This is a genomic window from Kitasatospora brasiliensis, from assembly GCF_032654805.1.
GTDB lineage: Bacteria > Actinomycetota > Actinomycetes > Streptomycetales > Streptomycetaceae > Kitasatospora > Kitasatospora brasiliensis.
Window position 1 is genome coordinate 907,952 of sequence record NZ_JAUOOW010000001.1, and the last position, 56,266, is coordinate 964,217.

Annotated in this window: 50 protein-coding genes and 3 pseudogenes (2 of these 53 cut by a window edge); 34 read left to right on the forward strand and 19 right to left on the reverse strand. The window is 73.5% G+C overall.

The window, feature by feature from the left end; all coding sequences use genetic code 11:
- Both QWJ13_RS04155 and QWJ13_RS04160 read left to right on the forward strand, forming a co-directional pair.
- On the forward strand, nt 1-671 hold the 3' portion of the coding sequence (locus QWJ13_RS04155; RefSeq protein ID WP_316520557.1) for a pyridoxal phosphate-dependent aminotransferase. The gene continues 544 nt to the left of window position 1, outside the view; only the last 671 of its 1,215 coding nucleotides appear in the window; the start codon falls outside the window, past its left edge; the stop codon is at nt 669-671.
- Nucleotides 672-690: 19 nt separating this feature from the next.
- Nucleotides 691-1,023 carry a YnfA family protein gene (locus QWJ13_RS04160; protein ID WP_316520558.1) on the forward strand — a complete coding sequence of 111 codons (333 nt, stop codon included), beginning with the start codon at nt 691-693 and terminating at the stop codon, nt 1,021-1,023.
- A 96-nt stretch (nt 1,024-1,119) separates the two neighbouring features.
- Here QWJ13_RS04160 and QWJ13_RS04165 read toward each other — a convergent pair whose 3' ends face one another.
- The 3 genes from QWJ13_RS04165 to QWJ13_RS04175 all read right to left on the reverse strand — a co-directional run bounded on the left by QWJ13_RS04165 (nt 1,120) and on the right by QWJ13_RS04175 (nt 3,827).
- Entirely contained in the window at nt 1,120-2,787 is a 1,668-nt protein-coding gene (locus QWJ13_RS04165) for a purple acid phosphatase family protein (RefSeq protein WP_316520559.1), read from the reverse strand.
- 204 nt (nt 2,788-2,991) lie between these two features.
- Complete coding sequence (locus QWJ13_RS04170) at nt 2,992-3,246, reverse strand: hypothetical protein (protein ID WP_316520560.1); 255 nt, start codon at nt 3,244-3,246, stop codon at nt 2,992-2,994.
- 164 nt (nt 3,247-3,410) lie between these two features.
- Nucleotides 3,411-3,827 carry a (2Fe-2S) ferredoxin domain-containing protein gene (locus QWJ13_RS04175; protein ID WP_316520561.1) on the reverse strand — a complete coding sequence of 139 codons (417 nt, stop codon included), beginning with the start codon at nt 3,825-3,827 and terminating at the stop codon, nt 3,411-3,413.
- Between the two features lie 357 nt (nt 3,828-4,184).
- Here QWJ13_RS04175 and QWJ13_RS04180 point away from each other — a divergent pair, with 357 nt between their 5' ends.
- A complete protein-coding gene (locus QWJ13_RS04180; protein ID WP_316520562.1) occupies nt 4,185-5,123 on the forward strand; it encodes an SGNH/GDSL hydrolase family protein in 939 nt (312 codons plus the stop codon).
- 70 nt (nt 5,124-5,193) lie between these two features.
- Here the strand turns inward: QWJ13_RS04180 and nicT are convergent, their stop codons facing one another.
- On the reverse strand, nt 5,194-6,303 hold the full coding sequence (gene nicT, locus QWJ13_RS04185) for a Nickel transporter NicT (protein ID WP_316520564.1): 1,110 nt from the start codon (nt 6,301-6,303) through the stop codon (nt 5,194-5,196).
- A gap of 259 nt (nt 6,304-6,562) precedes the next feature.
- Between nicT and QWJ13_RS04190 the strand changes: the two are divergent.
- The 4 genes and pseudogenes from QWJ13_RS04190 to QWJ13_RS04205 form a co-directional block, all read left to right on the forward strand.
- Nucleotides 6,563-7,513 (forward strand): annotated as a pseudogene (locus QWJ13_RS04190) (hydrolase); the annotation flags it as partial.
- 86 nt (nt 7,514-7,599) lie between these two features.
- Entirely contained in the window at nt 7,600-9,459 is a 1,860-nt protein-coding gene (locus QWJ13_RS04195; protein WP_316520566.1) for a CocE/NonD family hydrolase, read from the forward strand.
- 89 nt (nt 9,460-9,548) lie between these two features.
- Nucleotides 9,549-10,568, forward strand: a complete 1,020-nt coding sequence (locus QWJ13_RS04200; RefSeq protein ID WP_316520567.1) for an AraC-like ligand-binding domain-containing protein — start codon at nt 9,549-9,551, stop codon at nt 10,566-10,568.
- Nucleotides 10,569-10,669: 101 nt separating this feature from the next.
- Entirely contained in the window at nt 10,670-11,236 is a 567-nt protein-coding gene (locus QWJ13_RS04205; RefSeq protein WP_316520569.1) for an RICIN domain-containing protein, read from the forward strand.
- A 56-nt stretch (nt 11,237-11,292) separates the two neighbouring features.
- Here the strand turns inward: QWJ13_RS04205 and QWJ13_RS04210 are convergent, their stop codons facing one another.
- From QWJ13_RS04210 to QWJ13_RS04225, 4 genes and pseudogenes are all read right to left on the reverse strand, one after another.
- Nucleotides 11,293-12,210, reverse strand: a complete 918-nt coding sequence (locus tag QWJ13_RS04210; protein ID WP_316520571.1) for an aminoglycoside phosphotransferase family protein — start codon at nt 12,208-12,210, stop codon at nt 11,293-11,295.
- A gap of 46 nt (nt 12,211-12,256) precedes the next feature.
- The gene (locus QWJ13_RS04215) at nt 12,257-12,922 is read right to left on the reverse strand and encodes an HAD family hydrolase (RefSeq protein WP_316520573.1); all 666 of its coding nucleotides are present in this window, start codon (nt 12,920-12,922) and stop codon (nt 12,257-12,259) included.
- 62 nt (nt 12,923-12,984) lie between these two features.
- Nucleotides 12,985-13,716, reverse strand: a pseudogene (locus QWJ13_RS04220) (Ig domain-containing protein); the annotation flags it as partial.
- Nucleotides 13,717-13,920: 204 nt separating this feature from the next.
- Nucleotides 13,921-14,607, reverse strand: a pseudogene (locus QWJ13_RS04225) (S1 family peptidase); the annotation flags it as partial.
- Nucleotides 14,608-14,834: 227 nt separating this feature from the next.
- On the opposite strand from QWJ13_RS04225, the gene QWJ13_RS04230 reads away from it, so the two are divergent.
- Both QWJ13_RS04230 and QWJ13_RS04235 read left to right on the forward strand, forming a co-directional pair.
- On the forward strand, nt 14,835-15,956 hold the full coding sequence (locus QWJ13_RS04230; protein ID WP_316520574.1) for an alpha/beta hydrolase: 1,122 nt from the start codon (nt 14,835-14,837) through the stop codon (nt 15,954-15,956).
- Between the two features lie 71 nt (nt 15,957-16,027).
- The gene (locus QWJ13_RS04235) at nt 16,028-18,406 is read left to right on the forward strand and encodes a glycosyltransferase family 39 protein (protein WP_316520576.1); all 2,379 of its coding nucleotides are present in this window, start codon (nt 16,028-16,030) and stop codon (nt 18,404-18,406) included.
- Between the two features lie 58 nt (nt 18,407-18,464).
- On the opposite strand, the gene QWJ13_RS04240 is transcribed toward QWJ13_RS04235, so the two are convergent.
- Both QWJ13_RS04240 and QWJ13_RS04245 read right to left on the reverse strand, forming a co-directional pair.
- Nucleotides 18,465-20,054, reverse strand: coding sequence for an alpha/beta hydrolase (locus QWJ13_RS04240; protein ID WP_316520577.1), 1,590 nt, complete (start codon nt 20,052-20,054; stop codon nt 18,465-18,467).
- Between the two features lie 50 nt (nt 20,055-20,104).
- The gene (locus QWJ13_RS04245) at nt 20,105-20,890 is read right to left on the reverse strand and encodes an HNH endonuclease family protein (RefSeq protein ID WP_316520578.1); all 786 of its coding nucleotides are present in this window, start codon (nt 20,888-20,890) and stop codon (nt 20,105-20,107) included.
- A gap of 163 nt (nt 20,891-21,053) precedes the next feature.
- On the opposite strand from QWJ13_RS04245, the gene QWJ13_RS04250 reads away from it, so the two are divergent.
- The 4 genes from QWJ13_RS04250 (at nt 21,054) to QWJ13_RS04265 (ending at nt 24,813) form a co-directional block, all read left to right on the forward strand.
- A complete protein-coding gene (locus QWJ13_RS04250) occupies nt 21,054-21,731 on the forward strand; it encodes a nucleotidyltransferase family protein (protein ID WP_316520580.1) in 678 nt (225 codons plus the stop codon).
- A 99-nt stretch (nt 21,732-21,830) separates the two neighbouring features.
- On the forward strand, nt 21,831-22,679 hold the full coding sequence (locus tag QWJ13_RS04255) for a hypothetical protein (protein WP_316520582.1): 849 nt from the start codon (nt 21,831-21,833) through the stop codon (nt 22,677-22,679).
- A 215-nt stretch (nt 22,680-22,894) separates the two neighbouring features.
- Nucleotides 22,895-23,737, forward strand: coding sequence for a hypothetical protein (locus tag QWJ13_RS04260; RefSeq protein WP_432277420.1), 843 nt, complete (start codon nt 22,895-22,897; stop codon nt 23,735-23,737).
- A gap of 164 nt (nt 23,738-23,901) precedes the next feature.
- A complete protein-coding gene (locus QWJ13_RS04265) occupies nt 23,902-24,813 on the forward strand; it encodes a (2Fe-2S)-binding protein (RefSeq protein WP_316520583.1) in 912 nt (303 codons plus the stop codon).
- 12 nt (nt 24,814-24,825) lie between these two features.
- Here QWJ13_RS04265 and QWJ13_RS04270 read toward each other — a convergent pair whose 3' ends face one another.
- Nucleotides 24,826-27,042 (reverse strand): ATP-binding SpoIIE family protein phosphatase, encoded by a 2,217-nt coding sequence (locus QWJ13_RS04270; RefSeq protein ID WP_316520584.1) that lies wholly within the window; start codon nt 27,040-27,042, stop codon nt 24,826-24,828.
- Between the two features lie 3 nt (nt 27,043-27,045).
- Between QWJ13_RS04270 and QWJ13_RS34310 the strand changes: the two genes are divergently transcribed.
- Nucleotides 27,046-27,327, forward strand: coding sequence for a pentapeptide repeat-containing protein (locus QWJ13_RS34310; RefSeq protein WP_432277450.1), 282 nt, complete (start codon nt 27,046-27,048; stop codon nt 27,325-27,327).
- Nucleotides 27,328-27,558: 231 nt separating this feature from the next.
- Here QWJ13_RS34310 and QWJ13_RS04275 read toward each other — a convergent pair whose 3' ends face one another.
- Complete coding sequence (locus tag QWJ13_RS04275) at nt 27,559-28,071, reverse strand: ATP-binding protein (RefSeq protein ID WP_316520585.1); 513 nt, start codon at nt 28,069-28,071, stop codon at nt 27,559-27,561.
- 520 nt (nt 28,072-28,591) lie between these two features.
- Between QWJ13_RS04275 and QWJ13_RS04280 the strand changes: the two genes are divergently transcribed.
- The 4 genes from QWJ13_RS04280 (at nt 28,592) to QWJ13_RS04295 (ending at nt 32,753) form a co-directional block, all read left to right on the forward strand.
- The gene (locus QWJ13_RS04280; protein WP_316520586.1) at nt 28,592-29,302 is read left to right on the forward strand and encodes an urease subunit gamma; all 711 of its coding nucleotides are present in this window, start codon (nt 28,592-28,594) and stop codon (nt 29,300-29,302) included.
- Nucleotides 29,299-31,014 (forward strand): urease subunit alpha, encoded by a 1,716-nt coding sequence (locus tag QWJ13_RS04285; protein ID WP_432277421.1) that lies wholly within the window; start codon nt 29,299-29,301, stop codon nt 31,012-31,014. The genes QWJ13_RS04280 and QWJ13_RS04285 overlap by 4 nt, the downstream gene beginning before the upstream one ends.
- Nucleotides 31,015-31,028: 14 nt before the next feature.
- Nucleotides 31,029-32,078, forward strand: coding sequence for an agmatine deiminase family protein (locus QWJ13_RS04290; RefSeq protein WP_432277422.1), 1,050 nt, complete (start codon nt 31,029-31,031; stop codon nt 32,076-32,078).
- Between the two features lie 75 nt (nt 32,079-32,153).
- Nucleotides 32,154-32,753 (forward strand): TetR/AcrR family transcriptional regulator, encoded by a 600-nt coding sequence (locus QWJ13_RS04295; RefSeq protein ID WP_316520590.1) that lies wholly within the window; start codon nt 32,154-32,156, stop codon nt 32,751-32,753.
- A gap of 81 nt (nt 32,754-32,834) precedes the next feature.
- Here QWJ13_RS04295 and QWJ13_RS04300 read toward each other — a convergent pair whose 3' ends face one another.
- Entirely contained in the window at nt 32,835-34,277 is a 1,443-nt protein-coding gene (locus QWJ13_RS04300; RefSeq protein WP_316520591.1) for a protein phosphatase 2C domain-containing protein, read from the reverse strand.
- A gap of 318 nt (nt 34,278-34,595) precedes the next feature.
- Here QWJ13_RS04300 and QWJ13_RS04305 point away from each other — a divergent pair, with 318 nt between their 5' ends.
- The 4 genes from QWJ13_RS04305 (at nt 34,596) to pth (ending at nt 37,305) form a co-directional block, all read left to right on the forward strand.
- Nucleotides 34,596-35,153 carry a hypothetical protein gene (locus tag QWJ13_RS04305; RefSeq protein ID WP_316520593.1) on the forward strand — a complete coding sequence of 186 codons (558 nt, stop codon included), beginning with the start codon at nt 34,596-34,598 and terminating at the stop codon, nt 35,151-35,153.
- A gap of 103 nt (nt 35,154-35,256) precedes the next feature.
- Nucleotides 35,257-35,922, forward strand: a complete 666-nt coding sequence (locus QWJ13_RS04310) for a thioredoxin-like domain-containing protein (RefSeq protein ID WP_316520594.1) — start codon at nt 35,257-35,259, stop codon at nt 35,920-35,922.
- A 74-nt stretch (nt 35,923-35,996) separates the two neighbouring features.
- A complete protein-coding gene (locus tag QWJ13_RS04315; protein ID WP_316521649.1) occupies nt 35,997-36,629 on the forward strand; it encodes a DUF305 domain-containing protein in 633 nt (210 codons plus the stop codon).
- A gap of 94 nt (nt 36,630-36,723) precedes the next feature.
- Entirely contained in the window at nt 36,724-37,305 is a 582-nt protein-coding gene (gene pth / locus QWJ13_RS04320) for an aminoacyl-tRNA hydrolase (protein WP_316520595.1), read from the forward strand.
- Here pth and QWJ13_RS04325 read toward each other — a convergent pair.
- Nucleotides 37,302-38,753: an MFS transporter gene (locus tag QWJ13_RS04325; RefSeq protein ID WP_316520596.1), complete on the reverse strand. Its 1,452-nt coding sequence runs from the start codon at nt 38,751-38,753 to the stop codon at nt 37,302-37,304. The genes pth and QWJ13_RS04325 overlap by 4 nt on opposite strands.
- Before the next feature lie 213 nt (nt 38,754-38,966).
- Here QWJ13_RS04325 and QWJ13_RS04330 point away from each other — a divergent pair, with 213 nt between their 5' ends.
- Both QWJ13_RS04330 and QWJ13_RS04335 read left to right on the forward strand, forming a co-directional pair.
- Nucleotides 38,967-39,488 (forward strand): MarR family winged helix-turn-helix transcriptional regulator, encoded by a 522-nt coding sequence (locus QWJ13_RS04330; protein WP_316520597.1) that lies wholly within the window; start codon nt 38,967-38,969, stop codon nt 39,486-39,488.
- 41 nt (nt 39,489-39,529) lie between these two features.
- Complete coding sequence (locus tag QWJ13_RS04335; protein WP_316520598.1) at nt 39,530-40,039, forward strand: GNAT family N-acetyltransferase; 510 nt, start codon at nt 39,530-39,532, stop codon at nt 40,037-40,039.
- A gap of 23 nt (nt 40,040-40,062) precedes the next feature.
- On the opposite strand, the gene QWJ13_RS04340 is transcribed toward QWJ13_RS04335, so the two are convergent.
- Nucleotides 40,063-40,572, reverse strand: coding sequence for a methylated-DNA--[protein]-cysteine S-methyltransferase (locus QWJ13_RS04340; protein WP_316520599.1), 510 nt, complete (start codon nt 40,570-40,572; stop codon nt 40,063-40,065).
- Nucleotides 40,569-42,221, reverse strand: a complete 1,653-nt coding sequence (locus QWJ13_RS04345; protein WP_316520600.1) for a DNA-3-methyladenine glycosylase 2 family protein — start codon at nt 42,219-42,221, stop codon at nt 40,569-40,571. The genes QWJ13_RS04340 and QWJ13_RS04345 overlap by 4 nt, the downstream gene beginning before the upstream one ends.
- Before the next feature lie 246 nt (nt 42,222-42,467).
- Here QWJ13_RS04345 and QWJ13_RS04350 point away from each other — a divergent pair, with 246 nt between their 5' ends.
- Nucleotides 42,468-42,926, forward strand: coding sequence for an ASCH domain-containing protein (locus QWJ13_RS04350; RefSeq protein ID WP_316520601.1), 459 nt, complete (start codon nt 42,468-42,470; stop codon nt 42,924-42,926).
- 78 nt (nt 42,927-43,004) lie between these two features.
- On the opposite strand, the gene rsgA is transcribed toward QWJ13_RS04350, so the two are convergent.
- Together rsgA and QWJ13_RS04360 are read right to left on the reverse strand one after the other, a co-directional pair.
- Nucleotides 43,005-44,129, reverse strand: coding sequence for a ribosome small subunit-dependent GTPase A (rsgA, locus tag QWJ13_RS04355; RefSeq protein ID WP_316520602.1), 1,125 nt, complete (start codon nt 44,127-44,129; stop codon nt 43,005-43,007).
- A gap of 363 nt (nt 44,130-44,492) precedes the next feature.
- Nucleotides 44,493-45,542: a cytochrome c oxidase assembly protein gene (locus QWJ13_RS04360; protein ID WP_316520603.1), complete on the reverse strand. Its 1,050-nt coding sequence runs from the start codon at nt 45,540-45,542 to the stop codon at nt 44,493-44,495.
- 276 nt (nt 45,543-45,818) lie between these two features.
- Here QWJ13_RS04360 and QWJ13_RS04365 point away from each other — a divergent pair, with 276 nt between their 5' ends.
- Nucleotides 45,819-47,405, forward strand: a complete 1,587-nt coding sequence (locus QWJ13_RS04365; RefSeq protein WP_316520604.1) for an FtsW/RodA/SpoVE family cell cycle protein — start codon at nt 45,819-45,821, stop codon at nt 47,403-47,405.
- Nucleotides 47,406-47,491: 86 nt separating this feature from the next.
- Here QWJ13_RS04365 and QWJ13_RS04370 read toward each other — a convergent pair whose 3' ends face one another.
- The gene (locus QWJ13_RS04370) at nt 47,492-48,829 is read right to left on the reverse strand and encodes a YihY/virulence factor BrkB family protein (protein ID WP_316520605.1); all 1,338 of its coding nucleotides are present in this window, start codon (nt 48,827-48,829) and stop codon (nt 47,492-47,494) included.
- 294 nt (nt 48,830-49,123) lie between these two features.
- On the opposite strand from QWJ13_RS04370, the gene QWJ13_RS04375 reads away from it, so the two are divergent.
- The 8 genes from QWJ13_RS04375 to QWJ13_RS04410 all read left to right on the forward strand — a co-directional run.
- Entirely contained in the window at nt 49,124-49,207 is an 84-nt protein-coding gene (locus QWJ13_RS04375) for a putative leader peptide (RefSeq protein ID WP_310593185.1), read from the forward strand.
- Nucleotides 49,208-49,405: 198 nt separating this feature from the next.
- Nucleotides 49,406-51,130 carry a nitrite/sulfite reductase gene (locus QWJ13_RS04380; RefSeq protein ID WP_316520606.1) on the forward strand — a complete coding sequence of 575 codons (1,725 nt, stop codon included), beginning with the start codon at nt 49,406-49,408 and terminating at the stop codon, nt 51,128-51,130.
- 73 nt (nt 51,131-51,203) lie between these two features.
- On the forward strand, nt 51,204-51,386 hold the full coding sequence (locus QWJ13_RS04385; protein WP_316520607.1) for a hypothetical protein: 183 nt from the start codon (nt 51,204-51,206) through the stop codon (nt 51,384-51,386).
- Nucleotides 51,367-52,068 carry a phosphoadenylyl-sulfate reductase gene (locus QWJ13_RS04390; RefSeq protein WP_316520608.1) on the forward strand — a complete coding sequence of 234 codons (702 nt, stop codon included), beginning with the start codon at nt 51,367-51,369 and terminating at the stop codon, nt 52,066-52,068. The genes QWJ13_RS04385 and QWJ13_RS04390 overlap by 20 nt, the downstream gene beginning before the upstream one ends.
- Nucleotides 52,069-52,157: 89 nt before the next feature.
- Nucleotides 52,158-52,742, forward strand: coding sequence for an adenylyl-sulfate kinase (gene cysC, locus QWJ13_RS04395; RefSeq protein ID WP_316521653.1), 585 nt, complete (start codon nt 52,158-52,160; stop codon nt 52,740-52,742).
- Entirely contained in the window at nt 52,739-53,677 is a 939-nt protein-coding gene (gene cysD / locus QWJ13_RS04400) for a sulfate adenylyltransferase subunit CysD (RefSeq protein WP_316520609.1), read from the forward strand. Before cysC ends, cysD begins: the two co-directional genes overlap by 4 nt.
- A 2-nt stretch (nt 53,678-53,679) precedes the next feature.
- The gene (locus tag QWJ13_RS04405; RefSeq protein ID WP_316520610.1) at nt 53,680-54,990 is read left to right on the forward strand and encodes a sulfate adenylyltransferase subunit 1; all 1,311 of its coding nucleotides are present in this window, start codon (nt 53,680-53,682) and stop codon (nt 54,988-54,990) included.
- Between the two features lie 238 nt (nt 54,991-55,228).
- Nucleotides 55,229-56,266 carry the 5' portion of an aliphatic sulfonate ABC transporter substrate-binding protein gene (locus tag QWJ13_RS04410; RefSeq protein WP_316520611.1) on the forward strand. The gene runs 126 nt beyond the window's last position, so 1,038 of the gene's 1,164 nt are visible here — the first part of the coding sequence; its start codon is at nt 55,229-55,231; its stop codon lies beyond the right edge, outside the window.

Consider the following 56,266-nt stretch of genomic DNA (forward strand, 5'->3'; position numbering starts at 1 on the left):
CGGTCTACCCGAGGGAACTGCTGGAGGGCATCCTCGACCTGGCCCGCCGCCACCAGCTGATGGTGCTGGCCGACGAGATCTACGACAAGATCCTCTACGACGGCACCGAGCACCACTGCCTGGCCGCCCTGGCCGACGACGTGCTGACCCTCACCTTCAACGGCCTCTCCAAGGCCTACCGGGTGGCCGGCTTCCGCAGCGGCTGGCTGGTCGTCTCCGGCCCCAAGCAGCACGCGAGCGACTACCTGGAGGGCCTGACCATGCTCTCCGGCATGCGGCTGTGCCCCAACGTGCCCGCCCAGTTCGCCGTGCAGGCGGCGCTCGGCGGCCACCAGTCCATCAACGACCTGGTGCTGCCCGGCGGCCGGCTCACCGAGCAGCGCGACATCGCGGTCAAGGCGCTCAACGAGATTCCCGGCGTCAGCTGCGTCAAGCCCAAGGGCGCCCTCTACGCCTTCGCGAGGCTGGATCCGGCCGTCCACCGGATCGTCGACGACGAGCGGTTCGTGCTGGACCTGCTGCTGCGCGAGAAGATCCACGTCGTCCAGGGCACCGGCTTCAACTGGCCCCGCCCGGACCACTTCCGCTTCGTCACCCTGCCCCGGGCCGACGACCTGGAGACGGCCATCAACCGGATCGGGCGCTTCCTGGCCACCTACCGCCAGAGTTGAGCACCCTACGATCAGGGCCATGACCGTCCTGCGCTCCATCGCCCTGTTCGTCCTCGCCGCGCTCGCCGAGATCGGCGGCTGCTGGCTGGTCTGGCAGAGCGTGCGCGAGCAACGGCCGTGGTGGCTGGCCGGGGTGGGCGTGGTGGTGCTCGGCGCGTACGGCTTCGTCGCCGCCCTCCAGCCGGACAGCCACTTCGGCCGGGTGCTGGCCGCGTACGGCGGGGTGTTCGTGGCCGGCTCACTGCTCTGGGGCATGGCCGTGGACGGCTTCCGGCCGACCCGCCACGACGTGCTGGGAGCGCTGATCTGCCTGGCCGGGGTCGGCGTCATCATGTACGGGCCCCGGCGCTGAACCACGCCGGAGGCGCCGGGACGCGCGGGCCCCGGCGCCGGCGTTCCAGCACCGGGGCCCGTCAGGCACGTTCGGGAACGGCCTGGCGCGAAGGGACTACCAGCCCCAGCCGCCGCCCTGGCCGTCGTCGTCCTGGTTCGAGTCCCAGCCCTCGCCGACCTTGCGCAGGATCGTGTAGTTGTCGATCTGCGTGCCGTCCTCGGCCAGCGCGGTGACCTTCATGACCGACTTCTGCCCCAGGTGCTTCGGGGTCACGTCGACCTTGATGAAGGAGTAGCCGGTGTAGCGCACCCGCGACCACTGGATGGTCTCGGGGACCTTCACCTTGCCCTTGCCCCAGTAGTAGGTCTTCACCTCGTCCTGGTGGTTCTCGTGCCCCTCGTAGGTGTCCGGCACGTCGAACTTGTACAGGCTGCGGCCGGCCGCACCCGCGGTGACGTAGACCACGCCGTCCTTGGCCGGCTCGATGGTGGCGCCGCTCGGCACCTGCTTCGAGACCTTGTTGCCGAGGATCGCGTCGGTGCGCTCGTAGATGTGGTTGTGGCCGTTGATGACCAGGTCCACCCGGTACTTCTCGAACAGCGGCACCCAGGCCTCGCGGACCCCGCCCTCGGAGGCGTGGGCGACGGTGGTGGAGAAGGCGCAGTGGTGGAAGAAGACCACGACGAAGTCGACGGTCTCGTCGCCCCGTAGGTCCTTGAGGGTGCGCTCCAGCCACTTGGTCTGCTTGTTCGCCGAGATGCCCAGGTTGGCCGGGATCTCGTAGGAGACGTCGTTGGCGTCCAGCGAGATGACGCCGACGTTCTTGTAGCGGAACGTGTAGACGCCGGGGACCTGGCGCGGGTCCGGGCCGTTGTTGGGCAGGAAGAAGCGGGCGTTCTCGCCGCCGTAGCCGTGGGGCGAGTACCAGGCCTCGATGTCGTGGTTGCCGTACGCGACCATCCACGGGATCTCGGCGGCGACCGTCTCGGTCTGGACCAGGAAGTCGTCCCAGGTCTTCGCGTTGAAGACGGACTTGTCCGGGTCGGTGCCGGAACCGGCCGGGTCGGCGTAGCAGATGTCGCCGGCGTGCAGGTGGAAGGCCGGCTTCTGGGCCTTGATGATGTGGTCGTTGCCGGCCGCGTGGGAGCTGACGCCCTGGTCGCCGAAGGCGGTGAAGGTGAACGGCTCGTACACCTTGCCCCAGCGGTGGTCTCGGGAGGGCGCGGTGCGGAAGGTGTGCAGGGTGGAGATCTGCTGCTGGGAGGCCGGGTCGAAGCCGTCGTGGCCGACACCGTAGTAGTAGGTGGTGTCGGGCTTCAGGTCCTCCAGCGCCACGTGCAGGTAGTACTGGTCCACCGGCTGGCTGCCCGGGGTCAGCGCCGGGGTGTGCAGGGCGCGGACCTCGGCCTGGACCTTGTGGCTCAGCTCCCACGGGGTCTTGCCGAAGCGCAGGTACGGCTTCTTGACCGGGGCCGGGACCTGCCAGGAGATGCGGAACTGGGTGTCCGGCTCCGGGCCGAACTGGAGGTGACGGCCGATCGGGGCGACGAGCGAACCGTCGATGCCGTCGGTGGTGCCACCGGTCAGCAGCTGCGGGCCGGCCGGGGCGGCGAAGGCCGTCCCGCTGCCCAGCGCGCCGCCGACGGCGACGGCGCCCACCGTCACGGCGCCGGCGCGCAGCATCCGACGGCGGGAGAAGCGGGCCCGCAGGTACTCGTGCTGCTCGGCCATGCTCATGCGGTCGGCAAGCTTGGCCGGCACGCCCATGTTGGGGATATCCATGCGCGGGACTCTGCCAGCGGTGTGTTGATCAGATGCGGACGCCGGGTGAACGCGCCGCAGCGCGCCCCCCATTCGAACGCCAACGTTCGACCATGAATCGGTAAAGAACATGTTCGTACCGGCTCGACGGCACATCATGGCCCCCGCACAACCCTGCGCCTGACCGGGCACCAGGGCTCGGCCCGACCGGGCGCCAGGCTCCGGTCAGTCGGCGGGCTCGTCCCACTGGGTGGCGGTCCGGTTGCCGGTGCCGTCGCAGGTGCGGCAGATCTCGTCCCGGTAGGCGTGCTTGGCGCCGGTCGCGTCCACCCGGTAGCGCACGTACACCCCGGTGCCGTCGCAGAGGAAGCAGTTGCCGCCCCCGCCGCCCACCTCGGTGGTGCCGGTGCCCTGGCAGGTACGACAGCTGAGGCCGGCGGTCCGGCCGGTGCCCGCGCAGATGCGGCAGACCGTCGTCATCGGCTTCCTCCCTCGCGCGCGAACGGCTCGGTGGCGTCCGGGACGGGCCCGACGCCACCGGTCATGGTAGTGGCGACGACCCCCGGACCACCCGGGGTCCATCGAACCGGCGGAAGGTCAGCCGGAGGCCGTCCTCGAACTCGCGCCCGCGGGGCGGCGCCGACTCACTCGGGCAGGCCCTCGCGGACCCGGCGGGAGACCGAGATCAGCTGGAGGTCGAGCAGGCCCGGCGGATCGGCCAGCCCCGGGCCGCCCGCCCGCACCCAGGCGGCGATGTCGTCGATCATCTCGTCCATCAGCACGAAGCCCAGCCAGACCGGCCGCCCGCCCGCCGCCCGGCCCTCGGCGGAGGGGCCTACCACCACCACGTTGGACTGGGTGCACACGTCCAGGCACTTCACCGCGCGGACCCGGCCCGCCGAGCCGACCGCCGTGCGCAGCCGCTCGTACTGTCCGGCGTGGTCCACCCCGGGGTGCTTCGCCTCGGTGCCGCAGCAGCAGCCCCGGCAGACCGTCACGGTCACCGGGGCGCCGGCGCCCCGCTTGCGGTCCCGGGCACCGTCGCGCTCTCGGCGGCTCATCGGTTCTCCTGCCCCTCCCGGTCGGCGGCTCCCTGCGCACCGGCCACTGGCACTGTACCTGTCACCTCGTCGGCCCCCGGAGGCCCGCGACGGAGCGCACCGCCGGACCGCCGCGCCCACCCTTGCGGGGAATTCCGCTCCATACCGTCTCGGAATTCCCGTCAATACCCGTGCGGCACGCTTCCGATACCCGGTGGAGCGAAATGCGGAATTCCCCGTCGGAGCATCTGACGAAATGTCGGCACTTTCCGCGCAAACCATGGACGCCGGGGAAACGGCGCAGTAACTTACCTGCGAGTAGCTGCGGCCCGGCTCGGCACGACCCCCACCCTTCGTTTCTCTCCCCCAGGAGGAACCGTGCTCCGCCCTGCCCGGAAATTCCGGCACCTCCGGAATTCCACCGCGCTCACCGCCGTCGCCCTGGGCGCCGCGCTGGCGCTCAGCTCCACCGCCGCCCAGGCCGCCGTCCCGGCACCGAGGCACTACGTGGCGCTCGGCGACTCCTACGCCGCCGGCGCCGGAGTGCCCGGCCAGTCGGCCGGCCTGTGCCTGCGCTCCGACCGCAACTACGGCCACCTGGTCGCCGGCGCCCTCAAGGCCGGCACGTACACCGACGTCACCTGCTCCGCGGCCAAGATCAAGGCGATGACGCAGCCCCAGTACGACGCGATCATCAAGGTCAACGACCCGCAGCTGGACGCGGTGAGCCCCGACACCGACCTGGTCACCCTCGGGATCGGCGGCAACGACCTCGCGGCCAGCGACCTCGGCCTCGGCGAACTGGTCGCCACCTGCATCGCCGGCGCCGTCGTCAACCCGCTCGGCACGCCCTGCAAGGACGTCTACCACCACGGCTACTGGGACTGGAGCACGCTGTCCTGGAGGTACGGCAACGACGACCTGGCCGAGCGGATCCGCACCACCATCGCCCCGCAGCTCGCCGACACCCTCCGGCGCATCCACGCCAAGGCGCCCGGGGCCCGGGTCCTGCTGGTCGGCTACCCGTCCGTGCTGCCCGCCGACGGCTCGACGTGCGTACTGCGCCAGCCGGTGACACCCGGCGACGTCGAGTACATGCACAGCGTGCTCGACAAGCTGAACGCCGCGATGAAGTCCGCCGCGGCCGCGAACGGCGCGACCTACGTGGACACCGCGACGCCGACGCTCGGACACGACGTCTGCTCGGACGACCGCTGGATCGAGGGCGCCCTGCCCGGCTCGCCCGCCGTGCCGTTCCATCCGAACGCGACCGGCGAGCAGGCGATGGCGCAGGCGGTGCTCGCCGCGCTGAAGTAGCACGCCCGGAAAGCCCCGAGGGGCCGGCGACCGGATCCCGGTCACCGGCCCCTCGGCCCTGGCGCGCGTCCTACTCGGACTCGGCGGCCGCGGCGGACCCGGCCGCCAGCCCGGCCGACCACTTCTCCTCGACGTTGCCGAACTTCCAGTAGGCGATCGCCGCCGCCCAGGTGAGCACGAACAGCCCGACGATCGCGTAGCCGACGAAGTTGAGGTCCAGCTCGCCGATCCAGGCCACCGGCCCGCTGGTGATGTCCAGCTTCTCGCCGAGCAGGCCGATCAGCTCGACCGAGCCGATGACCAGCGCGACCAGCACCGACAGCCCGGTGACGGTCAGGTTGTAGTAGATCTTGCGGACCGGCTTGGAGAAGGCCCACTCGTACGCGAAGTTCATGAACGAGCCGTCGATGGTGTCCAGCAGGCTCATCCCGGCCGCGAACAGGATCGGCAGGGTGAGCAGCGCGTACCAGGGCAGCGAGAAGGCCGCCGCGCCGCCGGCCAGCACCAGCAGGGACACCTCGGTGGCGGTGTCGAAGCCCAGGCCGAACAGCAGGCCCACCGGGTACATGTGCCAGGGCTTGGTCACGGCCCGGGTGACCCGCCCGAGGATGCGGTTCATCAGGCCGCGCCGCTCCAGCTGGCGCTCCAGCTCCGCCTCGTCGTAGTCGCCCTGGCGCATCCGGCGGAAGACCTTGAGGATGCCGTTGAAGGCGCCCAGGTTGATCAGGCCGAGCAGCAGCAGGAAGGTGCCGGAGACGGTGACGCCGATCAGGCCGGTCATCTCGTGCAGCGTCGAGTCGTCCGACTCCACCTGGCCGGCCAGCGAGCGGATGCCGAAGGCCAGCAGCGCGCAGAGGCCGAAGACGATCGAGGAGTGCCCGAGCGAGAACCAGAAGCCGACCGACAGCGGCCGCTTGCCCTGGCCCATCAACTTGCGGGTGGTGTTGTCGATGGCCGCGATGTGGTCGGCGTCGAAGGCGTGCCGCATGCCGAGGGTGTAGGCGGTCAGGCCCATGCCCGCGCCGAACACCTGGCCGCCGACGGTGTAGTGCTCGGGCTCGACCAGCGCGAGCAGCGTGAACCAGCCGATGACGTGCAGCGCGAGGATGAAGCCACCCATCCCGGCCAGGCGGATCCACTCCTCCCGGGTGAGCCGGTCGCGCCAGCGGGGGGCAGTCATCGCGGTGTCCTCTCGGTCGGGCGGTTCGTCCATGCGGTCGAAGCTGGGCCATCTTTCCTTCTCGATGCGCGCAGTTGCAAGTCATGCGCAATTACGAATTCGACTCCGCCGCTTCACGACCCACTGTGAAGATCGTCACGACCCGTACAACGCTTCGTAACCCTCCAGGCCTTTCCCCGTGAGCTCTACGCGCGGATACTGCCGTTCTACGCGCGAAAACTCGGGCGCCGATCTCCAACTCCCCACGAAGGAACGGCACATGACGATCCGTATTCGAACCGCTGCGGCCCTGGCCGGTGCGGCGCTGCTCGCGGCCGGTCTCACCACCCCGGCCACCGCCACCGCCGCCGCCCCCACCGGCGCGAAGACCGCCGCGGTCAGCGCCACCCCGCACCGGGTGCTGTTCGACAACAGCAAGGCCGAGACCGCGGGCAACGCCGACTGGATCATCAGCACCAGCCAGCCCGACCCGCTGGGCCAGAACGCCAACCCGACCACCGAGAAGAGCTGGACCGGCGCCCTCTCCGCCTGGGGCGTCGCCCTCCAGAAGACCGGCCAGTACAGCCTGAAGACCCTCCCGGTCGGCTCCACCATCAGCTACGGCACCGGCGCCGCGCTCGACCTCGCCAACTTCGACACCTTCGTGATCCCGGAGCCCAACATCCGGTTCTCGGCGAGCGAGAAGACCGCGCTGATGAACTTCGTGAAGAACGGCGGCGGCCTGTTCCTGGTCTCCGACCACATCAACAGCGACCGCAACAACGACGGCTGGGACTCCCCGAAGATCATCAACGACCTGCTGACCAACAACGGGGTGAACAACAACGACCCCTTCGGCTTCTCGGTCGACCTGCTGAACATCACCACCGACAACCCGCGCGCCGTCAACGACGCGACCGACCCGGTGCTGCACGGCCCCTTCGGCGCCGTCACCGGCTCGATCCTGCGCAACGGCACCACCTTCACCCTGAAGCCCGCCGACAACCCCGATGTCAAGGGCCTGGTCTACCGGACCGGCTACAGCGGCAACACCGGCGCCTTCTTCGTCACCAGCACCTTCGGCTCCGGCCGGGTCGCGATCTGGGGCGACAGCTCCCCGATCGACGACGGCACCGGCCAGTCCGGCAACACCCTGTACAACGGCTGGGACGACCCGGCGGGCACCGACGCCGCGCTCGCCCTGAACGCCACCGCCTGGCTCAGCAAGGCCTGATCCCCGGCCTCCCCTCATCAGGCGCACGGCCGCTCCCTCCCCTACTGTCGGAATACCGACGCCCGGGACCGATGGGAGCGGCCATGCCGTCCTACGCCTACCGCACCACCCGCGAGGACCTGCGCATCCCGCTGCCCGACGGCACCCGGCTGGCCGCCCGGCTGTGGCGGCCGGTCGGCGACGAGCCCGGCCCCGCCCTGCTGGAGTACTCCGGCGGCCGCCTCACCGACCGCACCGCCGCCGACGACGCCCGCCGCCACCCCTGGTACGCGGGCCACGGCTACGCCACCGTCCGGGTCGACACCCGCGGGCACGGCAACTCCGACGGCCTCCCCGGCGAACCCGGCGGCGCCCAGGAACTGGCCGACGGCACCGCCGTGATCGACTGGCTCGCCCGCCGCCCCTGGTGCAACGGCCGCCTCGGCCTGCTCGGCATCGGCGCCGCAGGCACCACCGCGCTGCGGCTCGCCGCCCGCACCCCCGAGACCGTCGGCGCCGTGGCCGTCGCCTGCCCCGAGGGCGGCCACCGGCTCGGCGGGGCGGTGCTCGCCGCCGACCTGCACAACCGGCTCACCGCCCTGGTCGCCGACGCCGCCCTGCCGCCGGACCCACGGCACGTCGGCGACGCCTGGCGGCCCGGCTGGCTGGCCCGGCTCGAAGCGCTGACCCCTCCCGTCGAGGACTGGCTCGCCGCCGGAGAGTCCACCGTCCCGGTATCCGTCCCCGTCCTCGCGGTGACCGGCTGGGGCGACCCGTCCTGCTCCTTCGTGCTGCGCCTGCTCGCCGAATCCCCCACCGCGCGCGCCCTGATCGGCCCCTGGCCGCACGGCCTGCCCGAGGCCGCGCTGCCCGACACCCTGCGCTGGTGGGACCACTGGCTGCGCGGCGCCGACACCGGCGCCCTCAAGGAGCCCGCCCTGCGCAGCTGGCTGAGCACCCGCTGGACCGGCGACGAGGCCTGGCCCTCCCCCGACGTCCGGGAGATCCACTACGGCCTGGACGGGCCGCTGCGCAGCGCCGGCACCGCCTCCGACGACCGCTACGCCCGCGTCCGCTCCCCGCAGCACACCGGCCTCAACGCCGGCGCGTACGTCCCGCACGGCCGCCCCGCCGACCAGCCGCCCGACCAGCGCGAGGAGGACGGCCGCTCGGTCTGCTTCGACTCCCAGCCGCTGCCCGAACCGGTCGAGCTGCTCGGCACGCCGACCGTACGACTGCGGCTGCGCCCGCGCGAGGACGACCCGCCCGCCCAGGTGTCGGTGCGGCTCTGCTCGGTCGGCCCCGACGGCACCTCGGAGCTGGTCACCCGGGGCGTGCTGGTCGCCGACGGGCCGGACGCCGAGGTGGAGCTGGCCGCCTGCGGCTGGACGTTCCCGGCCGGGCACCGGCTGCGGCTCGCCCTCTCCTCGGTGTACTGGCCCTGGGTGTGGCCCCCGGCCGAGGACACCGGGTACGGCGTCGACCCGTCCCGCTCCACCCTGAGCCTGCCGGTGCGCCACCTCGCCGCCGACATCGGGGCGAGGCCCGTCACCTTCGAACACCCGGAACTGCCCGAGCCGCTCGACGTCCACCTCACCGAGCCGCTCACCGCCCGGCCCGAGCACATCACCATCCACGACATCGGCCGCCACGAGTGGCGCACCGAACTCTCCCCCGCCACCGACGGCACCCGCACCCACCCCGACGGCCTGGTCCGCGACGAGCACACCGTCACCGCCTACCGGGTGCTCACCGGCGCCCCGCTCAGCGCCCAGGCCCGCACCGACCACACCGTACGGCTGGAGCGGCCCGACATCGGCTGGGACGTCACCGTCCAGACCCGCACCCAACTGCGCTGCGACGCCGGGCACTTCATCAGCGTCATCCAGCTGCGGGCACTGGAGGCGGGGTCGGTGGTGTTCGCCCGGGAGTGGCAGCACCGGGTGCCCCGGACGAACACCTGAGCACGGCGGGCGCACCGCGGCCCGGGGTGCCCCCGTCAGCAGTGTGAGAATGCGCCTGTCAGGGCAAAACGCTTCGGGGGAGGGCGAACATGCTGGCAGAGTCGGTGTTCCGGACCGAGGACGTGGAACCGCCCGACCGCTTCGACTACTGGCGGGACCACATCACCCGGCTGATCGCGCCGTTCGACGCCCGCACCGAGCACACCGCCGACTTCCGGGCGGAGTTACGCGTCCTGCCGCTCGGCGACCTGTCGCTCTGGACGATGGAGAACCCGCCGCTCACCGCCCACCGCCCGTCACCGCTGATCCGCTCCTCCAGCGACCCCGAGCTGTACCTGCTCTCGCTGCCCTTCGACGACGCCACCACCGCGGTGCGCTCCGACGGCCTCGGCGGATACCGCCCGCACGACCTGGTGCTCCAGGACAGCTCCCGGCCCAACCTCCTCCAGGTGAGCACCGACGACCCGCGCCAGCGGATCCGCGGCGCCTGGCTGACCGTCCCCCGGCAGGCGCTGCCGCTGCCGCCCGACCGGATCGACCAACTGACGGCCCGACGGATGCCCGGGGACGCGGGCGTGGGCGCCCTGCTCGTCCACCTGCTCGGCGGCATCGCCGCCGACACCGGCGCCTACCGGTCCGGCGACGCGCCCCGACTGGGCACCGCCGCCCTCGACCTGCTCACCGCGCTGCTCGCCCACCACCTCGACGTCGAGGACGCCGTACCGCCGGAGAGCCGCCGCCGGGCCCTGACCCGGCGGATCCGGGCCTTCATCCGCGCCCACCTGCACGAGCCGGACCTCAACCCGGGCGCCGTCGCCGCCGCCCACCACATCTCGGTCTCGTACCTGCACCGCCTCTTCGAGGGCGAGGAGGAGACCGTCGGCAGCTGGATCCGCCGCCAGCGCCTCGAACGGGCCCGCCGCGACCTCGCCGACCCGGCCCTGGCCCAGACCCCCGTCCACGTCATCGCGGCCCGCTGCGGCTTCCCCCGCGCCGCGGACTTCAGCCGCGCCTTCCGCGGCGCGTACGGCCTGCCGCCGCGCGACTTCCGGCACGGGGCGTCCGCGGGCAGTGGACTGTGCGGCAAACGGGAGTGGACCGCACGCTAACGACAACCACCCTGCGGGACAGGCAAGCTGATGGTGCGTCCAGCGCGGGGGATTCAAGCGGTGGACGCGACCACACCAGCACCCTCGAAGGGGGACCAGCCATGTCCAGCAACGGACTCCGCAGGACCAAGCGCTCCGCCGCCGCCGTCGGCATCGCCGCCCTGGCGCTCGGGCTCACCGCCCTCGGCGGCGGCCAGGCCGTCGCCGACTCCCACGCCGGGCTCGGCGGGAACCGGATCCTCGCCGACTCGCACGCCGGCCTCTCGGGCACGTTCGAGATCAGGAACGACAGCGGCAAGTGCCTGGAGATCACCAGCTCCTCCACCGCGAACGGCGCCCTGGCCCAGCAGTGGACGTGCAAGGGCCAGGCCGGCTCGAAGTGGCAGTGGCAGGCCGCGGGCGGCGGCTACTACAACCTCGTGAACGTCCACAGCAACAAGTGCCTGGAGATCCAGAGCTCCTCCACCAAGAACGGCGCCGAAGCCCAGCAGTGGTCGTGCAACGGCCAGAACGGCGCGAAGTGGCAGCTGGTGGAGGTCCAATCGGGCCGGTACGCGCTGCTGAACCACAGCGGCAAGGTCCTGGAGATCGCGAACTCCTCCCACGCGGACGGGGCCAACGCCCAGCAGTGGGAGTACAAGGGCCAGTCCGGCGCGCTCTGGTACTGAGCCGCCGACGGCCTCCCACCCGGCCGGCCCGGGGCACTCCCCGGGCCGGCCGGTCCCTACGCGTGGCTGCCGGGCGGGGAGGGCTGATCGGCCAGGACCTCGGCGATCACGTGGCGGGCGATGGCGGTCATCCGCGGGTTGCTGTCGCGGTAGTAGGAGACCTCCATCAGGGCGACGGACAGGGCCCAGCCGCGGGCGCGGGCCCAGGTCGCGTCGTCGGCGGCCACGGCCGCGCGGAAGGCCTCACGGGCGGCGGCGGGCAGGACGTACCAGGCGGGGAGCAGGTCGACGGCCGGGTCGCCGAGGCCCGCGCAGCCGAAGTCGATGACGGCGGCGAGGCGGCCCTGCGGGGAGACCAGGAGGTTGCCGGGCTGGAGGTCGGCGTGGATCCAGACCGGGGGGCCGGGGTGCTCGGGGGCCTTGAGGGCCTCCTCCCAGGCGGCGGTGGCGGCGTCGGCGTCGACGACGTCCGCCACCGCGCCGATCGCCTTCCGGATGTGCGCGTCCCGGTCCGTCAGGGTCTCGCTGCGGTAGGAGGCCGGGGCGCCGGTCGGGTCCAGCCCGCACAGGGCGGTCACGAAGGCGGCCAAGTCCTGGGCCAGCAAATCCGGTCGGGCGAGCTCGCCGACGACCGGGGTGGCCCCGTGGAGCCAGCGCAGCACCGCCCAGGACCACGGGCAGTCGTCGACCGGCCCGCCGACGGCCACCGGCGCCGGGATCGGGGCCGGCAGGTGCGGGGCGAGGCGGGGCAGCCAGCGGGCCTCCCGGCCGATCTCCTCGACCATCCGCGGGGTGCGCGGGATACGGACCACCAGCTCCGCGCCCAGCCGGTACATCGCGTGGCTGGCCCCGACCGGCACCACCGGCTCGACCGGCAGGCCGGCCCAGCGCGGGAACTCCGCGGCGACCATCCGCCGCACCAGCGCCTCGTCGATGGGCAGTTCGTCGGGATGCATCCTGCCGAAGGTGGTCATGGCGCCCAACCCTGCCAGCCGCGAACCGGGCCCGGCAACCGGATTCCTACCCCTGGTGAACCGCGCCGGCCGCGATCAGGGCGGGCAGCTCGCGCATGTCGTGGAAGACCACGGTGCCCGGCCCGGCCAGCCGCTCCGCCGCCGTGACGCCGCCCGCGTAGCCGAGGGCGCGCATTCCGGCGGCGCGGGCGGCCTCGACGCCGGGGCGGCTGTCCTCGACCACCACGCAGGCGGCCGGGTCGACGCCCATGGTCCGGGCGGCGTGCAGGAAGAGGTCGGGCGCGGGCTTGCCGCGGCCGACCTCGGTGGCGCTGAAGATCCGCCCGGCGAAGTGGTCGTGGAGGCCGGTGCGGCCCAGGGTGTGGCGCATCTTCTCGTGGGTGCCGCTGGAGGCCACGCAGGTGGGCAGGGTGATCGCGGCCAGCGCCTGCGGCAGGCCGGGCACCGGGGTCAGCCCGGCGTCCACCGCCTCGGTGTGCAGTTCCCGGAAGCGCTCGCCCCAGACGGCCGCCACCTCCGCCCCGAGCCGCTCGGCGACCAGCGCGTCGCAGGCCGGCTCCGAGCGCCCGATGAACAGCTCGATCGCCTCGGCCTCGGTCAGCGGCCAGCCGTACTCCTCCCCCAGCCGCACCAGCACCCGGACGGCGATCACCTCGCTGTCCACCAGGACACCGTCACAGTCGAATATCACCAGCTCGATAGGCTTGATCATCGGGCCAGCATAGAGAGCCGCGCGGCCCGGGAGGCGGGCCGCGCGGCTACCGGCTCACCGGTTCAGCCGGTCTGGACGGCGGTGTCGTCGATCACGAAGCTGGTCTGGAGCGAGGCGTCCTCGGTCCCGGCGAACTTCAGGGTGACGCTCTGGCCCGCGTAGGCGGACAGGTCGAAGGTGCGCTGCTGGTAGCCGGCGGCGGCGTCCAGGTTGGAGTAGGTCTTCAGCGTGGTGCCGTTCGCCGACACGGTCAGCTTGTCGTACGCGGTGGTGGTGCTGGTCTCCGCGGTGTCGACGTGCAGCCAGAAGCTCAGGGTGGCCTTGCAGCCGGCGGGGATGCTCACCGTCTGGGACAGCGTGTCCGAGTGGGTGGAGCCGTAGCCGTTCAGCCACGCCTTCCAGGAGCCGCCGTGGGCCGGCTGCGAGGCGCTGCTGTCGACCACGCTGGTGGAGGCCGTCCACGGGGTGGCGGTGCCGGTCTCGAAGCCCGCGTTGCCCAGCAGCTGGGCCGGGGTGCAGCTGCCTCCACCGCCGGTGGAGACGGCCCAAGTGAAGGCGGTGGAGGCGGACTTGCCCGCGGCGTCCGTCACGGTGACGGTCACGTTGAAGCTGCCCGCGGTGGAGACGGTGCCGGCGATGACGCCGGTCGAGGAGTTGATCGACAGCCCGGCGGGCAGGCCGGTCGCGGCGTAGGACAGCGGGGCGGTGCCGCCGGAGGCGTTGATCTGGAGGTTCACCGCGCCGCCGACGGCGGTGGCCTGGTTGCCCGGGTTGCTCACCGAGACGGCGCTGCCGGCGGGCTTGGTGAGCAGGCAGCCGGACACGTTGAGGTCGATGGCCCGGGTCGAGGGGTTCAGGCAGGTGGTGAACCAGTAGGTCTCCTGGCCGTAACTCTGGCCCTGGTAGGCCTTGGTGGTGCCGTCGGCGGCCACCTCGCACGGGTTGTTGAGGGTGCACATGGCGCCGTTGTCGTTGCCGGTGTTGTTGATGCCGACGATCTTCCCGCTGGCGGAGTCGATGATCGGCGAGCCGGAGGTGCCGTGGGTGGTGTTGCAGCCGGAGCTGTAGCGCAGCGAGTCGTGCCAGGTCCACGCGTCCTCGCGCAGGGTCGGCACGAAGCCGTTGACGGAGCAGTTCCAGACCTGCTTCCAGTACGAGGAGGGTATGTACATCGACGCGCCGTCCGTGGGGTGGGCGTCGCTGATGGTCAGCGCGGTGGCGCCGTACTTGGAGGTGATCGACCCGTAGGTGTCGGTGAGTTGGTAGAGCGCGACATCGGTGCCGGTCATCGTCGCGTAGAGCACCTTGTCGGCCTGGACGGTGCCCAGGCTGTTGCCCGCGCCGTCGAGCAGGGTGCCGCTGCGGCTGGCGGTGGCGTTCTGGATGACCTGGCCGGCCGAGGGCATGGTCGGCAGGCAGTGCCCGTTGGTGAGCATCAGCGCCCGGTCGCCGTCCGCCGAGGTGGGGTAACGGACCAGCGAGGCCGAGCAGTTGCTCAGGGCGATGGTGGAGGTCAGGTCGGCCGCCTGGACGGCGTGCGCGGGCGCGGCGGCGAAGGCCAGCCCGCCCGCGACGACGGCACTCGTACCGGCCACCGCGACAATCCTCTTGAACATGGCTCTCCTTGTGGGGGATCGCGGGGTGTACGACTGGTCGCCGAGGCCCGCGCCGCACGAAAGTGCCATGCGCACTACAAGGAATCAATGCTTCGGACCGAACTGGCCCGCGCGGATGTGCCGTTGTGACGTGAATCCATCGGTACGCGCCACCGCCGCGGGGCGGCGGCCGCGCCCTTCGACTCGGCCTCGACGGGCGCGGCGTCCGCACCGGCCAGCCGCTCACCGGGGGTAGCCGTCCGGTACTCCCAGGGGCCGTCCAGGAGACGCCCAGGAGGTCAACTACGATCGGGCCCGTGCTCAGCCTCACCGGACTTCCGCTCCAGATCATCGCCTCGCTCCTCGCGATCGCCGTCTTCGCCGCCACCATGTGGCTCTGGCCGCGGTTCGGCGGGAAGGGCTGGAAGTCCTGGCTGGGCCGGATCGGCGCCTTCCTGGCCACCCAGCTCTCGGTGCTGGCCGCGATGGGCCTGATCGCCAACAGCTACTTCGGCTTCTACAGCTCCTGGACCGACCTGCTCGGCACCAGCGGCGGGCTGGGCACCGTCGTCGACCACCAGCCCAACGCCTCCGGGGTGTCCGTCACCGGCGAGCAGAAGTTCTACTCCGCCCAGGGCTCGGACCCGGAGCGCTCCGGAATGATCCAGCAGGTCGACGTCAAAGGAGCCGGCAGCGGCCTGAGCACCGAGGCGTACGTCTACCTGCCGCCGCAGTACTTCCAGCCGGACTACGCCAAGCAGCACTTCCCGATGGCCCTGGTGCTCACCGGCTACCCGGGCACCCCGGAGAAGCTGATCTCGCTGATGCAGTACCCGGCGTCCACCCTGGAGGCGATCGAGCAGAAGAAGCTGCCGCCGACCATCCTGGTGATGACCCGCCCCACCCTGGTCGGCGACCGGGACACCGAGTGCGTGGACGTGCCGAACGGCCCCCAGGTCGAGACCTTCTTCACCAGCGACCTGCCCAAGGCCCTCGCCACCACCTACCGGATCGGCACCGACCCGGCCAACCGGGCCGTGATCGGCAACTCCACCGGCGGCTACTGCGCGCTCAAGTTCGCGCTGCGCAAGCCCGACTCCTACCGCGCCGCGGTCGCCCTCTCCGGCTACTACAGCGCCGCCCACGACCCGACCACCGGCGACCTGTTCGGCGGCAGCGCCCAGCTGAAGCAGGAGAACGACCTGCTGTGGCGGCTGAAGAACCAGCCGCCCGCCCCGGTCTCGCTGCTGCTGACCACCGCGTACGACGAGAACAACTACGACGAGACCAAGGCCATGGTCGCCGCCTTCAAGGCCCCCACCACGATGTCGACCATCACCCTGGACACCGCCGGCCACAACTTCCACACCTGGACCCGGGAGATCCCCCCGGCCCTGGAGTGGCTGGGCAAGCACCTGGCCATGCCGCCGTCCGCGTGACACGGCAGATCACACCTGCCTCACAGCCCCGTCTCACGGTTCTCTCAGAGGCGCCACCGACCGTATGGCGCATGACCACGAGCAGCTCCACACCTCCGGCCGGCGAACCGTGGCCCGAGGCCGCGCACTACCCGCCGCCGGAGGTGCCGCGACCCGGCCCGGCGCCGCTCTTCCCCGAGCAGCCGCTGCCGTACCCCGAGGGCGCGGCCTCCTGGTCCGATCGGCTGCGCACCCTCCCGGCCCGCGCCTGGCGCGGGCGCGCGGACGACCCGCGCTGGGTGCGCCCGGCCCTGCTGGCGCTGCTGGCCGCGACCGCCGCGCTCTACCTGTGGGGCCTGAGCGCCTCCGGCTGGGCCAACTCCTTCTACTCGGCCTCCGTCCAGGCCGGCTCCCAGAGCTGGAAGGCCTTCTTCTTCGGCTCCTCGGACGCCGCGAACTTCATCACCGTCGACAAGCCCCCGGCCGCGCTGTGGCCGATGGCGCTCTCGGCGCGGATCTTCGGGCTCTCCTCCTGGTCGGTGCTGGCCCCGCAGGCGCTGATGGGCGCGGCCACCGTCGGCGTGCTGTACGCGACGGTGCGCCGCCGCTTCTCCCCGCTCGGCGCCCTGCTCGCGGGCGCCGCGCTGGCGCTCACCCCGGTCGCGGCGCTGATGTTCCGCTTCAACAACCCGGACGCGCTGCTGGTGCTGCTGCTGACGCTGGCGGCGTACGGGCTGGTGCGGGCGATCGAGGCGGCGGGCACCCGGTGGCTGGTGTTCACCGGTGTGATGTTCGGCCTGGCGTTCCTCACCAAGACCCTGGCGGCGTTCCTGATCCTGCCCGCCTTCGCGGTGGTCTACCTGGTCGCGGCACCCACCGGGTTCTGGCGGCGGGTACGGCAGACCCTGCTCGCGGGCGCGGCCCTGCTGGTCTCGGGCGGCTGGTGGGTGGCGATCGTCGAGCTGATGCCGGCCTCGGCCCGCCCGTACATCGGCGGCTCGCAGGACAACAGCTTCCTCTCGCTCACCTTCGGCTACAACGGCCTCGGCCGGATGGACGGCAACGAGCGCGGCAGCGTGGGCGGCGGCGGCCGGATGCCGGCCGGGCTCGACCTGCCGGGCGGCGCGGCGCACGGCGGCGGCCGCGGCTGGGGCCAGACCGGGCTCACCCGGATGTTCGGCAGCGACATCGGCGGGCAGATCGCCTGGCTGCTGCCGGCCGCGCTGATCCTGCTGGTGGTCGGCCTCTGGGCGACCCGCCGCTACGCCCGCACCGACACCGCCCGCGCGGCCTTCCTGGTCTGGGGCGGCTGGCTGCTCTCGACCGCGCTGATCTTCAGCTTCATGTCCGGGATCTTCCACCAGTACTACACGGTGGCGCTGGCCCCGGCGGTCGCGGCACTGGTCGGCATGGGCGTGGACGGGCTGTGGCGGGCCCGGCACCGGCTGCCCTGGGCGCTGGTGCTGGCCGGAACGCTCGCGGTGACGGCCGTCTGGGCGTTCGTCCTGCTCGGCCGCAGCTCGGACTTCCTGCCGTGGCTGCGCTGGGCGGTGCTGGTCGGCGGGCTGGCGGCGGCGGCCGCGCTGGGCGCCGGGCCGCTTCTCGGCCGGGCCTGCGGGCAGTCCTCCGCTCGTGCGGGCGCGCGGCTCGCCTCGGTGGCGGGCCTGGTGGGCCTGGCGGCGGCGCTCGGCGGGCCGGCGGCTTACGCGGTGGACACCGTGAACCGTCCGCACACCGGCTCGATCGTGACGGCCGGGCCGAGCGTGCAGGGCGGCGGGTTCGGGCCGGGCAGCCCGGGGCGCAAGGGCGGCAACGGCGCCAAGGGCTTCCCGGGGGGCGGCGGCACCGGACGCTGGTTCGGCCAGGGCGGTCAGGGCGGTCCGCAGGGCTTCCCGGGCGGCCAGGCCGTCCAGGGCTTCCAGGGTTTCCAGGGCGGGCAGGCGTTCCCGGGCAACGGCGATGGCACCGGCCGTCATGAGCGCGGCACCGGTACCGGTACCGACAGCGGCGGCACCGGCACCGGCACCGACAACGGCACCGGTGGCACGGCGGGCGGCCCGCCGCCCGGCGGCATGGGCGGCCTGCTCGACGGCCCCAAGGTGACCGGCGAGGTCGCCGACATGCTCAAGGAGAACGCCGACCACTACACCTGGGCGGCCGCCACGATCGGCTCGCAGACCGCCGCCGGCTACCAACTCGCCACCGGCAAGCCGGTGATGGCCCTCGGCGGCTTCAACGGCACCGACCCCTCGCTGACCCTGGCCGGCTTCCAGGAGTACGTCCAGGAGGGCAAGGTCCACTGGTTCATCGGCGCGGGCGGCTCCCACCGAGGCTTCGGCGGCGGCGCGGGCGGCGACGAGGGCGGGCAGCAGAGCGAGTCCGCCCGGATCGAGTCCTGGGTGACGGCCCACTTCACCGCGAAGACCATCGGCTCGACCACCTTCTACGACCTGACGGCCCCCACCTCCTGACCGTCGGGCCCCGAAGGGGGCGTGCCGCGTGCGACCGCGCGCGGCACGTCCCCTTCTTCTAGTCGGACGGACAGGACGTCCCGGCCGCCGGCAGCCGGCCGTCCAGCAGGAACGCGGCCACCGCCTCCCGGACGCAGCCGCTCTTGTCGTACGCGGTGTGCCCGTCGCCCTCCCGGGTGAGCAGCACCCCGTGCTCCAGCCCGGCGGCCAGCCGCTGCGCCCAGGCGTACGGGGTGACCGGGTCGCCGGTGGAGCCGATCACCAGGATCGGCGCGCTGCCCGGCGCCCGGATCGGCCGGGCCGTTTCGGGCGATCGCAACGGCCAGGGGCGGCAGTCCGGGTCGAGCAGGGTGCCGAGCGGGGCGTGTGCGCTGGTCAGCGGGGCGCGGGCGGCGAGTTCGGCGAGGTCCGCGCGCAGTTGCGGCTCGGCGGGCGGCGGTGGGCCGTCCGCGCAGGAGATGGCGGCGAAGGCGTCGGCGACGGTCCGGTAGCGGCCGTCCTCGGCGCGGCCGTCGGCGCTGTCGGCGAGGGCGAGCAGGCCTTCGGCCTCGCCGCGGGTGACGGCCGGTCCGAGGGCCGCGCGTAGCCGGGGCCAGGAGCGGCGGCCGTCGGAGAGCACGTTCAGGGCGGCGTCCCAGCCGAGGGAGGCGGTGAGCGTACGGCCGTCGGCGGCGCGCGGCGGGTGGTCGCGCAGGCCGTCGAGGAAGCGGGCGAGGCGCTGCGGGGCGGCGGCCGGGTCGGTGCCGAGCGGGCAGGCGTCGCCGTCCTCGGCGGCGCAGGCGGTGGCGAAGTCCCGCAGGCCGGCCTCGGCGGCGGCGGCCTGTTCGATGCCGAGCCGGCCCGGGTCGGCGCCGTGGTCGACGGCTCCGTCCAGGACGAGCCGGCCGGTGCGGTCGGGGAACTCCTCGGCGTAGCGGGCGCCGAGGTGGGTGCCGTAGGAGAAGCCGAGGAAGTCCAGCTTGCGTTCGCCGAGGGCGCCGCGCAGCACATCGAGGTCGCGGGCGGTGTCGCGGGTGCCGAGGTGCGGGAGCAGGTCGGCGTGCCGGGCCCGGCAGGCGTCGGCGAGGACGGTGCCGTGGTCGTAGCCGGGGTCGTCGGTGGCGTTCCACTGGTCGCGGGTGCGGTCGTCCAGGCAGTGGACGGGGGTGGTGTCGCCGGCGCCGCGCGGGTCGAAGCCGACCAGGTCGTACCGTTCGCGCAGCGCCCCCTGGAATTCCTTCCAGCCCCAACGAACCATTGCCGTACCGGAGTTGCCGGGCCCGCCGGGGTTGAGCAGCAGGGCGCCGAGCCGCCGCCCGGGGCCCGCGGCGGGCACCCGGGCGAGGGCGACGTCGATGGTGCGCCCGCCGGGGTCGGCGTAGTCCAGCGGGACCTTGAGGGTGGCGCACTGGACGGTGACGGCGTCCGGGCCGGTGTCGCCGTCGCCGGGGCAGCGCCGCCAGTCGATCCGCTGGTCGTGGAAGGCGCGCAGGGCCGGGGCGGCGGCGGCAAAGACCCGCTCGTCCGGCGTCGGGCGGTCACCGCCGCCAGTGGAACCGCCGGTGCAGCCGCCCAGCAGGGCGAGCACGAGGGCGGGCACGAAGGCGGGCAGCGCGCGCCGGAACGACCGGGGCGACCGGGAGAGCCGGGAGATCATCGGGGCCACCACCCACGAATACCACCCGGCCCACCCGGCCGCCCCAAGGAATTGACGTTTCGTCAGCCGCCGCACTGCTGGAGCATGGCCTTCTTGTCCGCCTCGGTGACGGGAAGCTGGTACTTCAGCGAGACCTGGGCGAAGCGCACCGCGTAGGAGCAGCGGATCTCGGTGTTGGCGGGCAGCCAGTTGGCCGGGCCGGAGTCGCCCTTGGAGGCGTTCTGCGAGCCGTCGGCGGGGATCAGGTTGAGCGGGTCGTTGGCGATCTGGACGCGCTTGAGCTTCTCCCACTTGGCGGCGCCCATCTGCCAGTCGTAGGAGAGCGGCATCACGTGGTCGATCTGGATCTTGGTGGCCTGCGCCTTGGTCCACTGGACGGTCTTGCCGGTGTACGGGTCCCAGATGGTCATCGCGGTGACCGTGCAGTCCGAGCCGTCCTTGTGCTCGACGGCCGTGCCGTCGCGGGCCAGCAGGTCGTTGCGGGTGTCGCACTTGTTGCCGCCGAACGGGACGCCCTCGACGTTGTCCGTCCAGGCGGGGCCGAACTCGTTGCGGTCGTAGCCGTCCTTGGGGCCGACGGCGGCGGTGGTGACCTTGGCGATGATGTCGCGGCCGGCCTTCTGGTCCTCGGGGGTGGTCAGCGGCGCCAGGCCGGGCTTGGTGCCGTCCGGGTTCTGGAGCGGGCTGGTGCCCTGCGCCCCGCCGGGCCCGGCGGGTGCGGCGCTACCGCCGTCGGCCTTGGGGGTGCTCGACTTGTGGTCACGGCCGCCGATCAGCCAGCCGACCAGCGCGAGCGCGCATATCAGGAACACGGTGGCAGCGGAGAGCGTGGAGCGGCGGGCGGGCACGGATAACTCCCGGAGTCAGGGGCGGGGTGACGGCGAACCAGCAGATCAGCCACCCCAAGAGCAGGTCAAGCCGACGCCACGTGCGACCCCGCAGCATGTCGAAGCTCACACCCGCCCGAACCCCGCCGTGCGTGCCCCGGCCGCGAGCGGGCAGGCTGATCGCATGCAGACTGCGCCGACACCCGCCGCGCCGACACCCGCCGCCCCGGTCGCCGCCCTGGTCCTCGCCGCCGGGGGCGGGCGGCGCCTGGGCGGGCGGCCCAAGGCGCTGATCCGGTACGAGGGCCGGCCGCTGGTGGAGCACGCGGTGGCGGTGGTCCGGGCCGGCGGCTGTCCGGACGTCACGGTGGTGCTGGGCGCGGAGAGCGCGCGGGTCCGCTCCACCGCGCACCTGCCGGGCTGCCGACTGGTCGGCAATCCGGACTGGGCGCAGGGCATGGGCTCCTCGCTGCGGGCCGGCCTGGCCGCACTGCCTCCGCAGACCCCGGCGGTGCTGGTGATGCTGGTGGACACCCCGGGCGTCACCCCGGCCGCGGTGGCCCGGCTGCTGGCCGCCCACCGGGCGGGCGCCGAACTGGCCGCGGCGGCCTACCACGGGCGGCGCGGGCACCCGGTGCTGATCGGCGCCCGGCACTTCGCCGAGGCGGCGGCGGGCGCCCTCGGCGACACCGGCGCCCGCGCCCTGCTGGCGGCGCACGCGGCGCGGCTGGTCCTGGTCGAGTGCGCCGACGTCGCCACCCCGGACGACCTCGACACCCCCGCCGACCTGGCCCGCTGGTCCGCCGGCCGACCTGCCGGGGCCTCCCCCTGGAGAAGGATTCCGCCCCCGCCCGGGCCCTGATCCGACCCTGAGGATTGCCCCATTCCGCACCCGTCGCCGGATATTTCGGGGAGCATGGAAAACGCCCGAACCACCCGACCCCGACGGACGGAGCCCGCGATGGCAGGACTGCCCGACGACTTCACCGGACACGACCCCACACGGTCGGGGCCTGGCGGTGGCGCCCGGGCGATCCGCTGCCCCGCCTGCCGCCGCGAGCACCTCTACGAACCGCCCTCCCTGCCCTGCCCGTGCGGCGCCTCGCTCAAGGTGCCGCTGCTGCGCGGCGGGGTGCCGGTGCAGGTGCGCTTCCGCTCCTGGGAGGACTCCTGGCTGAGCATGCGCTGCCCGCACTGCGGCCGCTCCGACCAGTGGCCGCAGCCCGAGTTCACCTGCAACTGCGGCGCCACCGTCCGGCTGCCGGTGGACCGCACCACCCGGCTGGGCACCGGCACCGCCGCCCCGCTCGCCGCCCCCGGCCCGCAGCCCGCCCGCCCGTACCCGGCCCACCCGGCGGGCGCGCCGGCCCCGGCCCCGGCCGCACCGCCCTCGGCCGGCCGCTCCCGCCCGTTCCGCCACCGCGCGCCGTTCCGCCCGCACCCGGTGCGCACCTCGCAGGACGCGGTGTTCACCGCCGCCCGCTACCTGGAGTGGCTCGGCTTCGACGACCTGGAGCTGACCGAGGCCCAGGAGCGCGACGGCGTCACCCTGCTGGGCAGCCGGATGGTCGCCCAGGTGGACACCTGGACGGAGCCCGCCGACGTGAAGGCGGTCGAGTGCCTCTGGCTCCAGACCCTGCACGCCGAGGAGATGGCCGCCGCGATGTTCACCCTCGCGGGTTATTCGCACCAGGCCACGGTGCGCGGCGAACAGCTGCTGGTCGCCTTGTTCAGCCTGGACCTGGCGGGTGTGCCGCAGCCCGCGAACGGCGCCGCCGAGGCCCTGATGGAGACCGGCTGGACGTCCTGACCGGCCGGCCGGGCCGCCGGGCGCCCCTCTAGATCATTTCTCCGCCGAAAGCAACAACCTTCGCTCGTGATCTGGTGCACAAGCTCACCCCCGTGTTGAATTGCCGCCACAGCGCGGGCCTTTCGCCCTGCCGTCGCGATGTGCACGGGTCGTGGCGGCAGGGCCCCAGGGGTGGGTCCGTGCCCTTGCCGGATGGCGCACACAAGGAGGTGGCGTTGTCGGAGCACGGATGGGACCCGAGTGGCCCGGACGGGCGGGGGCGGGCGGCAGCGGAGGAGCCGGGGGACACCGTGTGGCGGCTGAGGTCCCGGGGGTGCTGGCAGGAGGCCGCCGACCTGCTGCGACCGGCCGCCGAACACGACCCGGACGCCGCCCTCGGACGGGCCGAACTCCTCATCGAGCAGAGCCTGTTCACCGCCGCGCACTGGATCCAGGCGGAACAGGCGCTACGGCTGGCGGAGGCACTGGCCGCCGGCACCGAACAGCGCGCGGCCGCCGCGTGCGCCCGCGGCTTCCTGGCGTACGTGGCGAGCGTGCTCGGCCCGCGGGACCGGCTGGACGAGGCCCAGGCCGCACTCGGCCGCACCTCGGCCCTGCTGCCGCCGGACGCCCCGGGCCGCCCGCTGCTGGACTTCCGGCGCGGGCTGGTCGCCGAGAACCTGCTGCGCGACCGCAGCGCCGCCTGGATCGCCTACCGCCGGGCGCACGACGGCGCGGGCGAGCGGGGGGACGAACTGCTGCGCTCGTACACCTGGCGCCACCTGGCCGCGCTGGCGCTCTCCCGGGGGGACCGCGGCAACGCCTGGGAGGGCTTCGACGCGTCCCTGCGGCTGCGCGAGCAACTCGGCTTCACGGTGGGGGTGGCGCCGGCGCTCGCGGCGCTCGCCGAGGTGTCCGAGCCGGCCGAGGCGGCGCGGCTGCGGGCCGAGGCGAGCCGGCTGGTGGCCGCCTTGGGCGGGGTGCCGGTCTGGCTCGCGCGCCAGTTGGGCGCTGCCCGCGCGCCGGGGGCCTCCCCGGACGGGCGCATCACGAGCGAGAGCGGGGAAACGATCAGCTAAGGTGAGGCTAACCTGGCCGGGGCGAGCAGTGCCCCGGCCGGGTCGCCTTGCCGTTTCCCGGGCACCGCCATGCCCCGGCCCGGCCGCGACCGGCGCTGGAGGCACCTCCGCCGGGCGCCGGCGGGCCTCCCATGGACGCCCCGGTCGACCCGATGGGGCCGCCCATGACCGCGAGCAGCACCCGGCCCGGCCCCGCGCCGCGCGCCCCGCGCACCACCGGGGCGCGCACCCCCGTCCCCGCGCCTGGCTCCGCGCCCGCTTCCACGGCCCCGGGCGCGCCCTCCTACCACCGGCTGTCCGGCCTCACCCCCGTCCTGACGGTGCGCTGCGCACCGCCCCGCGGCGGCGACGGGCGGCTGTCCGCCGCCGACCTCGCCACCCGCCCCGAGGCGGTGCGCGAACTGATCGCCCACGACGCCCGGCAGGGCCTCGCCCGCTACGGGCAGCCGCTGCGCCCGGACGTCGCGGCCGGGTTCGGGCTGCACCGCTTCGTCTGGCCGGTCTCGCTGCTGTTCACGCTGCCGTGGTTCCTGGAGCGCCGCGTCCCGCTGCTCGGCCTCGGGGACGTCTCACTGCGCCGGCACGCGGAGGCGATCGAACTCACCGTCCGCCCGGCGGAGTTCGCCTGTCTGCCGGACGATCCGGCGGCCGGCTCCGAGCAGGCCCGGACGGCACCGGACGAGCCGGCCCTGGGCGCCGTCCTGCGGTCGGCGCTGGGCGCCTTCCTGGCCCCGGTGCTGACCGCCTTCGGCCCGGAGGCCCGGCGCGGCCCCCGGGTGCTGTGGGCGATGGCCACCGACGCGGTGGTGGAGGGGCTCTGGTACGCGGGCGGGCTGCTCGGGGAGCAGGAGCGGGCGCGCGCCGAACTCTCCGCGCTGCTGGCGCCCGCACCCGGCGCGGCGGGCGGCCCCGCGCCGGACCCGGCCCCGTTCACGCCGGGCGCCGGCTTCGCGCCGCCGGCCCCCTCGGGCGGCGGCGCTCCCGCCCCGCACCGCTCCCGGGCGAGCTGCTGCCTCGTCTACACCGCGCGGCCGGCGGACATGTGCGACGGCTGCCCGCGCCTCGCCCGGCGCTGACGCCCCGGCACCTCAGGCCGCGGCCGCCGTCCCGCTGAGCTCGAACCACATCCGCTTGCCCGAGCCGCGCGGCTCCACGCCCCAGGAGTCCGCGAGCGCCTCGACCAGCATCAGCCCGCGCCCGGAGGAAGCCTGCTCCCCCGGCGTGCGGCGGGTCGGCCAGAGGTCCGACTCGTCCTCCACCTCGACCCGCAGCCGGGCCCGGCCGCCGTCCGCGTCCGACTCCCGGTAGAGCCGGGCGGTGAACATGGCGTCCCGGTCGGTGTGCCGGATGGCGTTGGTGACCAGCTCGGAGGAGAGCAGTTCGGCGGTGTCGATGAACTCCGCCACGCCCCAGCGGCGCAGCGCGTCGCGCAGCTCGGCCCGCACCTCGGCGATCCGCGCCAGGTCGGCCTGCCCGATCCGGCGGCGCAGCTGCTGGGCCGTCAGGCCGCCGGCCGGCCCGTCCCAGCGCAGGAGCAGCAGCGCTATGTCGTCCTCGCGCTCGCTGGACTCGGCGGCCTGGGAGGCGATCCGGTCGGCCAGCTCCTCCAGCGGGTCGCGGGCGCAGAGCTCGGCGTCCGGCAGCGGACGGGCGAACGCCCGGGTGAGCCGGGAGACGCCCTCGTCCAGGTCCATGCCGCGCGCCTCGACCAGGCCGTCGGTGCAGAGCAGCACCGTTTCTCCTGGGTCCAGGCTGAACCGGGTGACCCGGTACTCCTGGTCCGGGTCGATGCCCAGCGGCAGCCCGCCGGCCACCGGCACCACGGCGGCGGTGCCGTCCGCACGGCGCACCACCGGGTCGAGGTGGCCGGCCCGGACGGCGTAGACCACGCCGTAGTCCACGTTGACCTCGGCGTAGGCGCAGGTCGCGAAGTGGTCGGTGTCCAGGTCGGCGAGGAAGCGGGAGGCGCGGGCCATCACGGCGGCGGGCGGGTGGCCCTCGGCCGCGTAGGCGCGCAGCGCGATCCGCAGCTGACCCATGATGCCGGCGGCGTGCACGTCGTGGCCCTGGACGTCGCCGATCACCAGGCCGACGTGCCCGCCGGGCAGCGGCACCACGTCGTACCAGTCGCCGCCGATCTGGAGGCCGGATCCGGCCGCGAGGTAGCGCACGGCGGTGGTCACGCCCTGGATGGACGGGACGGTGCGCGGCAGCATCACCCGCTGGAGGCCGGCCGCCAGCTCGTGCTCGGCGTCGTGCAGCCGGGCCCGGGCCAGCGACTGGGCGACCAGCCCGCCCAGGGTGGTCAGCAGGGTGCGCTCGTCCGCGTCCAGCTCGCGCTCGTCGTCGAAGCTGACCCCGCAGATGCCGATCGCCCGGCCGCTGGCCACCAGCGGCAGGTACGCCCAGGAGCCCCGGCCGCTGCGGCTGGCCGGCTCCCACACCTCGGGGTAGCCGTCGCGGAACTCCTCGCGGGTGGAGACGAAGACCGGAGCGCGCAGCCGCAGCGCCTCGGCGGCCGGGTGGCCCGGCGGCAGCACGGTGCGGTCCCAGACCGCCAGGGTGTCGGAGCGGTAGCCGGAGGCACCGAGGATCTGCGCCCGTCCGGCCTCGAAGGAGGCCAGCACCAGGCCGTCCGGCGGCAGTCCGGGCAGCGGCAGCTCGGTGAACACCCGGGCCACGTCACGCACGGTGACGGCTTCGGAGAGGGCGCGCGCCGCCTCCTTGATGAACCGGGAGCGCTCCTCGCGCAGCTGGGCCATCCGGTCGGCGTGGTCGCGCTTGTGCAGTTCGACGGTGGCGTCCCAGACGAAGCCGACCATCCGGGAGGCCCGGCCGAAGGCGTCGGCGAGCACCCGGCCGCGGAAGCGCACCGCGCGCATGCCGTTCGCCCCGACGGTGCGGTAGTAGGCGCCGCACTGGCCCAGCTCGGTGACCGCGCGCTCGACCCGGCGGCGCACCACGGGCGCGTCCTCGGGGTGCAGCAGGGACAGGAAGGAGGCGGCGGTGCGGTCGAAGCGGCCCCGCTCCAGGGCGTCCAGTCCGACGATCGCGCAGGCCCGGTGGTCGCCCTCCAGGACGTCGCGGCGGATGTCCCAGTCGAAGGAGCCGATGCCGTTGGCGGCCATCGCGGGCTCCAGCCAGTCCGGCATGGTGTCCGCGGAGGAGGGCGGCAGTCCGCCGGACAGCACCGGCGCCAGCCGGGCGGCGGCGAGGCTGGGGGACGGTCGCGTGGGGGCGCCGCGGCGGGACGACTGGGCGGGCGGCCGGGCCCGGCCCGTCCCGGTGGTGGTGGGGCCGGCCACGGGCTGCCCGGGGGTGCGCGGCTCCAGGGCGCCCGGCTCTATGGATCTCGGCTCGACGGCTCTCGGCTCTCCGGTTCGCGGCTCGACGGCTCTCGGCTCGACGGTTCGCGGTTCCCCGGTTCGCGGCTCGACGGTTCGCGGCTCGACGGCGCTTGCCGCGCCGGGCTGAAGTGCCGGCCCCGGCGACTCGGGATCAGTGGGCATGCTGCTCCTGCCGCTGCCATGGCGGACCGCGCCGACCGTCCGGACGGGCCGCGTGGCGGTGTGATGGGTCGTGCTGGATAGGACGGTGCGCCGGACGGTCGCCAGTCGAGGTTCGGTCTCCCCGCTGCTTCCCGCACGTGGACACACATTCCCACCATCCTGGCCAATGTTCGGCCGAGCGGCAATGCCAACGGGCCGGAAATCTTCCGTTCCGCCTTCTGTTCAGGGCTTGCTTCGACAGCGAATCAATCGACGACGAACCATCGTACGACCGTCCGAGCGGCACTCGTCGAGGCACGGCCGGGAGGCCCGTCAGGGCATCGCGAGCTCGAACCAGGTGACCTTGCCGTCGCCGCGCAGCTGCACGCCCCAGGAGTCCGCGAGCGCCTCCACCAACAGCAGGCCGCGCCCCGAGGTCGCGTACTCGGCCTCCGGATCGCGCCGGCGGCCGGGCAGTCTGCTGGTGCCGTCGTGCACCTCGATGCGCAGCCGGTGGTCCGAGCCGAGCACCGCGTCGAAGACCGCGCCCTTGCCGGTGTGCACCAGCGCGTTGGTGACCAGCTCGGAGGAGAGCAGCTCGGCGGTGTCGGACAGCTCCGGCACCCCCCAGTGGCTCAGCGCCGAACGCAGCCGCCGGCGGACCGCGCCCACCGCGACCAGGTCCGCCGGGTCGAGCGTGAGGTGCAGGCGCCGGTGCAGGGCACACCCCGGAGCCGGCGCGCCCGGCAGGGCGGTGCCCGTACTGACCGGCCCCTGGACCGGCCCGGACCGGTAGGCGTCGCCGGAACTCGTCCGCTGCCGCGGGAATCGTGACTGACCGTCCATCAACCCATGCCCCCGCCCTGAAATCCGGGCCCCCGCCTCCGGATCCCCCGCCGGCCGGGTGGCCCCCTGGTTCTGACCACTCATCCTCATGCCCAGTTGACGGCGTTTGCAACAGTGTGCGTCCGATCACGTGGGGTGAAAGGGGCACGGGGTGGTCCGCGTGATCCAACTGCCCGCGCCGGACAGGTTTGCGAAGCGTAGAGGCCGTGTGCGAGGGCGCCGCCACCCGATCCCGCGCACACCCGGCGCCCGTACGGACCACGCGCCCGACCGTGCGCCCCCTGGCCCGCGCCGCCCGCGCGCCGGGCCCCTCGCCGTTCCCGTCCCACCCCCGCCCCCTCGCCCCTCACCCCCATCCCCCGCCCGACAAGCCGAACCCCCGCGGAGCGGCAACGCTGGACAGGGCGGCCCGCTGCGGGTTCAATGACCCGAGATGTTTGAACGTCGTTCTAACATCGACCCGGGTAGCCCACCAGGCCCCCGAGCCGACCCCCTCCCCGGCGACCGCGAGCGAGGAACCGTGCGACTGACCCCCACCGAGCGGGACCGGCTGCTGATCTTCACAGCAGCCGAGCTGGCCCGCGCCCGCCGCGCCCGGGGCGTGCGCCTCAACATCCCCGAGGCCACCGCCCTGATCGCGGACACCGTCTGCGAGGCCGCCCGCGACGGCCGGCGCCTGGCCGAGGCCATCGAGGCCGGCCGCTCCGTGCTGAGCGCCGACGACGTGCTGCCCGGCGTGCCGGACGTGGTCACCGTCGTCCAGGTCGAGGCCGTCTTCGACGACGGCACCCGCCTCGCCGTCGTCAACGACCCGTTCAAGGGCGCCGGCTCGCTCGGCGACGAGGCCCCCGGCGGCGCGCTGCTCGGCGACGGCGCCGGCTACGACCCGGTCGAGGAGACGCTCCTGATCCCCGTCCACAACACCTCCGGGGTGCCGATCTCGGTCACCTCGCACTTCCACTTCTTCGAGGCCAACCCGCGCCTGGCCTTCGACCGGGCCGCCGCCTACGGCACCCACCTGGCCGTCCCGGCCGGCTCCTCGGTGCGCTTCGACCCGGGCACCACCGTCGAGGTCGGCCTGGTGCCGATCGGCGGCAAGCGGGTCGCGATCGGCTTCGCGGGGCTCGTGGACGGCCCCCTGGACGCGCCCGGCGCGAAGGAAGCCGCCCTCGCGAAGGCCCGCGCGACCGGCTACCTGACCAGCTTCGACGACTCGGAGGTGCCCTCGTGACTTCGATCACCCCGCACGACTACATCTCCGTGCACGGCCCGCGCGCCGGAGACCGCATCCGGCTCGGCGACAGCGGGCTGATCGTCCGCGTGGAGTCCGACTCCCAGGCGCCCGGCGACGAGTTCCTGGCCGGCTTCGGCAAGACCGCCCGCGACGGCCTGCACCTCAAGCCCGCCGCCGTCCGGGACACCTGCGACGTGGTGATCAGCAACGTGCTGGTGATCGACGCGGTCCAGGGCGTCCGCAAGACCTCGATCGGCCTGATCGGCGGCCGGATCGCCTCGATCGGGCGGGCCGGCAACCCGGACACCCTGGACGGCGTCGACGTGGTCGTCGGCACCGGCACCACGATCGTCTCCGGCGAGGGCCTGATCGCCACCGCCGGCGCCATCGACACCCACGTCCACCTGCTCTCGCCGCGGATCATGGAAGCCTCACTGGCCTCCGGCGTCACCACGATCATCGGCCAGGAGTTCGGCCCGGTCTGGGGCGTCGGCGTGAACTCGCCCTGGGCGCTGCGCCACGCCTTCAACGCGTTCGACGCCTGGCCCGTCAACATCGGCTTCCTGGGCCGCGGTTCGTCCTCCGACGAGGCCCCGCTGATCGAGGCCCTGGCCGAGGGCGGCGCATCCGGCTTCAAGGTGCACGAGGACATGGGCGCGCACACCCGCGCGCTGGACACCGCGCTGCGGGTCGCCGAGGAGTACGACGTCCAGGTCGCCCTGCACACCGACGGCCTGAACGAGTGCCTGTCGGTCGAGGACACCCTCAAGGTGCTGGAGGGCCGCACCATCCACGCCTTCCACATCGAGGGCTGCGGCGGCGGGCACGTCCCCAATGTCCTGAAGATGGCGGGCGTGCCGAACGTCATCGGCTCCTCCACCAACCCGACGCTGCCGTTCGGCCGCGACGCGCTCGGCGAACACTTCGACATGATCGTCTCCGCGCACGACCTCAAGACCGACCTGCCCGGCGACGCCGCCATGGCCCGCGACCGCATCCGGGCCGGCACGATGGGCGCCGAGGACGTGCTGCACGACCTCGGGGTCATCGGCATCACCTCCTCCGACGCCCAGGGCATGGGCCGGGCCGGCGAGACGGTGCGCCGCACCTTCGCCATGGCCGGCAAGATGAAGGTCGAACTCGGGCCGCTGGACGGCGGGTTCGGCACCGTGGAGAGCGGCGACGACAACGAGCGGGTGCTGCGCTACATCGCCAAGCTCACCATCAACCCGGCCATCGCCCACGGCCTCGCCCACGAGGTCGGCTCCATCGAGGTCGGCAAGCTCGCCGACATCGTGCTGTGGCGCCCGGACCACTTCGGCGCCAAGCCGCAACTGGTCCTCAAGTCCGGGTTCCCCGCGTACGGCGTGGTCGGCGACCCCAACGCCTCCACCGACCGCTGCGAACCCCTCGTCCTGGGACCGCAGTTCGGCGCCCACGGCGCGACCGCCGCCGACATCTCGGTGGCCTTCGTCGCCCAGGCCGCCGCCGACAGCGCCTACCTCGACCGCCCCGCCGACGGGCTGCCCACCCGCCGCCGCCGGGTCGGCGTACGGAACACCCGCGGCATCGGGCCGCGCGACATGGTGCGCAACGCCCGCGTCGGCCGCGTCGAGGTCACCGAGACCGGGCTGGTCTCCCTGGACGGCTCGCCGCTGCGCTCCGAACCGGCCGACAGCGTCTCGCTCAGCCGCCTCTACTTCCTCTGATTCCACGGGACTCGATGATGACCAACGCCACCCCCGCCGCCCTCGGCTACCGGATGCCCGCCGAGTGGCACCCGCACGACCGCACCTGGATGGCCTTCCCCACCGCCAACCCCACCTTCGACGGCCCCGGGCAGCTGCACGCCGCCCGCCAGGCCTGGGCCGCCGTCGCCGACACCATCGTCCGGTACGAGCCGGTGACGCTGATCGTCAACACCGGTGAGACGGAGCAGGCCCGGACGTACGTCTCCGAGCGGGTCGAGATCGTCGAACGCCCGCTGAACGACGCCTGGATGCGCGACATCGGCCCGTCCTTCCTGATCGACGGCAAGGGCTCGCTGGCCGCCGCCGACTGGATCTTCAACGGCTGGGGCGCGCAGTCCTGGGCCCGCTGGGACAAGGACCAGCACATCGCCGAGCACATCAGCGAGCTGACCGGGGTCCAGCGCTTCGCCTCCCGGCTGATCAACGAGGGCGGCGGCATCCACGTCGACGGCGAGGGCACGGTGCTGGTCACCGAGACCGTCCAGCTCGGCGAAGGACGCAACGAGAACTGGTCCAAGGAGGAGGTCGAGGCCGAACTGCACGCCCACCTCGGCACCACCAAGGCGATCTGGCTGCCGCGCGGACTCACCCGCGACTACGACGAGTTCGGCACCCGCGGGCACATCGACATCGTCGCCTCCTTCGTCCGCCCGGGCGTCGTGGTCGCCCACGTCCAGCCCGACCCGGCGCACCCCGACCACGAGGTCTGCCGCGACCTCGTCGCCGTCCTGCGCGCCTCCACCGACGCCCAGGGCCGACCGCTGGAGGTCATCGAACTGCCCGCCCCCACCGTCCTGCTGGACGAGGACGGCGAGCCGGTCGACTACTCCTACATCAACCACTACGTGGCCAACGGCGCCGTCGTCCTCTGCGCCTTCGACGACCCGCGCGACCGGGAAGCCGCCGACATCCTCGCCAAGGCCTACCCCGGCCGCACCGTCGAACTCGTCGACGCCCGCGAGATCTTCGCCAACGGCGGCGGCATCCACTGCATCACCCAGCAGCAGCCCAAGGCGCTCTGACGCCCCACCCGGGTGGGCGCCGCGCGCGCCCACCCGGGTAGCCTTCCGAGCCCCCGCCCACCGAGGAGATCCCCCATGGCCGACCCCCGCCCGCGCCGGCCGGCCCGCCCCCGCGAGGAGGTCTTCGCCACCGCCCGGGCCGCGATCGCCGAACACGGGCTCGCCAAACTCACCATGGCCGGGCTCGGCAAGCAGCTCCAGATGAGCGCCGGACACCTCCTCTACTACTTCGGCAGCAAGGACCAGCTACTGCTGGAAACCCTCCGCTGGAGCGAGGACCAACTCGGCGCCCGCCGCCGCGAAACCCTCACCGACCCCGCCCTCGACCCCTGGCAGCGCCTCGACGCCTACCTGCGCCTCTACCTACCGGAAGGGGCGGGCGACCCGCGCTGGATCCTCTGGGTCGAGGTGTGGGGCCGCTCCCCCGCGAGCGCCGAGATCCGCCAGGGCCAGCAGGAGATCGAGGCGCCCTGGCAAGCCGACCTGGTCACCCTCATCGAACAGGGCACCGTCACCGGCCACTTCACCCCGGGCCCCGCCGCCGACCGCGCGATGCAGATCCGCGCCCTCCTCGACGGCCTCTCCGTCCCCATCGCCATCGGCCTCCCCGACACCCACCGCCCCGCCGCCCTCACCCAGGCCACCGCCGTCACCACCATCCTGCTCCGCACCTGACCCCGCGCAGGGAAAGTCGGCTGGGCCGACTTCCTGTGCGGGGCGGTGGGTTGAGGTCCGCGCTCGTCTGTCGGGTGAGGGTCACTCGGTCCAGATGGCGGCGGCGGTGCGGTCGTCGGCGTAGCCCTTGGCGCGGACCTGGACTTGGCGGAGGAAGTCGACGGTGCCCGGGGGGTGGGGGTGGGCCCAGTGGGTGGAGAGGAAGTGGGCGACGGCGGGTTCGTCGGCGATGGGGCGGGCGAGGCCGGGGGCGCAGAGGAGGAGGATGTCGCCCGGTGTCGCGGGGACGAGCCGGAAGCGGAACGGGCGCGGGCCGGGGGTCGGCGGCCGGCCGTCCGGGTGGTGCAGCAGGCGGGCGGCGTAGGCGTCGATCCAGTGGCCGGAGCGCAGCAGGTAGAGCCCGCCCGGGCCGACGCCGAAGGCCGCGCGGTAGCCGGCCTCCGGGTCCAGCGACACCAGCAGGCAGTGCAGCGAGGCCGGGGACGGGCTGTCGTCCCCCTCCTCCCGGAGCGCCAGGGCACGCAGCGGGGCGGCCGCGCCGGTGGCCAGGCGCTGGAGGCCGTAGCGGAGCCGGTCGCGGGCGCCGTCGCGCAGGTCGGCGGCCAGGCCCGCCCGGCTGCGCCCGATCGCGGTGGCGAGCTGGTGGCAGGCCTCCCCGGTGGCCGCCGCGACCGCCTCCGGGGTGACCGCCTCGTCCTCGGCGCCGCCCGTACGGTCCAGGCCGCCGAGGACGGCGAGCAGCAGCCCGTCCGGGCCGTCACCGAACCGGGTGACCAGCAGGGCGTCGCGGCGCGGCTCGCCCCGGTAGCGCGCGGAGTCGCCCCGGACGGAGGCGGCGCGCAGCACCGACGGACCGTACTGCGCGCCCTCCAGCACGGTGTCGGGGACGAGGGCGCTCAGGGTGTCCGGGTCCGCCTCGGGTACGGCCGTCGGCTCGGGACCGTAGGTCGGCGGGCGTTCGCCGACGTGCGGGACGGCGGCGCCGCCGTCGGCGAGCGGTGCGCGGATGGCCAGCCGGGGGTCGGGGACGGTCGGGGGCGCCGGCTCGGGGTCGGGTTCCGGGGTGTGGACGGGCTCGGGCTCCTCGGCGACAACGAGTTCGGGCTCGGGCTCGGGCTCGGGCTCGGGTTCGACGACAGGCTCGGGTTCGGGGGCGGGCTCCGGAGCGGGCTTCTCCAGCGAGACCGGTACGGCCTCGGGCTCGGCCTCCGGCTCCGGCTCCCGCTCCCGCTCCCGCTCCGGGGAGATCACGCCGATCGCGGTGTCGAACCAGTCGTCGATGCTGTCCCCGCCATCCGAAGCCGACGCCGCCTCCGCCGCCTCCGGAGCCGTAGGCATCTCCGGCTCCGCCGATCGCTGCTGCCCGATGAGCCCGACCGCCGTGTCGAACCAGTCGTCCACGCTGCCGTCCCCCGGGTCGGCGTGCGGGGTGTCGGGGAGGGTGCCCGTCGGACCGTCGTAGACGGCGTCCCACCAGCCGTCGTCCGGCCGGTGCGGCTGTGCGGGTGCACCCTGCTTGCTCATCTGGCGGCTCCTGGTGGTTCCGTGGTCGCGCCGCCCCCGGGCGGGCCGGGCTGGGCGACATTGTTCTCCACCTGCGACGCCCCTGTCCGGGTTTCGACGACAACCGGTCACCCACCGGAACATCCCGGCCACCGCGCTCACCAGCCGCTTCGCCGGCCCGCGCCGGGTACGTCACCGGTTCGTCCACTTCCGTTCCGTCCGCGCTTGCCGGATGTGTCCGGAGCAGGGCGTTTCCTGGTCATCCGGGTCGGCGGGCCGCCGAAAATGGGGGCCGATGGGGGGCATCGCAATCACTCGTTCGGCTGATTAAATGTGCGCATGACCGCGTCGGCCCCCAGCTTGTCCCGGCCGGGGAGGGCCGCGTGGGCGGGCCGCCCGGCGGGTGGGCTGTTGGTCCTGCTGCTGGTCACGTTGCTGACGCTGCTGCCCTGCGCGGGCCCGGCGAAGGCGGCGGACGGTCCCGGTCATCCGGCGCCGGCCCAGGGCCAGGCGAGCGCCGTCACCGTCGTCAGCGTGGTCCGCGTCCAGGTCGCCACCGGGCAGACCACCCGTACCGGCCACGCCGCGAAGGTCACCGGCTCGGCGAGGGCCACCGGCTCCGCGAGGGCCTCGGACCACCACCGGACGGCCGAGGAGCAGGGGCACTGGATCCTCTGCACCGCCGACGGCCAGCCGCCGCGCAACAACGGCTGCTCCAGCTACCCGTACTGCCCGCAGGACGCCCAGCTGCCGAACCCGCCGCCGCAGCCGCAGCCCGCCGTGTCACCGCTCACCCAGGCCGCGCCCGAGGCGCCGCCCCGGGTGGTGCCCGCCGGTCTGCTGGACGGCTCGCATCCGGTTCCCGACCTGCACGAACTCCAAGTCCACCGGTCCTGAGCGGGACCGCCCGTCGGCATGCCCACCGACGGCTCCGCCCTTCCGCTCATTCCAGCTGACCGCCGCCACCGACCGGTGCGGCGGGGACAAGGACGACCCCACCATGAGTTCCGCTTCCAAGCAGTCGAACAAGCCCGGCGGCAAGCAGGCCGGCCTCGACCGTCGCGCCCGGATCGCCGAGCTGCGCGCCGTCGAGCAGCGCCGCGACCGCCGCAACAAGATCGTCGCCTCGGTGGCGGCCGGTGTGCTGGTGATCGGCGCGATCGCCACCGGCACCTGGATCGTCATGGACCAGAACCAGAAGAAGAAGGACAAGGAGGTCGCCGCCAACGCGGACATCCCGGGTGTGAAGACCTTCGGCGACCTGAGCCGCAACCACGTCAAGGACAAGGTCAGCTACCCGATGACCCCGCCGGTCGGCGGCGACCACAACGCGATCTGGTCGGACTGCATGGCCCACGTCTACGACCAGCCGCTGGAGAACGAGCACGCCGTCCACTCGCTGGAGCACGGCGCGGTCTGGGTGACGTACAACAGCAAGGCCACCCCGGACGACCTCAAGATCCTCTCCGACAAGGTCAAGAAGACCCCGTACTCGATGATGAGCCCGTACCCGGACGAGCCGGGCACCATCACCCTGAACGCCTGGAGCACCCAGCTGATCGTGGACAGCGCCACCGATCCCCGGGTGGAGGAGTTCTTCACCAAGTACGTCCAGGGCAAGCAGACCCAGGAGCCGGGTGCCTCCTGCACCATGGGGCAGATGTGACCGCCGACGCGGGCCTCCCCGACGAGGGCGCGGTGCCGGACGCGGAGGAGGCCGGCTCGCCGCGCCGCCGGCGCATGTGGTGGCCGGCCGCGCTGGCCGCCGCCGTGGCGCTGGCCCTCGGGGTGCCGGCCCTCGTCGCGGGCGGGACCTCGGCGTCCGGCTCGCCCACGCTGTCCGTCCCGGCGGACGACTCGCCCGAGGCCGGCTTCGCCCGCGACATGGCGACCCACCACCAGCAGGCGGTGGACCTGTCGTTCGTGGTCCGGGACCGCACCGGCGACGAGCCGACCCGCACCCTGGCCTTCGACATCATCAACACCCAGGCCAATCAGCGCGGGATGATGATGGGCTGGCTGGACCAGTGGGGACTGTCCCAGCACGCGGCCGCCGCGCCGATGGCGTGGATGAGGATGGGCCACGAGTACCAGGCCCACGACGGTTCGCTGATGCCCGGCATGGCCACCAACACCCAGATCGCGAAGCTGCGCACGCTCAGCGGGCGGGACGCCGAGGTGTACTACCTCCAGCTGATGATCGAGCACCACAAGGGCGGGGTGGAGATGGCTCAGGGCTACGTCGACATGGCCAAGAACGAGACGGAGAAGCGGCTGGCGCAGTCGATGGTGGTCGCCCAGACCTCCGAGCTCCAGCTGATGACCGACATGCTCAAGGAGCGCGGCGCCGCCCCTGGTGTGCCCGCCTCCTGAGCGGCCCCACGACGGCACGATCCGCGCACTTCCCCGGACGGCCGGGGCGGTCCCGTACCGCCCCGGCCGTCCCCACGCTTTCCGGAGAACCCGCATGACCCCCGACGCCCCCTGGCTGATCGCCGGACTGGGCAACCCCGGCCCGTGGTTCCGGCTGACCCGGCACAACGCGGGCTTCCTGGCCGTGGACCGGCTGGCCGAACGGCACGGCGCCCGGTTCCGCCGACGCGGCATCGCCACCCTGGTCGCCGAGATCGGCATCGACGGCCACCGGGTGCTGCTGGCCAAGCCGCTGTGGTCCATCAATCTGTCCGGACGCCCGGTGGCCGGGCTGCTGCGCCGCCACGGCGTCCCGGTCGAGCGGCTGGTGGTGGTGCAGGACGACCTGGACTTCGCGTTCGGTGCCGCCCGGCTCAAGCGCGGCGGCGGCCCGGGCGGCCACAACGGGGTGCGCTCGGTGGGCGAGGTGCTCGGCACCCGGGACTTCGTCCGGCTGCGGTTCGGCATCGGCCGGCCGCCGAAGGGCCAGAGCGTCGGGGACTTCGTGCTGAAGAAGTTCCCGGAGGATGAACTGGCCGCGATGCCAGGCGAGTTGGACCGCTGCGCGGACGCCCTTGAGACGCTGGTACGGCGCGGCCTCAACCGGGCCCAGGACGCCCTGAACGCCCCGGCCTAGGGCTGCCCACGTAGACCCCGGACCGGCCGGGTGAGCAGCGCTGCCGCGGCCGCGACGGCGGCGAGGACGACGAGCACCGTCCGCCCACCGGACGCGGCGCCCGCCAGATGGACACCGAGGACGGACAGCGCCATGCCGAGCGCCGTGCCGAGGCTGCGCGCCATGTTGACCATGCCGCCGCCGACCGCCGAACACTGCGCCGGTATCGCCCGCATCACCAGCGCGTTGTTGGCGGGCAGCAGCAGGCCCAGCCCGTAGCCGGCGATCAGCAGCGGGGCCGCCGCCGCGCCCGTGGCCGGCAGCAGGGCGAACAGCAGCAGTCCGGCGGCCGCGAGCAGTGCGCCGAAGCGGCACATCGTCACGTCCGAACAGCCGCGGGGCAGCAGCCCGCCGCCGACCGTCGCGGCGAAGGCGAACGCGGCGGGCAGCAGGGTGACCAGCAGGCCCGCACGGGCCGTCGAGACGCCCGCGCCGGCGAACAGCACCGGGCCCAGCACCAGCGGGCAGAACAGCAGCAGGTAGCCGATCAGGGCGACCAGCAGGCCGGAGCGCACGCCCGGGGTGTTGACCAGTCCGGGCGCCAGGATCGGCCGGGCGGCCCGCCGCTCCTGGCGCACCAGGGCCAGGGCCAGGGCGGCTGCGGCGAGCAGCAGGACGGCCACCGCCCAGCCGGGCAGGGGCAGGCCGGAGGCGGTGGACAGGGCGAGCAGCAGCGCGGTGGTCGCGCCGGTGAGCAGCAGCATGCCGGGCAGGTCGAAGCGGGTCGCGGCTGGAGCCGGGACTCGCCTGCGGGGCGCCGGTACGACGACCGGACCACTCGCCGTGCGGGTGCGGGGCAGCAGGTACCAGCCGGCCAGGACGCCGAACACCGCGATCGGCACGTTGACCCAGAACACCCAGCGCCACGAGGCGTGTTCCACCAGCAGCCCGCCGAGGCTGGGCCCGAGCGCCAGGCCGAGGCCCTGGGCGGAGGCCTGGATGCCGAGCGCGCGCCGCATCGCGCGTGCCGGGACGCCGCGCGCGACCAGGGCGACGCTGTTGGCCTGCATCATCGCGGCACCGACCGCCTGGACGGCGCGGCAGCCGACCAGCGCCCAGAGGCTGCCGGCGAACCCGGCGCCGAGCGAGGAGAGGCCGAAGACCGCGAAGCCGCCGATGTACATCGTCTTGCGGCCGACCAGGTCGGACAGCCAGCCGATCGGCGCCAGCAGCGCGACCAGGACCAGCAGGTAGGCGAGGGCGACCCACTCGACGGCGGCGAAGCTCGCGTCGAAGTGCCGGCCGAGGGCGGGGAAGACCAGGGCGATGACGCTGGCGTCGAGCTGGCCGAGGAAGGCGCCGAGGCAGACCGTGCCGACGGCCAGCCAGTGGGCGTGGGGCCAGCCGGCGATGCCTCGGGGCCGAGGCCGCTCGGTGAGCAGCCGCGAGGCCAGAGCGGTGGCGTTCATGCTCCGAATATATCGGATGCAGATATGTTCTTTCTGCGAGCAGATCGCTCTCCGACAGGATGCGTCCCACGGGGCGGACGGTGCCGGACGGAACGCCCGTGACAAAGCCCCCGACGGCTTCGTCACGCGGCCGCAACAGCGCCGCAACGGGCCGCGGGCCGGAGCCCGAACCGGCCGCCGAACCACCCCGTACCAGGAGATACGCTGTCCGCCATGCCGTCGTCACCACACGTTCCCGACCCCGCCAGCGGAAGCCCCGACCCGGCGGTCGACCCGGCGGTCGAGCACGCCCGGCGGCTGACCGACACCGTCACCCGGCTGCGCCGCGCGCTGCGCAGCAGCATCCGCACCGACTACCCGTGGGAGTCCCTGCCGATGGCGCAGGTCGAGCTCCTCCAGACGCTGGCCGCCGCACCGCTGCGGGTCGGCGAGCTGGCCGCGCGGCAGCGGCTCGCGCCCAACACCGTCAGCGGACTGGTCGGAAAGCTCCTCGAAGCCGGGTTCGTCGACCGCCAGGCCGACCCCGGCGACCGCCGCACCGCCCGGATCGCCCTCACCCCGGCCGGGCGCCGACAGCTGGACGACTGGCAGCACGCCCACGAGCGGCGGATAGCCGCCGCGTTCGACACCCTCGCCCCCGCCGACCGCTCGGCAGTCGTCGACGCCCTGCCGGCGCTGGAGCGGCTCGCCCGCGCCCTCGCCCAGCCGGGCGCCGGGAACGACGTCCCGGCCTAAACCGCTGGTGACCGGGGTCCGCCCGGCGCTACCGTCCCGGTATGACCACCCCGGACGTACGGATCGAGCCCTGGACGGACGACGACCTGGCGCTGCTGCGCCTGGTCAACACACCGGAGATGAAGAAGCACGTCGGCGGACCGGAGAGCGAGGAGCAGCTGCTCGTACGGCACCGGCGCTACCTGGACTTCGTCCCGTCCGGGCTCGGCTGCATGTACCGGATCGTGCTGCTGCCCGAGGGCGAGGCGGTCGGAACGGTCGGCTACGGCACCCGGACCTGGGAGGGCCGGACCGTCCACGAGATGGGGTGGAACGTGCTGCCCGGCCACCAGGGCCGGGGCATCGCCGTCGCCGCCACCCGCGCGGCGGTCGCGGCCGCCCGCCGCGAGGCCGCGCACCGCTACCTGCACGCCTTCCCCTCGGTGGACAACCCCGCCTCCAACGCGGTCTGCGCGAAGGCCGGGTTCACGCTGCTCGGCGAAACGGACTTCGAGTTCCCGCCCGGGCGGTTCATGCGCAGCAACAACTGGCGGGTGGACCTGCGGGGTTGAGCGGCCCATCAGGCCCGGCACGGTCAGAACAGGGCGCCGCCCTCCAGGTCCAGGAGCCAGCGCTTGCGCTCCACTCCGGCCGCGAAGCCGGTGAGCGCGCCGCCGGCGCCGAGCACCCGGTGGCAGGGGCGCACGATCAGCAGCGGGTTGGCGCCCACCGCGCCGCCGACCGCCCGGACCATGCGCGGCTCCTGCCCGGCCAGCTCGGCGAGTTCGCCGTAGGTGACGGTCGTGCCGTACGGGATCTCGTCCAGCGCGGCCCAGATCCTGCGGCGGAACTCGGTGCCCTCGGGCGCGAGCGGAAGGTCGAAGTCGGTGCGCTTGCCGGCGAAGTAGTCGGTCAGCTGGGCCACCGGCTCGGCGAGCGCCTCCGGGTCGGGGATCCAGTCGTCGGCGGGCTCGGCCAGCGCGTACTTCTGGCCGGGCGCGGTGACGGTGGCCAGCGCGGCCGGCCCGCCGTCCTCGGGCAGCACCCCGCTGAGCAGCAGCCGTCCGAGGGGGCTCTCCATGGTGGTGTAGACGGTGGTGCTCATGATCGGTCGTTCTCCGTTCGGGTGCTGCCGGTGGTCGTCGGGGTGGTGCTCGCGGGGCCGGCCCACAGCCGGTGGACGGCGTAGGAGCGCCACGGGGCCCAGGCCTCGGCGGCGCGGGCGGCGGACTTCGGGTCGCCGGGGGCGCCGAGACGGAGCAGGCCGTGCTTGACGCCCACGTCGCTCGGGAGGAAGACGTCGGGGTCGGCGAGGGCCCGCATCCGCAGGTATCCGACCGTCCAGGGGCCGATGCCGGGCAGGTCCAACAACCGGGCGGCGGCCTCCTCCCGGTCCACCCCGCTGTCGAGGCGGACCACGCCCTCGGCCAGCGCGGCGCACAGGCCGGTGAGCGCGCGGCGGCGGGCGGCGGGCATCGCGAAGTCCTCCGGGTCGGCGGTGGCCAGGGCCGCCGCGGTCGGGAAGAGCAGGCGCAGGCCACCGCTGGGCTCGGGCAGCGCGGTGCCGTACCTCTCGGCGAGCCGTCCCGCCAGGGTACGGGCGGCGCCGACGCTGATCTGCTGGCCGAGCACGGCGCGGACGGCCAGCTCGTGCGGGTCCACGTGGCTGGGCGAGCGCAGGCCGGGGCGCTCGCGGACCAGCGGGCCGAGCAGCGGGTCGGCACCGAGCTGCTCGTCGACCGCCAGCGGGTCGGCGTCCAGGTCGAAGAGGATGCGCAGGCGCTGGACGGCGGTCGGCAGATCGCGCAGGTCGGTGAGCAGCAGCCGGCAGTCGAGCCAGCCGCGGGTGGTCGGCTCGCGCGGCGCCAGGCCGTCGACCTCGGCGATGCCGTGGCCGTACGGGAGCGCGAGGGTGCGCCGGTAGGTTCGCACCCCGGCGCGCGTGCCGGGGACGACCTCCTCCACGCCGGGGACGGCGCGCAGGGCGAGGAAGTCGATCAGGTGGTCGCTGTCGAGCGCGCCGCGGTAGGCGAGGCGCAGGGTGAGGCCGCCGGCCGGGGTCGGGGTCGCGGAGCCGGGGCCGGCGGCGGTGGCGGTGCGGGGGCCGGCGGCGGAGCGGGGGTCGGCGGCGGTGCGGTGGCCGGTCGCGACCTCGGCGCGCAGGCCGCTCGGGGTGCGGTCGTAGACCTCGCGCACGGTGTCGTTGAACTGGCGGACGGACGCGAAGCCGGCCGCGAACGCGATCTCGGTGACGGGCAGTTCGGTGGTCTGGAGGAGCAGGCGGGCGGTCTGCGCACGGCGGGCGCGGGCCAGCGCGATCGGGCCGGCGCCGAGCTCGGCGGTCAGCTGGCGTTGCAGCTGCCGGGAGCTGTAGCCGAGGCGGCCGGCCAGGCCGGCGACGCCCTCGCGGTCCACCACGCCGTCGCCGATCAGCCGCATCGCCCGGCCGACCAGGTCGGCGCGGTGGTTCCACTCGGGCGAGCCCGGCACGGAGTCGGGGCGGCAGCGGCGGCAGGCGCGGAAGCCGGCCCCCTGGGCGGCCGCGGCGCTGGGGTAGAAGACGCAGTTGACCCTCTTGGGGGTCACGGCCGGGCAGCTCGGGCGGCAGTAGATGCCGGTGGAGGTGACCGCCATGAAGAAGACCCCGTCGAAGCGGGCGTCGCGGCTGTCCACGGCTCGGTACCGGATGTCGTCGTCGATCACGTTGTCCAGTTTGCGGCAATGAGTGGGGGGTGACTGGCGGGAATCGGACATTGCTGTTGATCGCTCCTTTAGGGGCCCTCCCCTCCCCCCTCCCCCCACCCACCCTCCGCCACCACCACCCACCACCCGCCTCGCCCCATGAGCCATCGCCCCACGAAGCGCCACCCGCCACCGCCCACCGGGCAGCCATTCACGGGCACCCATCACCAGGGCACCGCCCGCCGCCCGCCCGCCATCCGAACTCCGCCGCCCGAAATTCGCAGGCACGCCCGCCCGACCCGCCGCTACCCTCGCCGGATGAACGAGCAGCAGTCCTACACCGGCTCGGACGACCCGCGCGTCGCCGCCCTGCCTCCGGCCGAGTTCGCGTTCCCCGGCCCGCTGCGGGACCAGCTGGTCACCGCCATCCTCGACGGCTCCAAGACCAGCACCACCGGCCTGGTCGCCGACTACGAGCACGAGGACGAGCCCCTGCCGCTGGCCGGTGAGCGGGCCACCGTCCTCGATTCGGACGGCCGCAGGGTCGCCGTGATCGAGACCACGGACGTCCGGGTCGTCCCGCTCGCGGACGTCGACCTCCAGCACGCCCTGGACGAGGGCGAGGGATGCACCAGCGTGGCCGAATGGCGGGCTGCGCACGAGCGGTTCTGGCGCAGCCCGGAGCTGCTCGCCGCCCTCGATGACCCGGGTTTCACCGTGGACGACACCACTGAGCTGGTGCTGCAGCGCTTCCGCCTGGTGGCCGACCTCCGCTGAGCCGGGCGGGGCCCAGCGGCGGTCGGTGTCGGTCGACGGCGGTCGGTGTCGGTCGACGGCGGTCGGCCTGGCCGCAGGTCAGCGCTTCACCGGACCTCCCGCGGCTCGCATCGACTTGGTGATCGTCTTCCACTTCTTCAGCCGCGCCTTGGCCACCCGGGCGTCCGTGCGCGAGGCGATCCAGTCGTTCTCGCGCTGGAGCTTGAGGTAGCTGTCCATCCGGCGCTGCGGCAGGGTGCCGTCGGCCAGCGCCTCCCGCACCGCGCAGCCGGGCTCGGTGTGGTGGCCGCAATCGTGGAAGCGGCACTCCTCGGCCAGCTCGGCTATGTCCGCGAAGGCCAGGTCCACACCCTCGCCACCGTAGAGACCGACCTCGCGCAGCCCGGGGGTGTCGATCAGCACGCCCCCGCCGGGAAGCGGGATCAGCTCGCGGGTGGTCGTGGTGTGGCGGCCCTTCTGGTCGACCGAGCGGGCCTCCTGGATGGTCATCGCGTCGACCCCGGCCAGCGCGTTGGTGAGCGTGGACTTGCCGACGCCGGACTGGCCGATCACCGCGGTGGTGCCGGGGGTGCAGGCGCGCAGCACGTCCATGCCCTCGCCCGTCTCGGCGCTGACCACGAGCACCGGGACGCCGGGGGCGACGCCCTCGACGTCGGAGCGGATGAAGTCGGCGTCGTCGACCAGGTCGGCCTTGGTGAGGACGACCAGCGGTTCGGCGCCGGACTCCCAGGCCAGGGCGAGGAAGCGCTCGATCCGGCCGAGGTCGGGGTCGAGCGCGAGGGAGGAGGCGATCAGCACGGTGTCGACGTTGGCGGCCAGCACCTGGCCGTCGGAGCGCTTGCCGGCCACCTTGCGGATGATCGCGGTGGAGCGCGGCAGCAGCGCGGCGACGGAGGCCATCGGCTGGGCGTGGAGGTCCACGGCCGCCCAGTCGCCGGTGCACGGGCAGTTGATCATGTCGGCGTCGCCCACCGGCCTGGTGTCGAACCGGACGGTGCGCGGCTCACCCGTCTGCGGATCGGCGATCACGGCGTCACACTGGCCGCGGTCGACCCGGACGATCCGGGCCGGGAGCAGCCCGGCCTCGCCGAACGGGGTGAACAGCTCCGCGAGCTCGGCCGTCCAGCCGTAGCCGGTCAGCGCGGAGTCGTCAGCGGAGGAGGAGGAAGAGGAGAACGACGGAACGGAGGCAGCGTTGGACAACGCAGTGGCCCTTCGGGAGGAACTGGTCCCGGCGGGCTACGGCTGGCGCGAAGGGCTCAGCCGGCGGCCGGGAAGAGGAGGTGAACGCGAGTGCTGCCCTGGGCAGCTATCGGGGCGACAACGGTCACGGGGCTCACCTCCTGCTCTCTACTCCTCGGGCGGCCCACTGGCCTCCGATCCGGACGTGTCACACGCTAGCGGACCAGGCCATGGCGGCCAACCTATTTTTGACCTGCGGAAATGCGGTTCAGCGGTCCACAGCGTGGCCGCAGCAGGACCGCAGCATGGCCGCAGCAGGACCGCAGCGGAGCAATATTTGCCCACCGAATGCCCCTGCCCAAACCCCGCCGAAAGCCAGGGGATTCAGCCCCCGTACCGGTGCTTGAGGTTCGGGTCGTCCAGCCACCACGGCCGCATCCCGCCCTCTTCCTCCTCCGGCCGCCCCGCCGCCCGCGCCTGCGCGGCCGCCGCCTCGAAGCGGGCGTCCAGTTCGGCGTCCACCGCCCTGTTCTCCTCCCGCCCCTGCACCACCATCCGCCGCACCAGCGCGGCCAGGAACGGCAGCCCGACCAGGTCCCCCAGCACCCAGAACGCGTTGCCGCCCCAGGTCTGGTCCTGCGCCAGGCTCGGCCCCCACGGCCGTCCGAGCGCCACGTAGTAGTGCTCGGCGACCAGGTGCCCGCCGTAGATCAGGACGATCCCGAGCCCCGCGTCGAAGATCACCTCGGCGAAGGTGATGAACAGCCCGACCAGGTGCGGGTACTCGTGCCCGACCGGGTCGAGCTGGAGCCGCGGCCAGAAGTACGCGAGGCCCAGCAGGACAAGCGCCAGGTGCAGCACCACGTTCCCGAGCCCGCTGGACACCGACCACTCGTACCAGGGCGTGAAGTAGAGCAGCCATGGCGGCGCCATCAGCAGCGCGGTGGAGACCGCCGGGAACATCAGCACCTTGGACGGGCGGCTGCGCAGCGCCCGCAGGATGCGCTCCCGCCGGGGCTCCGGCGCCGCCTGGACGAGCAGCGAGACCGGCGCGCCGAGCGCGAGCAGCAGCGGGACGACCATCAGCAGCAGCACCACCTGCACCGCCCGGTCGGTGAACAGGATCCGCTCGTACACGCCGAGGCCGGAGCAGGTGCACCAGATCCACAGCAGCAGCCCGCCGAGGAAGGCGGCGGTCCGGGTCGGCTGCCAGCGCCCCCCGCCGGAGGACTCGCCGCCCGACGCCCCGCCGGTGCCCGCCCGGTCGACGCGGCGCACCGCCGCCAGGTACCAGGCGGCGAGCAGCACCGAGAGCGCGAGGACCAGCGGTTCGGCCGTCCACGAGGTCGCCAGGTCGGACCAGTGCCACGGCGGCGGCCCGCCGTACGCGAGCACCGAAGCCGGCCCGCCCGTGCCGTCCGCCGCTACGCCCATCCGCCCGCTCACCCCGCTCGTTCCAGAAGCCGAAAACCGGAAGCCGGGTCACCCCGGCGCCCGGCCATGATGTCCCCGCGCGACCGCCCCGCCGCACCCGGGCCCCGCCTCTATACCCGGACCTGAACAACGCTTTACCTAAGCCCAACAAACCTTTGCCCAGGCAAAGTTCTGCCCTCGTCCCCTTCCTCTCGCAACCGCGTCGGAAGACACAAACGTCTGGAAGGATGCACCGGCGGCGAGACCCCGCCGTGGTCGACAAGGGGATGACACGAGGTGCGAAGCACTGCACGCGGCGAGGGCCGCCGGCTGGCGACGCGCCACCGCAACATCGAACTGGGCCTGCTGGCCTTCGCGGTGGCCGTCTGTCTGGCAGGACACATCGACGCCGCTCTGGCGCTGACCGGAAAGCTGCCGCCCGGCCTGCTGGTGCACGGCCTGTCGCTGGGCGCGCTGGCCGGGGCGGCCCATCTGGCGGTGCGCCGGTTCGCCCCGTACGCGGATCCGCTGATCCTGCCGTTGGGCGTCTTCCTGACGGGCTTCGGGCTGGTGCTGCTGGACCGGCTGGACTTCAGCTACAAGCTCGCGCACGCCGCCAAGGGCGACTACCAGAAGCTCCCGGCCGCGCCCTCCCAGCTGATGTGGGTGTTCATCTCGGTGGCGGCGGCCCTCGCGCTGATCGTGCTGATCAAGCACCATCGCTTCTTCCAGCGGTACGTCTACCTGATGATGGCGGGCGCGCTGATCCTGCTGACCGCGCCGATCTTCTCGCCGACCGACAGCTTCGGCGCCAAGCGGTGGATCAAGCTCCCGGGTCTGCCCTCCTTCGAGCCGGACGAGTTCGTGAAGGTCGCGATCACGATCTTCTTCGCGGGCTATCTGATGGCCCACCGGGACGCGCTGGCGCTGGCCGGGCGCAAGGTCTGGGGGATGACCCTGCCGCGCGGCCGGCACGCCGGTCCGGTGCTGGCGATCTGGGCGGTCAGCCTGCTGGTGCTGATCTTCGAGCGCGACCTGGGCACCTCGCTGATCTTCTTCGGCCTCTTCATCGTGATGCTGTACGTGGCGACCGAGCGCACCAGCTGGGTGGTGCTCGGGCTGTTGATGGCGGTCGGCGGCGCGGCGGTGGTCGGCACCGTGGAGCCGCACGTGCACGGCCGGGTCGAGGCCTGGCTGCACCCGCTCGACTACTACAAGCCGGTGCACGACCAGGCGATCTCCGAGCAGCCCGCCGAGGCGCTGTTCAGCCTCGGCACCGGGCACCTGACCGGGACCGGCCTGGGCTCGGGCCGGCCCTGGCTGATCGGCTTCGCCGGGCGCAGCGACTTCATCTTCACCACCATCGGCGAGGAGCTGGGCCTGGCCGGGGTGACCGCGATCCTGCTGGTCTACGTGCTGCTGATCCAGCGCGGGCTGCGCACCGCGATCGGCCTGACCGACCCGTTCGGCAAGCTGCTGGCCACCGGACTGTCGGCGGCGCTGGCGCTCCAGGTGTTCGTGGTGGTCGGCGGGGTGAGCGGGCTGGTCCCGCTGACCGGCAAGGCGCTGCCGTTCCTGGCGGCCGGCGGTTCGTCGCTGCTGGCGAACTGGCTGATGGTGGCGCTGCTGATCAAGCTGAGCGACTCCTCCGGGCGCACCGCCCTGGATCCGGCCCGGCCCGACCCCGAGCCGCTCCCGGTCCAGGCCCGCCCGGTCGAGCCGATCGCATCCGTCGAACCGTCGCCGAACGGTCCGACACTGTCCGGCCCGTACGGCCCGTACGGCCCGTCGACACCGGCACCGACCCCGGCCGCCACGGACCCGACGGCCCCGACCGAGCCGCGCCCCGGGTACGGCTATCCCCCGAACCAGGCCACCACCTGAGACCGGAGCCTCCGCCACGAAACGCCACAGGGCCTCCCCCGCACCCGCGGGAGAGGCCCTGTCCGTTTCCTGCCGTCCGCTCGGGACTACCGCTGCTCCCACGGCGGCCGGGGCGGCCGCGGCGGGTACCCCGATGCCTGCTGCTGCCCGGGCGGCCCCACCGGCGGCGGTCCAGGCGGCGGTCCAGGCGGCGGTCCCAACGGCTGCGGCCCCGACGGCTGCGGCCCCGACGGCTGCGGCCCCGACGGCGGCCCGGGCCGCGAACCCGGCGGCCCAGAAGGCCCCGAGGGCGGCCCCGAAGGCCGGTCGCTGTCCGGCGGCGGCGGCGCCGGCCGGTGGTGCGGCCCGCCCCGGGCGGTGAGCCGCCCGCGCACGTTGTCGGCGGCCAGCACGTCGGCCCACCGCTCCGGGTACTCGGAGGGCACGTCGACGTCGTCGCCCTCGTCCTCGCCCCACTCCTCCTCGACGCCCTCCGCGAGCCCGAGTTCGCGGGCGCGCCGGGCCCGTTCGACGGCCCGCCGGGCGGCGACCTCGCGGACCACCGCGACGGCGGCCTCCTCCTGGGCGCGCTCGTTCTCGGCCCGCGCGTCGGCGGTCTCCAGGGTGGGCCAGCGGCGGTCTATCGCGGCGTTCATCGCGGCGCCGATGAGGACCGCGAGCGCCACCACGAAGATCCACAGCAGTACGGCCACCGGCGCCGCGAGCGAGCCGTACACCGAGGGGCCCTCGCCGGCCCGGCCCTCGATCGAGCTGACCAGGTAGAGCCGCAGGCCGACGCTGCAGAAGACCAGCACCACCAGGGCGACCAGGGCACCGGGGATGTCCTCGCGCCACGGGGTCGAGACCGGGACGGCCAGGTGGTAGAGGGTGGTCAGCGAGACGATCAGCAGCACGATCGCGACCGGCCAGTAGGCGGCTCCGGCCAGTCCGGCGATGCCGGGCACGGCGTTCTCCACCAGCCCCGGCCCGGCCATCAGCAGTGGCAGCACCAGCGAGCCGATCACCAGGGCGCCGAAGTAGAGGCCGAGCGACATCAGCCGGGTCTTGACGATGCCCCGCTTGCCGTCGAGCCCGTACATGACGGTGATGGTGTCGATGAAGATGTAGAGCGCCCTGGAGCCGGACCACAGGGACAGCAGGAAGCCGATCGAGATGAGGTCGGGCCGGGCGGTGTCGAACACCTGGTTGAGCAGCGGGACCACGACGTCGTTGACGGAGGAGTCCGACAGCGCCGTCCCGGAGGCCGAGACGATGTCGCGCTTGAGCTGTTCGATGGTGGTCGAGTCGATGAACTGGTCGAGGTAGCCGATGGTGCCGGCCAGGCCGAGCAGCAGCGGTGGGATCGACAGCAGGGTGAAGAAGGCCGCCTCCGCGGCGAGGCCGGTGACCCGGTACTCGACGCAGGTGTTGGTGGTGTCCTTCACCAGGTCCCACGCCGTACGGTGCCAGGTGGCCTGTCTGGCCGCGCGCCGGGAGCCCTTGCCCCTCCGTCGGGAGGGTCGCTCGGCGTTCGGTCTGCTCGTATCGCCTGCTGCTTGCACAGGGCCAACCGTATCGGGCCGGGGCCGCGCGGTTGATCTCCCCGGGTGGGGGGCGCGTGGCCGGGCGCCCTGGCGGGGAGCGGCGGGAACCTCCGATCGTCTCGCATGACGATACGTCAGCGTCCATTATCCGGATGTTAGTGGACCGCGAGTCCCGCGCCGTGCGAATCTCTTGCCATGCCTAGCGCCGGAACCACCCTGGTTGGTCGACTCCACGTCGATCTCCTTCGCGTGTCCAGCGCCATCTGTCCGGTGACCTGAGCTCCCGTCTCCGCCGCACTCCCGCATCCGGCGCCGACCTCCCCGCCATCCCCGCCGCCGTGGATGCGCAGGCGCCCTCCCCGCCCCGGTCACTGCCCGTCAGGCCTTGAGAATCCGCAGGTCAGAGCAGCACCGCACGGCCGAGCACGCCCCGCGATCCCTCCGGCGCCAGCGCCATCCGCCCAGAAGGACTTCACCATGGCCACCTCCCCCGAGACCGTCGAGCCCCCGGCCGACCGCGCCGCCGAGCACCGCCCCGCGGCGGCCCGCAAGGCGACCCGCCACCGCGGCGAGGGCCAGTGGGGCATGGGCCACTACACCCCACTGAACGCCAACGAGCAGTTCAAGAAGGACGACGACGGTCTCAATGTGCGGACACGTATTGAGACGATCTACGCGCAGCGGGGCTTCGACTCGATCGACCCCTCCGACCTGCGCGGCCGGATGCGCTGGTGGGGCCTCTACACCCAGCGCAAGGAGGGCATCGACGGCGGCAAGACCGCGATCCTGGACCCGCACGAGCTGGACGCCGAGTTCTTCATGCTCCGGGTGCGCATCGACGGCGGCCGGCTGACCGTCCCCCAGCTGCGCGCGATCTCCGAAGTCTCCGAGCAGTACGCCCGCGGCACCGCAGACTTGACGGACCGCCAGAACATCCAGCACCACTGGATCCGGATCGAGGACGTCCCGGCGATCTGGCAGAAGCTGGAGGCCGTCGGCCTGTCCACCACCGAGGCCTGCGGCGACACCCCGCGCGCCATCCTCGGCTCCCCGGTGGCCGGCGTCGCCGAGGACGAGATCATCGACGGCACCCCCGCCATCGAGGAGATCCAGCGCCGCTTCATCGGCAACAAGGACTTCTCCAACCTGCCGCGCAAGTTCAAGGCCGCGATCTCCGGCTCCCCGCAGCTGGACGTCGCCCACGAGATCAACGACGTCTCCTTCGTCGGCGTGGTCCACCCCGAGCACGGCCCCGGCTTCGACCTGTGGGTCGGCGGCGGCCTGTCCACCAACCCCAAGCTGGGCGTGCGGCTGGGCGCGTGGGTCCCGCTGGAGGAGGTGGCGGACGTCTTCGGCGGCGTCATCGGCATCTTCCGCGACTACGGCTACCGGCGCCTGCGCAACCGCGCCCGGCTGAAGTTCCTGGTCGCCGACTGGGGCGTGGCGAAGTTCCGCCAGGTGCTGGAGGAGGAGTACCTCGGCCGCGAACTGGCCGACGGCCCCGCCCCCGCCGAGCCCACCGCCCGCTGGCGCGACCACATCGGCGTCCACCGGCAGAAGGACGGCAACTACTACATCGGCTTCGCCCCGCGCGTCGGCCGGGTCGACGGCAAGCTGCTCGGCCGGATCGCCGACCTCGCCGAGGCCCACGGCAGCAACCGGGTGCGCACCACCACCGAGCAGAAGATGCTCATCCTCGACGTCGCCGAGGAGCACGTCGACTCGGTGGTGGCCGGCCTGGAGGCGCTGGACCTGCGGGTCGACCCCTCGCCGTTCCGCCGCGGCACCATGGCCTGCACCGGCATCGAGTACTGCAAGCTCGCCATCGTCGAGACCAAGGAGCGCGGCCGCACGCTCATCGACGAGCTGGAGCAGCGCCTGCCGGACTTCGCCGAGCCGCTGACCATCAACATCAACGGCTGCCCGAACGCCTGCGCCCGCATCCAGGTCGCCGACATCGGCCTCAAGGGCCAGCTGGTCACCGACGAGCACGGCGACCAGGTCGAGGGCTACCAGGTGCACCTCGGCGGCGCGCTCGGCCTGGAGGCCGGCTTCGGCCGCAAGGTCCGCGGCCTCAAGGTCACCAGCGCGGGCCTGCCCGACTACGTCGAGCGAGTGCTGACCCGCTACCAGGCCGATCGCGCCGAGGGCGAGCGCTTCGCCCAGTGGGCGGCCCGGGCGAGCGAGGAGCAGCTGTCGTGACCGAGCGCGGCGAGGGAACCGATCGAGCAGGGCGTTGTTCACGAAGTGAACGCCGAGCGCGGCGAGGTGGGCGATGAGTGAACGAGCCGCACCGTTCTTCTGCCCGTACTGCGGGGACGAGGACCTGCGCCCCTCCGAGGCCGGGCACGGCGCCTGGGAGTGCCACGGCTGCCGCCGCGCCTTCCAGTTGAAGTTCCTCGGCCTGCTGTCACCGACCGTCCACGGGGGTACGTCACATGAGCAGCACCGCGACTGACTACGAGTCGATCGCGCGCACGGCCGGCCGCGAGTTGGAGGAGGCCTCCGCGCAGGAGGTCCTCCGCTGGGCCGCCGACACCTTCGGCGAGCGGTTCTGCGTCACCTCCTCGATGGAGGACGCGGTGGTGGCGCACCTGGCGTCCTCGGTGCTCCCGGGGGTGGACGTGGTGTTCCTGGACACCGGCTACCACTTCCCGGAGACCATCGGGACCCGGGACGCGGTGGCCGCGACCATGCCGGTCAACGTCATCACGCTCACCCCGCTGAAGACCGTCGCCGAGCAGGACGCCGAGCACGGGCCGAACCTGCACGACCGCGACCCGGACCTGTGCTGCGCGCTGCGCAAGGTCGAGCCGCTGAACCGGGGTCTGGCCGGCTACGACGCCTGGGCGACCGGGCTGCGCCGCGACGAGTCGCCGAGCCGGGCGAACACCCCGGTGGTGTCCTGGGACCCGAAGCGCCGCAAGGTCAAGATCGCGCCGATCGCGCGGTGGACCCAGCAGGACGTGGACGCCTACGTCGCCGCCCACGGTGTGCTGCTCAACCCACTGCTGTGGGAGGGTTACACGTCGATCGGCTGCTCCCCGCTGTCCTGCACCCGCAAGCCCGCCGAGGGCGAGGACGCCCGCGCCGGGCGCTGGTCCGGCTCCGGCAAGACCGAGTGCGGCATCCACCTCTGACCGGCCGCCGCTGACCGGTCGCCCCGAGCCGGCCGCCCCGAGCCAAGCCGCCAACTTTTCGAGTAAGGAAGAAACCCGTGACAGCTCACATCCCGGCCGCCGACCCAGCCGCAGAGGCGGCCCGCGCGGCCGCCCCCTGCGAGCGCGGCGCCACCGTGTGGCTGACCGGGCTGCCCAGCGCGGGCAAGACCACGCTGGCCTTCGCGCTGGCCGGGCGGCTGCGCGCCGAGGGCCACCGGGTCGAGGTCCTGGACGGCGACGAGATCCGCGAGTTCCTCTCCAAGGGCCTCGGCTTCTCCCGCGAGGACCGCCACACCAACGTCACCCGGATCGGCTTCGTCGCCGAGAAGCTGGCCGCCAACGGCGTCAAGGTGCTGGCCCCGGTGATCGCCCCGTTCGCGGACTCCCGCGCCGCGGTGCGCGAGCGGCACGCCGCGAACGGTACGGAGTTCCTGGAGGTGCATGTGGCGACCCCGGTCGAGCTGTGCGCCGAACGCGACGTCAAGGGCCTGTACGCGAAGCAGGCCGCCGGGGAGATCTCCGGCCTGACCGGCGTGGACGACCCGTACGAGGCGCCGGTCCACCCGGAGCTGCGCCTCCAGACGCAGGGCCGCGAGGTGGCCGACTCCGCCGCCGAGCTGCACGCCTTCCTGACCGAGAGGGGTCTGGCATGACCACCGCGACCGACAGCCCGGTCCGCACCGACGACACGCCGTACGCGCTGTCCCACCTGGACGCGCTGGAGGCCGAGTCGGTGCACATCTTCCGCGAGGTCGCGGGGGAGTTCGAGCGTCCGGTGATCCTGTTCTCCGGCGGCAAGGACTCCATCGTCATGCTGCACCTGGCGCTCAAGGCCTTCGCGCCCGCCGCCATCCCCTTCTCCCTGCTGCACGTCGACACCGGGCACAACTTCCCCGAGGTCATCGCCTACCGCGACCGCGTCGTGGCCCGGCACCACCTGCGCCTGCACGTCGCCCACGTCCAGGACTTCATCGACCGCGGCGTGCTGCGTGAGCGCCCGGACGGCACCCGCAACCCGCTGCAGACGGTGCCGCTGCTGGACGCCATCGAGCGGAACCGTTTCGACGCGGTGTTCGGCGGCGGGCGCCGGGACGAGGAGAAGGCCCGCGCCAAGGAGCGCGTCTTCTCGCTGCGCGACGAGTTCGGCGCCTGGGACCCGCGCCGCCAGCGCCCCGAACTGTGGTCGCTCTACAACGGCCGGCACGCGGTCGGCGAGCACGTGCGCGTCTTCCCGCTGTCCAACTGGACCGAGCTGGACGTGTGGCAGTACATCGAGCGCGAGGGCATCGAGCTGCCGGAGATCTATTACGCCCACGAGCGCGAGGTGTTCGCCCGCTCCGGCATGTGGCTGACGGCCGGCGAGTGGGGCGGCCCCAAGGACGACGAGCCCGTCCAGCGCCGGCTCATCCGCTACCGCACCGTCGGCGACATGTCCTGCACCGGCGCCGTCGACTCCGACGCCGACACCATCGAGGCCGTCATCGCCGAGATCGCCGCCAGCCGCCTCACCGAGCGCGGCGCCACCCGCGCCGACGACAAGCTCTCCGAGGCCGCCATGGAAGACCGCAAGCGCGAGGGGTACTTCTAACCATGACCACCGCCACCGCAACCTCCCTGCTGCGCTTCGCCACCGCCGGCTCCGTCGACGACGGCAAGTCCACCCTGGTCGGCCGCCTCCTGCACGACTCCAAGTCAGTGCTCGCCGACCAGCTGGAGGCCGTCGAGCACGCCTCCCGCAAGCGCGGCCAGGAGGCACCCGACCTGGCGCTGCTCACCGACGGCCTGCGCGCCGAACGCGAGCAGGGCATCACCATCGACGTGGCCTACCGCTACTTCGCCACCCCCCGGCGCCGGTTCATCCTCGCCGACACCCCCGGCCATGTGCAGTACACCCGCAACATGGTCACCGGCGCCTCCACCGCCGAACTCGCCGTCGTCCTCGTCGACGCCCGCAACGGCGTCGTCGAGCAGACCCGCCGCCACGCCGCCGTCGCCGCCCTGCTGCGCGTCCCGCACGTGGTGCTGGCCGTCAACAAGATGGACCTGGTCGACTACGCCGAGCCCGTCTTCGCCGCCATCGCCGCCGAGTTCACCGCCTACGCCGCCACCCTCGGCATCAAGGACGTCCTCGCCGTCCCGATCAGCGCGCTGGCCGGGGACAACGTCGTCGAGCCCTCCGCCCACATGGACTGGTACGGCGGCCCGACCCTGCTGGAACACCTGGAGACCGTCCCGGTCGGCTCCGACCCGAGCGAGGAGCCGGCCCGCTTCCCCGTCCAGTACGTGATCCGCCCGCAGACCGAGGAGCACCCCGACTACCGCGGCTACGCGGGCCAGTTGGCCTCCGGCGTGCTGCGCGTCGGCGACACCGTCACCGTGCTGCCCTCCGGCCACACCACCACCGTCGCCGCCATCGACGCCCTCGGCCGCGAGAGCGACATCGCCTGGGCCCCCCAGTCCGTCACCGTCCGCCTCGCCGACGACATCGACATCTCCCGCGGCGACCTCATCGCCGCAGGCCCGGCCCCCGCGCCCACCAAGGACATCGAGGCCACCGTCAGCCACCTCAACGAGCGCCCGCTGCGCGCCGGCGACAAGGTGCTGCTCAAGCACACCACCCGCACGGTGCGCGCGCTCGTCAAGGAGATCACCTACCGCATCGACATCGACAGCCTCGAACAGCGCAGCGGCGCCGAGGGGTTGAACGTCAACGACATCGGCCACGTGGTGCTGCGCACCGCCGAGCCGCTGGCCCTCGACGGCTACAGCGACAACCGCCGCACCGGATCGTTCCTCCTGATCGACCCGGCCGACGGCACCACCCTCACCGCCGGCATGGCGGGCGAGGCCTTCGAGACCGTACGCGGCACCGCCGCACCCGACGAGGAGGACTGGGTCTGATGCCCAGCGAGGCGTTCTCGGGCATGGACAAGGAAGGCGGCCGCATCGGCAGCGGCGTCCTCGGCAGCGGCCAGGGCGGCCTGGCCCGATGTGTGGGCCGACGGGGCTGAACCGCCCTGTCACCGGGTCGCCTTCCGGGCCGCCCGGCTTGCCCGGCAGCCACTGCCGCAGCGCAGCACCTTCCGAACCTTCCACCCGAGACCGCCTCCTGACGGTCCGTCATCGAACAGGGCCCACCATGGCACCGAACCCGGCACCCTCGCATACCCTCTCCCGCCCGAACGCCGGGCGGATCAGACGCCCCGCCGCCGCGGCGGCGGCCGCCCTGACCGCGGTGGCCCTGCTGTCCGCCTGCGGCTACGGCTCCAAGGCCGACGACAAGTCCTCCGACACCAAGGCCAACGCCACGGCCACCGCCGGGGATTCGGGCGCGAAGCTGTCCGCGGACACGGTGAAGATCGGCTACTTCGCCAACCTCACCCACGGCACCCCGCTGGTCGGCCTCCAAGAGGGCATCTTCCAGAAGGAATTGGGCGCCACCCAGATCAAGACCCAGGTCTTCAACGCGGGCCCGGCCGAGATCGAGGCGCTCAACGCCGGCTCCATCGACATCGGCTGGCTCGGCCCCTCCCCCGCGATCAACGGCTACACCAAGTCCGACGGCAAGTCCCTGAAGATCATCGGCGGTTCGGCCTCCGGCGGCGTCAAGCTCGTCGTCAACCCGGACAAGGTCTCCTCGCTGGACGACCTCAAGGGCAAGAAGATCGCCACCCCCCAGCTCGGCAACACCCAGGACGTCGCGCTGCTCAACTACCTCGCGGGCAAGGGCTACAAGGTCGACGCGGCGACCGGCGCGGGCGACGTCTCGGTGGTGCGCACCGACAACAAGGTCACCCCCGACGCCTACCGGCAGGGCTCCATCGACGGCGCCTGGGTGCCCGAGCCCACCGCCTCCAAGCTGGTCACGCTCGGCGCGAAGGTCCTGCTCAACGAGAAGGACGTCTGGCCGGACCGGAAGTTCGTGATCACCAACATCATCGTCTCGCAGAAGTTCCTCAAGGAGCACCCGGACGTGGTGGAGGCCGTGCTGCGCGGCTCGGTGAAGACCAACGACTTCATCAAGGCCGACTCCGAGAAGGCCAAGGCCGACGCGAACGAGGCGATCAGGAAGGCCGCCGGCAACGCGCTGGAGCCGGCCGTCCTCGACCCGGCCTGGGCCGACATCGACTTCCTGGACGACCCGCTGGCGAACACCCTCCAGGCCGAGGCCGACCAC

Coding starts and splice junctions, on each gene's coding strand:
- QWJ13_RS04340 (WP_316520599.1), bottom strand. CDS start 40,572: ATGAGCACCACCGTCTACACCACCATGGAGAGCCCCCTCGGACGGCTG.
- nicT (WP_316520564.1), bottom strand. CDS start 6,303: ATGACTGCCCCCCGCTGGCGCGACCGGCTCACCCGGGAGGAGTGGATC.
- QWJ13_RS04335 (WP_316520598.1), top strand. CDS start 39,530: ATGACCACCCCGGACGTACGGATCGAGCCCTGGACGGACGACGACCTG.
- QWJ13_RS04165 (WP_316520559.1), bottom strand. CDS start 2,787: ATGGATATCCCCAACATGGGCGTGCCGGCCAAGCTTGCCGACCGCATG.
- cysD (WP_316520609.1), top strand. CDS start 52,739: ATGACCACCGCGACCGACAGCCCGGTCCGCACCGACGACACGCCGTAC.
- QWJ13_RS04305 (WP_316520593.1), top strand. CDS start 34,596: ATGACCGCGTCGGCCCCCAGCTTGTCCCGGCCGGGGAGGGCCGCGTGG.
- QWJ13_RS04235 (WP_316520576.1), top strand. CDS start 16,028: ATGACCACGAGCAGCTCCACACCTCCGGCCGGCGAACCGTGGCCCGAG.
- QWJ13_RS04385 (WP_316520607.1), top strand. CDS start 51,204: ATGAGTGAACGAGCCGCACCGTTCTTCTGCCCGTACTGCGGGGACGAG.
- QWJ13_RS04330 (WP_316520597.1), top strand. CDS start 38,967: ATGCCGTCGTCACCACACGTTCCCGACCCCGCCAGCGGAAGCCCCGAC.
- QWJ13_RS04325 (WP_316520596.1), bottom strand. CDS start 38,753: ATGAACGCCACCGCTCTGGCCTCGCGGCTGCTCACCGAGCGGCCTCGG.
- QWJ13_RS04250 (WP_316520580.1), top strand. CDS start 21,054: ATGCAGACTGCGCCGACACCCGCCGCGCCGACACCCGCCGCCCCGGTC.
- QWJ13_RS04200 (WP_316520567.1), top strand. CDS start 9,549: ATGCTGGCAGAGTCGGTGTTCCGGACCGAGGACGTGGAACCGCCCGAC.
- QWJ13_RS04265 (WP_316520583.1), top strand. CDS start 23,902: ATGACCGCGAGCAGCACCCGGCCCGGCCCCGCGCCGCGCGCCCCGCGC.
- QWJ13_RS04350 (WP_316520601.1), top strand. CDS start 42,468: ATGAACGAGCAGCAGTCCTACACCGGCTCGGACGACCCGCGCGTCGCC.
- QWJ13_RS04205 (WP_316520569.1), top strand. CDS start 10,670: ATGTCCAGCAACGGACTCCGCAGGACCAAGCGCTCCGCCGCCGCCGTC.
- QWJ13_RS04210 (WP_316520571.1), bottom strand. CDS start 12,210: ATGACCACCTTCGGCAGGATGCATCCCGACGAACTGCCCATCGACGAG.
- QWJ13_RS04360 (WP_316520603.1), bottom strand. CDS start 45,542: ATGGGCGTAGCGGCGGACGGCACGGGCGGGCCGGCTTCGGTGCTCGCG.
- QWJ13_RS04160 (WP_316520558.1), top strand. CDS start 691: ATGACCGTCCTGCGCTCCATCGCCCTGTTCGTCCTCGCCGCGCTCGCC.
- QWJ13_RS04315 (WP_316521649.1), top strand. CDS start 35,997: ATGTGGTGGCCGGCCGCGCTGGCCGCCGCCGTGGCGCTGGCCCTCGGG.
- QWJ13_RS04345 (WP_316520600.1), bottom strand. CDS start 42,221: ATGTCCGATTCCCGCCAGTCACCCCCCACTCATTGCCGCAAACTGGAC.
- QWJ13_RS04290 (WP_432277422.1), top strand. CDS start 31,029: ATGATGACCAACGCCACCCCCGCCGCCCTCGGCTACCGGATGCCCGCC.
- QWJ13_RS04380 (WP_316520606.1), top strand. CDS start 49,406: ATGGCCACCTCCCCCGAGACCGTCGAGCCCCCGGCCGACCGCGCCGCC.
- QWJ13_RS04175 (WP_316520561.1), bottom strand. CDS start 3,827: ATGAGCCGCCGAGAGCGCGACGGTGCCCGGGACCGCAAGCGGGGCGCC.
- QWJ13_RS04275 (WP_316520585.1), bottom strand. CDS start 28,071: ATGGACGGTCAGTCACGATTCCCGCGGCAGCGGACGAGTTCCGGCGAC.
- QWJ13_RS04215 (WP_316520573.1), bottom strand. CDS start 12,922: ATGATCAAGCCTATCGAGCTGGTGATATTCGACTGTGACGGTGTCCTG.
- QWJ13_RS04310 (WP_316520594.1), top strand. CDS start 35,257: ATGAGTTCCGCTTCCAAGCAGTCGAACAAGCCCGGCGGCAAGCAGGCC.
- QWJ13_RS04170 (WP_316520560.1), bottom strand. CDS start 3,246: ATGACGACGGTCTGCCGCATCTGCGCGGGCACCGGCCGGACCGCCGGC.
- QWJ13_RS04195 (WP_316520566.1), top strand. CDS start 7,600: ATGCCGTCCTACGCCTACCGCACCACCCGCGAGGACCTGCGCATCCCG.
- pth (WP_316520595.1), top strand. CDS start 36,724: ATGACCCCCGACGCCCCCTGGCTGATCGCCGGACTGGGCAACCCCGGC.
- QWJ13_RS04375 (WP_310593185.1), top strand. CDS start 49,124: ATGCCTAGCGCCGGAACCACCCTGGTTGGTCGACTCCACGTCGATCTC.
- QWJ13_RS04300 (WP_316520591.1), bottom strand. CDS start 34,277: ATGAGCAAGCAGGGTGCACCCGCACAGCCGCACCGGCCGGACGACGGC.
- QWJ13_RS04295 (WP_316520590.1), top strand. CDS start 32,154: ATGGCCGACCCCCGCCCGCGCCGGCCGGCCCGCCCCCGCGAGGAGGTC.
- QWJ13_RS04390 (WP_316520608.1), top strand. CDS start 51,367: ATGAGCAGCACCGCGACTGACTACGAGTCGATCGCGCGCACGGCCGGC.
- QWJ13_RS04405 (WP_316520610.1), top strand. CDS start 53,680: ATGACCACCGCCACCGCAACCTCCCTGCTGCGCTTCGCCACCGCCGGC.
- QWJ13_RS04255 (WP_316520582.1), top strand. CDS start 21,831: ATGGCAGGACTGCCCGACGACTTCACCGGACACGACCCCACACGGTCG.